Source organism: uncultured Microbacterium sp. (assembly GCF_945952435.1).
Classification (GTDB): domain Bacteria; phylum Actinomycetota; class Actinomycetes; order Actinomycetales; family Microbacteriaceae; genus Microbacterium.
Genome location: NZ_CAMFHZ010000009.1, coordinates 1 through 56,047, shown reverse-complemented (window position 1 = coordinate 56,047; position 56,047 = coordinate 1). Strand labels below are relative to the sequence as shown.

The following is a 56,047-nucleotide window of genomic DNA, read 5'->3' as shown; positions in this document are numbered from 1 at the left end:
ATCTGCTCGGCGATGCGGCTCTCCTTGGATCCGGGCACCAGATGGTCCACGAGCACGCCGTAGCGTCGCGTGCGCCCCGGCGGTTCGGCGTCGAGCAGCTCCGGCAGCAGATCCACGCCCTGCAGGTACTCCACGACGACGCCCTCGACGCGCAGATCGTCGCCCCAGACCTTCTCGACGAGCTCCGCGTCGTGGCGGCCTTCGACGAGGATGCGGCTGGGCAGTGCGGTGCGCGCGCGGGCGTCGGCGACCGCGAAGGAACCGGACGCGGTGCGTCGCGCGGCCGTCTGCGTCCTGGCCGGATGCACGAGGCGCACGGGCTCGCCGTCGATCATGAACCCGGCCCCCATCGGGAACAGCCGTCGCCGTCCGCGGAAGTCCTCGAGCTCGACCTGGCCGCCCTCGATCCGGGTGACCGCCCCGCAGAACCCGTCCACGGCGACCTCGACGACGAGATCCCGCTCCGCCGGGACGTCGACGGCCTTCTTCGCTCCCCGATCCCGCCAGCCGGCGGCGAGCACGTCGGATCCGTATCTGTCGTCCATCATCACCAGCCTAGTGAGACCTCGTTAGACTCGCAGGAGCGGGCCTGCGGGGCCCGGAAAGGAGCGAGGATGCGCGCACGCTGGGCTGTCGTCGTCGGACTGCTCCTGGGCGTGCTCGGCGTGTCCGTGGCGGTCCCTCCTGCGCTCGCCGACACCTCGTCCGCCGCGTCCTCGGCGCCCGCGACGGCGCCCGTCCCGCTCGGCCAGGACTACCTCACCGATGAGGCGGGGGTGCTGAGCGCGCGGGAGCGAACCGAGCTGGAGCAGCGTCTCACGGCTCTCAGCAAGGCCAAGGACCTCCAGCTCTTCGTCGTGTTCGTCGATCGCTTCACGGACCCGGAAAACCGGCAGCAGTGGACCGAGCAGGTCGCGAAGGACAACGACCTCGGCGACCGGCAGTACCTGCTCGCGATCGCCACCGACGGACGCAGCTACTACCTGTCCGCCTCGGAGGACGGTCCGATACCGCTCTCCCAGGTCGATCGGATCTCGGCGTCGCTCGTGAACGATCTGCACGACTCCGACTGGGCCGGCGCCGTGCGCACCGCGGCGGCCGGCTTCGAAGGCGGGTCCGGCGGTCCCGACCTCGTGGGCATCGTCCTCGTCATCGCCTGCATCCTGGCCATCGTCGTCGCGATCGTCGTGCTGATCGCGATGCGGCGCAGGGCCGCGGCGCGGATCCGACCCGTGTCCACGGAGCCGGTCGCCGATCCGCTCGACGCGATCAGCGACGACGAGCTCGAGACGCGCGCCGGCTCCGCCCTCGTGCGCACCGACGATGCGGTGACGAGCTCGACCGAGGATCTCGGCTTCGCGACCGCGCAGTTCGGGGACGCATCGACCGCGGTCTTCACGGACGTGGTCGCGAAGGCGAAGGCGAAGCTCGACGAGGCGTTCTCGCTCAAACAGAGACTCGACGACGAGATCCCGGACACCGACGCGCAACGCCGGGAGTGGTACCTCAGGATCATCCGCCTCTGCGAGGCCGCCGACACGGCGCTGAACGCCAACGTCGCGGCGTTCGACGAGCTGCGCGCCCTGGAGAAGGACGCCGAACAGGCGCTCGCGCACCTCGAGCAGCATCGCGCCGCGGCGACGTCCGTCGTCGCCGGCGCACCCGCGGCGCTCCTGACGCTGCAGGGCTCGTACGACGCGAGCGCCCTGAGCACGGTCGTGGAGAACCCCGGCCAGGCCGCGAGCCGGCTGGCGCTCGCCGATGCCGGCATCGCCGACGCGCACCGCCTGCTCGCCGAGGGCAAGCGCGGGGAGGCGGCGTTCGCGATCCGCACGGCGGAGGAGGCGGTGCTCCAGGCGGATCAGCTCGCGGCCGCGCTCACGACCCTGCGGGACGATCTGCACGCCGCGGAGGAGAAGGCCCGTGCGCTCATCGCAGACCTCGAACAGGACGTCGCCGCGGCATCCGCGCTGCCGCCGTCCCCCGAACGCGACGCGGTCGTCGCCGCGACCCGGGCGGCGCTCGCCCAGGCGCAGACCGATCTGACCGGCACAGGGCGGCGCCCGATGGCCGTGCTCGAAGTCCTGACGGCGGCGAACACGCGCATCGACGAGACGCTGTCCGCGATCCGTGACGCGCAGCAGCAGGCGGAGCGTGCGCGGCAGGTGCTGGAGCAGACGCTCGCCCAGGCACGCGCCGAGATCTCGACCGCGACCACCTACATCACGACCCGACGCGGCGCCATGGGCGCGGACCCGCGGACGCGGATCGCGCAGGCGAGCGCGGAATACGATCAGGCAGAGGCGTCGCGCACCGCCGATCCGGCGACAGCCCTGCAGCACGCGCAGCGCGCGATCTCGCTCGCGCAAGAGGCGTCCGCGCTCGCCGACCGTTCACTCGACGTGTTCGACGGCGGCGCCGCGCTCCCGTCCGGAGGATCCTGGGGAGGGCGCGGCGGCGGCGACCTGGGCGGCGCGATCCTCGGCGGGATCATCGGCGGGATCCTCTCCGGCGGCGGACGCTCCTCCGGATGGGGGCCCGGCGGAGGCGGATGGCGTTCGAGCGGCGGAGGCTTCGGAGCCTCCGGCTTCGGCGGCGGAGGCCGCTCGGGCGGCGGGGGCCGCTCCGGATCCGGCGGGCGCTTCTGATCCCGCACACACAGACCTGACCACCACGACCGGAAACATCGGAAGGACATCTCATGACCAAGCAGTCCATCTTCGGCCGCATCTCGACCCTCGTGAAGGCCAACATCAACGCGCTCCTCGACTCCGCAGAGGACCCGCAGAAGATGATCGACCAGCTCGTGCGCGACTACACGAACAACATCGCGGACGCCGAGTCGGCCATCGCCGAGACCATCGGCAACCTGCGCCTGCTCGAGCGCGACCACCAGGAGGACGTGCAGGCCGCTGCCGAGTGGGGCAACAAGGCGCTCGCGGCGAGCCGCAAGGCCGACGACCTCCGCGGCGCGGGCAACACCGCCGACGCCGACAAGTTCGACAACCTCGCCAAGGTCGCGCTGCAGCGTCAGATCAGCTCCGAGCGCGAGGCGAAGACGGCCGAGCCGCAGATCGCGGCGCAGACGGAGATCGTCGACAAGCTCAAGTCGGGCCTGAACACGATGAAGGAGAAGCTCGGCGAGCTCAAGAACAAGCGCAGCGAACTGCTGGCGCGCGCCAAGGTCGCCGAGGCGCAGAGCAAGGTCCAGGACGCGGTCTCCTCGATCAACGTCCTCGACCCGACCAGCGAGCTCGGGCGCTTCGAGGACAAGATCCGCCGCCAGGAGGCCATCGCCCAGGGCAAGGCGGAGCTGGCGGCCTCGTCGATCGACGCGCAGTTCGAGAGCCTCGAGGACGTCGGAGAGCTGACCGAGGTCGAGGCACGGCTCGCCGAGCTGAAGGCCGGTTCGACGGCGCCGCGGGAAGCGCTCGAGGGCTGATCGTGACGCGCTTCCTCGTCGTGCCGCAGTGGCAGGGCTCCCCTGCCCCGCGGGCGATGCTGCTCACCGACGGCGCCGCGGCGATCGCGGGGGATCTCCCCCGCGATCGCACGACGGTCCTGGAGGTCCCGTTGGAGGCGGGCGATGCCGAGGGCACGGGAGTGCACCGGCTGAGCAGCCTGCGACGCACGGGGGAGCTGATAGAGGAAGCCGTCACGGCCCATGCGGAGCCCACGCTGGTGGTGGGCGGGGACTGCGGCGTCAGCGTCGCGGCGGTCTCCGCCCTGCCCGGCGGGCTCGACGATGTCGCGATCGTCTGGTTCGACGCGCATCCCGACCTGCACACCCCGGAGTCCTCGACCTCCGGCGCCTACGCGGGGATGGCGTTGCGTGCGCTCCTCGGTCACTCCTCGTTCCCGCTGCAGGGCCCGGACGGTCTGGCTCCGGAGCGCATCGTGCTCGTCGGCGCGCGTGCCGAGGACGACGCAGAGAGCGCGTTCCTCGACTCCTCGGGGATCGTCCGCGTCGACGGCCTGGACCGCGCGGAGGCGCTCGTCGACGCGGTGATCGCGACCGGTGCCACGCGCGTCTACATACACGTCGACGTCGACGTGCTCGATCCCTCGGAGATCGCCGGGGTGTCCTCGGCCGTGCCGTTCGGACTGCGCACCGCCGAGGTCGTCCAGGCCGTGAAGGCGCTGCGCGAGCGCCTTCCGGTCGCCGGCGCCACCATCGCCGGATTCGCCCCGCGCTCCCCCGGCGACGCCGTCGAGGACCTGGGGGCGATCCTGCGACTGATCGGCGCGCTCGCGTGACACGCCCCGACCTCGACGAGGTCCACGCTCGGGCCGCCGCCGCGCTCGCCCGAGGACGCCGCGCCGATCGTCGACTGCCGACGGTCCTGCTGCGCTCCCCGATCAGCCGCCTCGGCTACGCGTGGGGCACCGCGATCGGATGGATCTGGGGCGGGCTGTGGAGCACGGGTCGGGTCGAGCGGCGCGAGGGCCTGTGGATCTTCCGCGGCATGCCGGCATGGACGTTCGGTCGCGGCGGAGTGTGCGTGGGCGCCTGCTACCTCACCGGCCCGGACGCTCCGGATGCGCGGGTGCTGCGGCACGAGGCGGTGCACAAGCGCCAGTGGCTGCGGTACGGCTTCCTCATGCCGGTGCTGTACCTGTGCGCGGGAAGGGACCCCCTGCGCAACCGCTTCGAGATCGAGGCGGGTCTGGAGGACGGCAACTACCTGCCGCGGTGACCTCGGGCGAGGTCAGGCGAAGAGGCCGAAGCGATCCGGGGCGGAGATCTGCGCGGGCGAGACGCCCAGGCGCTCGACGAGGTGCTCCGCGATGTCGGCCGTGCCGAGGTAGCCGCCCAGCAGCGTCACGCGGGTGTGCTCCTCTGCGCCGTCGCAGAGCATCTCGTCGGCCCAGGCGATCGCAGCGCGTGCCGCGGCCTGGCCGGCGATGCAGCGTCGACTCGTCCCTGGCGCGCCCGAGCGGGAGGATCGGGACAGCCAGGTCACGGTCATCCGCGGGGGCACGGAGAGGTGCGAGGCGTTCTCCGCCTCGGGGACTTCGACGAACACCCGGCCCGTCGCGCAGAGCGGCAGGGCGACCAGCGCGGCCTCGAGCTCGGGCAGCGAGAGCTCGTCGGCGACGATGAGGTGCTGCGCCTTCGCCGAGCGACGCGTGGCGCGGCGTTCGGCGCGTGCGGTGGTCCGGATGGCGGTGGTCATGATGCCTCCAGGATAACACCCGAAATAGGGTTGCCTAACCTACTCGCACCTCGGGCGCTCGAAGCCCGGTCTCAGCCGACGAGAGCCTCGCCCAGGGCGTCGAGCTCCGCCGAGCTCAGTCCCGCCCCGCGGAGGTAGTCGGCGGCGGATCCGTGGGCCGCGTCGATCCGCTCCAGCAGCTCGCGCATGACCGGCGCAGGGGACTGCGTCGCGACGGCGATCGCGTTCTGCGCCATCGGCAGGTGCTCCTGGAGCCAGGCGGCGATCGCGCGGTTCCTCGAGGCGGGCAGCTGCAACGCGGTCAGCGCGTAGTCGTCGACGATCGCATCGCGATCCGCCCCGACCGCGGCGAGCGCGAGGGCCACGGTCACGCCGGTGCGGTCTTTGCCGAGCGTGCAGTGCACGAGGGTCGGCTCCCCGGCCGAGAGGATCCGCACGACCTGGACGACGCGGTCGGCTCCGTCGTCGACGATGTGCCGGTACAGACCCCCGAGGCTGACGTCGCCGAGCAGGAACGAGGCGACGGAGCCGGCGAAGAGAGGCACGCGCGTGATGTGCAGCCCGTCGATCGCGCAGGGCTCGGCCATGACCTCGCTGTCGTCGCGCAGGTCGACGATGTGCGCGACGCTCGCGTCGAGGAAGGTCCGCGCCTGCTCGCCGGCGTGCGCGAGGTTTCCGGAACGGAACAGCACGCCCTCCCGGATCCGGGACGAGCCGACCGGCATCCCTCCGACGTCGCGGAGGTTCGTGATCCCCGGCACGGTCAGGACGGTCATCGGATCCCTCCCTCCGTGCGGTCGCTCGTACGTCCAGCCTAGGCGAGCGCGGCACGGGCTCCGGACCACGAGGACGGCCTCCCCTCCTCGCGGAGTGGTCGCCTCGCAACCGTGCTCGTCACTCGTGGCGGATCACATCATCACCCGCAATGCGGTCTGTTTGTGCATTCTGAGGACCATTGTCCGGCCATCACTTGTCTTCTCGCTCTGCGGATTCGCGCGACCGGTCCGAGCGGAGCACAATGAGGGCGTGACCCACTCCGCACCCGATGAGCGCACCGAGTTCTCGTACCTGGCCTCCCAGGCGGACGCCCTCGGCGTCGACGTCCCTCCGGTCGAACGCCTCTCGCTCACGCTGCCCGACGGGCGGGTCCTTCGCGCCCTGCGCTACGGCCGGGAGACGCCCGAGGTGACCTTCCTGCACGGCGCGGGGCTCAATGCGCACACCTGGGACATGACGATCCTCGCACTCGGACGCCCGGCACTCGCGATCGACCTCGCCGGTCACGGCGACTCGTCCTGGCGCGACGACGCCGACTACACGGGCCGCACCCTCGCGGGCGACGTCGTCGCCGCGCTGCCGACCTGGACCGACCGGCCCCAGGTGCTCGTGGGCCAGTCGCTCGGCGGGCTCACCGCAGCGGCGGTCGCCGCGCGCGCTCCCGAGCTCGTCCGCGCGGTGATCGTCGTCGACATCACCCCCGGCATCGATCAGAGCACGGGCCCCGCGGCGCTGCGCGAGTTCTACCGCGTCGTGGACGCCGAGGACCGCGACGTGTTCGTCGATCGCGCGATGGCGTTCGGGTTCGGAGGGAGCAGGGACGACACCGCCCGCGGCGTGTTCCTGAACACCCGGGTGCGCGAGGACGGGCGCGTCGAGTGGAAGCACCACTTCGCGCACCTCGCCGCCGCCCTCGTCGGCGACGCCGCCACCGCCGCGGCGACGGACGACGCCTCCGCCGCGGCCTCGGCATCGACCCGCCGGATCCTCGGCCAGGAGGGGTGGGCCGACCTCGCGGCGATCTCCGTCCCCCTCACACTGGTCCGCGCGACGGAGGGCTTCGTCTCCGATGACGCAGAGGAGGAGTTCTCCACGAGACTCCCCCGGGCGACGGTGCTGCGCATCGACGGCCGCCACAACCTGCAGGAGACCTCCCCCGTCGCCCTCGCCGCGATCATCCGGGACGCGGCCGACACCGCGTCCCCGGGTTTGTGACGCCGCGTTCCGGCGTCGCGACCCTCGACCCGATCCCCGCCCCTAGGCTCGTTCCGCACCGCACCCCCGTCCCCGCATCGCTCCGAGAGGATCCCCTCATGCACCGCTCGCGCGTCCCCCGCCGCCGCCTCGGCCTCGGCATCGCCGCCGGCCTCGCCGCCTCCCTGGTGCTCGCCGGCTGCTCCGGCACGCCCTCCCCGTCCGCCTCGTCGACGGGCGCGGCGGATCCGAACGCGACCCTCACCGTCGGCCTCGTGCTCGAGCCGACGAGCCTCGACATCCGCCACACCAGCGGCGCCGCGCTCGAACAGGTCCTCATCGACAACATCTACGAGGGCCTCGTCAGCCGCACCCAGGACGACAAGATCGTCGACCGGCTGGCCAAGAGCCACGACGTCTCGGCGGACGGGCTCACGTACACGTTCGTCCTGAACGACGGGATCACGTTCCACGACGGCGCGGCTCTCACCTCCGCGGACGTCGTCTCCTCGCTGCAGACCGCGAAGGACGACGCCACCGTCCAGGGGCACGCCGATCTCGCCGACGTCGCGTCCATCTCCGCGACCGACGAGAAGACGGTCGTCGTGACGCTCGTCAAGCCCAGCCAGAACTTCCTGTTCAGCCTCACCGGCACCGCGGGCCTGATCTTCCCGAAGGGCAGCACGAAGGATCTGCAGTCCGCCGAGGACGGCACGGGCCCCTTCACGCTCGCGCAGTGGAAGAAGGGCAGCTCCCTCACCGTCGACCGCAACGAGAAGTACTGGGGAGAGAAGGCGGGCGTGAAGTCCATCGTCTTCGACTACATCCCCGACTTCACGGCGGGTGTGAACGCCGCGCAGAGCGGAAGCCTCGACGTCCTCACCGCCGTCGATCCGAACCTCGCGCCGCAGCTGGACGGGAAGTTCACGATCACGACCGGCAAGACCACCGACAAGGGCACGCTGGCGTTCAACAACGCCAAGGCGCCGCTGAACGACCAGCGGGTGCGCGAGGCGATCCGGCTCGCGATCGACCACGAGGCGATCATCAAGGCGCGAGGCGCCGGCACCACGCTGTACGGTCCGATCCCCCAGCTCGACCCCGGATACCAGGACCTCTCGAGCACCGCCCCGCACGATCCGGACAAGGCCAAGCAGCTGCTCAAGGAGGCCGGCCAGGAGAACCTCTCCCTGACCCTGACGATCCCCTCCTTCTACGGCAGCACCGTCCCGCAGCTGCTCACCAGCGACCTGAAGAAGGTCGGCGTGACGCTGAAGGTCGACTCGGTCGAGTTCCCGACCTGGCTCGACCGGGTGTTCACCAAGCACGACTACGACCTCAGCTTCGTGCTGCACGTCGAGCCTCGCGACTTCGGCAACTTCGCCAACCCGCAGTACTACTTCGGCTACGACAACCCCGAGGTGCAGAAGCTCTACGCCGCCTCGCAGACCGAGCTGGACGCCAAGAAGTCGGAGGCGCTGCTCTCCCAGGCCGCCGAGATCGTCGCGAAGGACGCCGCCGCCGACTGGCTCTACGAGGACCAGACCCTGACCGCGGTGAGCCCTGGCGTGAACGGGTTCCCGAAGGACTCGATCAACTCCCGCCTCGACCTCCGCGGCGTCACCGTCTCGAAGTAGCCGCCCGAGGAACCGATCCAGGACGTGCTCCGCTATGCGCTCATCCGAGGAGCCCTGCTGATCGCAGGGCTCCTCGTCGCGAGCGCGCTCATCTTCCTCGCCCTGCGCGTCTTCCCCGGCGACGTCGCGCAGTTGCTCGCGGGCGACAAGGCGACCCCGGCGCAGGTCGACGCGATCCGCACGGCGCTCGGGCTCGACCAGCCGCTCGCGCTGCAGTATCTCGACTGGATCGGCGGAGTGCTGCGCGGAGACCTCGGCACCTCGCAGCTCAACGGCGCATCCGTGGCGGCCGAGCTGGCGCAGAAGGCGCAGGTGACCGTGCCGCTCGCGATCCTCGCCCTGACGATCGCGCTGCTCATCGCCGTGCCGCTGGGCGTCGCCTCCGCGATGCTGCGCGGGCGTGCAGGGGGGACGGTGCTCAACGTCATCGCCCAGGGGATCGCGGCGGTGCCGGTGGTGTGGGCGGGGATGATGCTCGTCGTCGTCTTCGCGGTCTGGCTGCGGGTGCTCCCCGCGCAGGGCTTCCCGCAGGACGGCTGGGCGGATCCCGCCCAGGCGCTGCAGGCGCTCGTCCTGCCCGCCGTCACGATCGGCGTCGTGGAGGGTGCGCTGCTGCTGCGCTTCGTGCGCAGCGCCACCCTGCAGGCGGCAGGCCAGGACTTCGTCCGGACGGCCGCCGCCACGGGGCTCACCCGCAATCGCGCGCTGCTGCAGCACGGTCTCCCGGCGGTCGGGCTGTCGATCGTGTCGGTGCTCGGGATCCAGATCGCCGGGATCATCGTCGGATCGGTCGTCGTCGAGCAGCTCTTCACGCTGCCCGGGATCGGCCGCATGCTCGTGGCGGACGTGGGCACGCGGGATCTCGTCAAGGTGCAGGGCGAGCTGCTCGTCCTCACCGGCATGGTGCTTCTGATCGGGTTCGTCGTCGACCTCGTCCACCGTGCGATCGATCCCCGACAACGGGAGGCCGAGGAATGACGCGACGACGCTCCGCCCTGCACCGGCTCCTCACGAACGCGCCCGGCGTGTTCGGCCTCGTCGTGATCGCGGTGATCCTGGCGACGGCGCTCGTCTCCCTGTTCTGGACGCCGTTCGATCCGAGAGCCACCGACGTCGCCGCGCGGTGGGCGCCTCCCGGCTGGCCGCATCTGCTCGGAACGGACCTGACCGGACGCGACATCCTCAGCCTGCTCATGGCCGGGGCGCGCACCACGGTCCTCGTCGCGGTCGGATCGGGTCTCGTCGCCACCGCCGTCGGCGTCGTGCTCGGAGCGCTCGGCGCCCTCACGGCGCGGGTCGTGCGCGAGACCGTCGCGGTGCTCGTCGACATCCTCATCGCCTTCCCCGTCCTCGTGATCGCGATGCTCATCTCCACCGTCCGGGGCGGATCGCTCTGGGTCGTGGTGTGGGCGGTGGGGATCGGCTTCGGCGTGAACGTCGCCCGCGTGACGCGCCCGGAGCTGCGCCGCGTGCAGCAGAGCGACTTCGTCGTCGCCGGCCGTGCCTCCGGTCTCACCCCGGCGCAGAACCTCGTGCAGCACCTCCTGCCCAACGTCGCTCCCGTCTTCATCGTGCAGCTCTCCTGGGCGATGGCAACCGCCGTGCTCGCCGAGGCGGGGCTCTCGTACCTGGGATTCGGCGCGAGCGTCGTCGATCCGTCCTGGGGCATCCTCCTCGCGGACCTGCAGCGCTACATCCAGGTGCATCCGCTCTCGGTGGTCTGGCCCGGGCTCGCGATCACGGTGACCGTGCTCGCGTTCAACCTGCTCGGCGACGCGCTCAGGGACGCGACCGACCCGACCCTGCGCGGAGCCTCCCGCCGCGCCCGGCGCGCAGGCCCCGCCCGGCTGCCGGAGGTGACCGCATGAGTCTCCAGGTGACGGATCTCCGGATCGAGATCGACGGCAGGGTCCTCGTGCACGGCGTCTCCTTCGCGGTTCCCGACGGCGCACGCGTCGGACTCATCGGCGAGTCCGGATCCGGCAAGTCCCTCACCGCACTCGCGATCATGGGACTGCTCCCGGACGGGGTTACCGCGACGGGAAGCGTCCTCTGGAACGGCGAGGAGATCCTCGGGCTGCCGGACCGTCGGATGGCCCGCCTGCGCGGCGACGAGATCGGGATGGTCTTCCAGGAGCCGCGCACCGCGCTCAACCCGATCCGCACGATCGGACGACAGATCGCGGAGGCGATCCGCATCCACGAGCGGATCGATCGGCGCACGGCCCGCGCCCGGGCGGTCGAGGAGGCCGCCCGGGTCGCCCTGCCCGACCCCGCCCGGATCGTCGACCGCTACCCCCACCAGCTCAGCGGCGGGCAGCGGCAGCGCGCGGCGATCGCCGTGGCGCTGGCCGCGCGCCCCCGTCTGCTGATCGCCGACGAGCCCACCACGGCGCTCGACGTGACCGTCCAGGCGGGCGTGCTGCGACTGCTGCTCTCGCTCGTCGAGTCCGCCGGGATGTCCCTGCTCTTCATCACCCACGACCTGGCCGTCCTCGCGCAGGTCGCGACCTACGGCGTGGTGCTCGCGGAGGGACACGTCGTGGAGCAGGGTCCCCTCGCGTCCCTCCTGTCCGCGCCGCAGTCGCCGGTCGCCCGAGGACTGCTCCGCGACGCGACGGCGACGCTCTGGCGCGGAGAGGAGGACGCATGACGGAGAGCCTCATCCGGGCGCGGGGTCTGCGCCGGGAGTATCCCGGCGGACGCGCCGAACCGTTCGCCCGGCGCGCCCGCACCGCCGCGCTGGACGGCATCGACCTCGACGTTCCTGAAGGGTCCGCGCTCGGCGTGATCGGCGAGTCGGGATCCGGCAAGTCCACGCTGATCAGGCTCCTGCTCGGGCTCGACCGGCCGACCGCGGGAACCGTGCAGATCGGCGGCCGCCTTGTGGACCCCTCCGCCTCCGCTCGCGCCCTGCACTGGCTCCGCCGCGAGACCGGACTCGTCTTCCAGGATCCCTACGCGTCCCTGGACCCACGGCAGACCGTGCGCCGGATCGTCTCCGAGCCGCTGCGCGCCCTGCGGATCGACGGCGATCACGCCCTCCGCGTCGACGAGGTGCTGCGCCGGGTGGGTCTCGACGCCGACGCCGCGGACCGCTACCCGCACGAGTTCTCCGGCGGACAGCGCCAACGCATCGCGCTCGCGCGGGCGATCGCGCATCGCCCGCGGATCCTGCTCGGCGACGAGCCACTCTCCGCGCTCGACGTCACGGTCCGCGCGCAGATCCTCGACCTGCTCCGCGAGCTGCGCGCGGACGGGATGACGCTCGTGCTCGTGTCGCACGACATCGGCGTCGTGCAGAACCTCTGCGACGACGTCGCCGTGATGAAGGACGGACGGATCGTCGAGCACGGCCCGACCCGGCGCGTGCTGCACCATCCCGAGGCCGACTACACCCGGCGGCTGCTCGCCGCGATCCCGACACTTCCCGGACTCTGACCCTCGCCGCACCGAGGGTCAGAGCGACTTCTGCAGGAACACCACGTCGAGAGTGCGTCCGAACTTGATCCCGACGCCGCGCAGCGTCCCAGCGTCGACGAAGCCGCGACGACGGTGCACGGCGATCGACGCCGCGGCCGCCGTGGGCTCGATGACCGCGATGATCTCGCGCAGGCCGGCCTTCGCCGAGGCCTCCAGCAGCGCGTCGAGCAGTCGCGTGCCGAGGCCCTGGCCCGCGGCGTCGGGGGCGAGGTAGATCGAGTTCTCCGCGCTGAACCGGTAGGCCGACTTCTCCCGCCAGTGCGCCGCGTAGGCGTAGCCGAGGACCGCGCCCGTCTCCCTCTCGGCGACGAGGAAGGGCAGGCCCCCTTCCTCGAGGACCGCGTGCTTGCGCTCCCAGACTGCGAGGTCCGACTCCTCCTCGTCGAAGGTGACCGTGGACGTGCGGACGTAGTGGTTGTAGATGTCGCGGATCGCGGGGAGGTCCCCCTCGCGGGCGGCACGGATCAGGATCACCCGACCCTCCAGTCGATCGGGTCGGCGCCCTGCTCCTGCAGCAGCGCGTTCGCCCGGGAGAACGGCCGGGAGCCGAAGAAGCCCCGGCTCGCGGAGAGCGGCGAGGGGTGGGCGGAGGCGATCACCGGGGTGTCGCCGAGCATCGGACGCAGCCCCTCCGCATCCCTGCCCCAGAGCACGGCGACGAGGGGGGAGCGGCGCGCGACGAGCGCGCGGATCGCGAGCTCGGTCAGCTTCTCCCAGCCCCATCCGCGATGCGAGGCCGGGCTTCCGGGGCGGACCGTGAGCACCCGGTTCAGCAGCAGCACGCCCTGATCGCTCCAGGCCGACAGGTCCCCGTGCGCGGCCGGCGCGATGCCGAGATCGCTCTCCAGCTCGCGGTAGATGTTGCCGAGGCTGCGCGGCAGCGGGCGCACCGCACGGTCGACGGCGAAGGACAGTCCGATGGGATGTCCCGGCGTGGGATAGGGATCCTGTCCCACGATGAGCACCTTCACCTCGGACAGAGGCCGGGAGAAGGCGCGGAGCACGTCCTGCCCGGCAGGCAGGTAGCCCCTGCCCGCTGCGTTCTCGGCCCGCAGCCGATCGCCCAGCTCCGCGAGGAGCGGCCCCGCCGGGGCGAGCGCCTCGGCCCAGCCCTGGTCGATCCGCCCGCTGGCGGCGAGCTCGGACAGCGACATCGCCATCAGGCGCCCGCCCGGTCGCTGAAGACGAGCACGCCCGCACCGTCCGGGCCGGGCTGGACGCGCCAGACGCTGCCCTCCCCCGCGATCCGCAGCCCGTCCGCATCCGCGACCAGCACCGTGCTCTCGTCGATCCCGATCCCTCCGTCGATCAGTCCGGCCTCCGTGGCCGCGACGAGACGGCCGAGCGTCCCCCACTGCGCGACGTGCACGTCGATCGCGACGTCGACGAGCCCGATCCCCTCCACGACGGTGATCTCGTCGAGGTCCTCCGCGGTCTCCTCGGGGACCACCGCGACACCGCCGATCCGCCAGCCGCCGATGATCGCGCGGTCGGCCGCGATCATCGCGCCCGCCGAGAAGCCCAGATACGGAGTGCCGTCGGCGACCGCCGCACGCAGGACGCCGAACGCGCCGGCGAGAGCACGGTGATACGCCGGGGTCAGGCCTCCGCCGACGACGATCCCGTCCGCGGAGGCGAAGACCTGCGGATCCACGACGTCGGTCTCGTCGACCGCGACGACACGCACGGCCACCTCGGTGGACGAGGCGGAGGCGAGCAGAGCGGCGAGCTCGGTCGCGTGCGCGTCCGACGCCGCCTCGCGCACGGTCACGACGGCCACCTCGGCCGGGGCGGATCCCCGCATGGCGGCCCGCGCGACGACGTCCGCGGCGAAGGGGGCGAACGCCGAGGCCCCCGTGCCGCCGCCGACCAGATGCACGCCCACGCTCAGTCCTCCCCGCGCGGGCGGAGCGGTCCGCGTGCGAGCAGATGCGCGGCCGCCTGCGCCACGGGCCGGATGACGACGAGATCCAGGTTCACGTGGGCGGGCGCGTTCAGCGCGTAGGACACGACGTCGGCGACGTCGTCCGCGGTGAGTGGCGCCTCGACGCCGGAGTAGACCGCCTCCGCCGCCGCCGCGTCGCCGCCCAGCCGGCGCAGCGTGAACTCCTCCGTGTGCACCATGCCCGGTGCGACCTCCGTCACCCGGATCGGCTCGCCGTTCAGCTCGAGGCGCAGGGCCTGGGGGATCATCGACTCCGCCGCCTTCGCCGCGTTGTAGCCGCTTCCGCCGGGATAGGCCGCTCGCGCCGCGACCGAGGTGAGGAAGAGCAGATCCGCGTGGCCCCCGCCGGACGCCGCCGCGCGGAGCTGGGGCAGGAGGGCGGCCGTGAGCTGCTGGACGGCGAGCACGTTCGCCTCGAACATCCAGCGCCACTGCTCGGCGGATCCGTCCTCGACCCGATCGGTGCCTCGCGCGCCGCCCGCGACATGCACGAGGGCGTGCACGGGGCCCGTCTCGGCGAGGTGCGCGGCGAGCGCGTCGATCTGCTCCGGATCGGTGAGGTCGGCGGCGAAGGCCGTGGCACCGGTCTCCGCGGCGAGCGCGTCGAGCCGGTCGGCGCGCCGGGCGACACCGACGACGTCCCATCCGCTCGCACGCAGCGCCCGGACCGACGCTTCGCCGATCCCGGTGCTGGCCCCCGTCACCACGGCCCGCCTGCCGTTCGCCGCGGGGAAGCCGTCGCTCGTGTCGTCCGAAGTGATCGCCATGCGACCACGCTACGGGATCCGGCGGCGCCCGCTGTTACGTCACATTTCCCGCGCCTTGTTGACACCGGCGGCCGGTCCGTACTGTCGAGGCATGCCACCGGTCCCGCGGGAGGGCGGCACCCACACCCGGCGACACGGCTCCCGTGGCGCGATCCTCAAGGAGACATCATGACCGCTGCGGAGAACTGGCGCTTCGAGACCAAGCAGATCCATGCGGGCGCTGCGCCCGATCCCGTCACGAAGGCCCGGGCCACGCCGATCTACCAGACCACGTCCTACGTGTTCGACAACGCCGACCATGCCGCGAACCTCTTCGCGCTGGCCGAGTTCGGCAACATCTACACGCGGATCCAGAACCCCACGCAGGACGTGCTCGAGCAGCGCCTCGCCGCCCTCGAAGGAGGCACCGGCGCCCTCGTCCTGTCCAGCGGCCAGGCCGCATCGACGTTCGCGATCCTCAACATCGCTCAGGCGGGCGACCACATCGTCTCGTCCTCGTCGATCTACGGCGGCACGTACAACCTGTTCAAATACACGCTCGCCAAGCTCGGCATCGAGGTCACCTTCGTCGAGAACCAGGACGACCTGGACGAGTGGCGGCGCGCGGTCCGTCCGAACACCAAGCTCTTCTTCGCGGAGACCATCGGCAACCCGCAGATCAACGTCCTCGACATCGCGGGCGTCGCCGAGGCCGCACACGAGGCGGGCGTGCCGCTCATCGTCGACAACACGATCGCGACGCCGTACCTCATCCGCCCGTTCGAGCACGGCGCCGACATCGTCATCCACTCGGTCACGAAGTTCCTCGGCGGCCACGGCACGACCATCGGCGGCGCGATCGTCGACGGCGGATCCTTCGCCTGGTCGCAGAACGTCGAGAAGTTCCCGGGCCTCACCGAGCCGGACCCGTCCTACCACGGAGCGAGCTACACCACCGCGGTCGGCGACGGCCTCGCCTACATCATCAAGGCCCGCGTGCAGCTGCTCCGCGACCTCGGATCCGCGATCGCCCCGCAGAGCGCCTGGAACCTCATCCAGGGCATCGAGACGCTGTCGCTGCGCATCGAGCGTCACGTGCAGAACGCGCAGGACATCGCCGAATGGCTCGACGGGCGCGACGACGTCGCCAGCGTCAACTACTCCGGCCTTCCGACGTCGCCGTGGTACGCGGCGGCGAACCGCTACGCGCCGAAGGGCGTCGGCGCGGTGCTGTCGTTCGAGCTCAAGGGCGGCGTCGAGGCCGGCCGCGAGTTCGTGAACAGCCTCACGCTGTTCAGCCACCTCGCCAACATCGGCGACGTGCGCTCGCTCGTCATCCACCCCGCGTCCACGACGCACGCCCAGCTCACGCCGGAGCAGCAGCTCACGGCGGGCGTCACGCCGGGACTCGTCCGCCTGTCGGTCGGTCTCGAGAACGTCGAGGACCTCAAGGCGGACCTCGATCAGGCTCTCGCCGCCGCGCGCAAGGTCACCGAGGCCGCCCGCGCCTGACTCCTCCTCAGAAACGGGTGTGCCCCGGATCCCCGCGATCCGGGGCACACCCGTTTCGCGCACGCACCCCTTTTCGCGCACGCGTGTCTGGCGAACGCCCGCGTTTCGCGCACGCGTCCGTGCTTTCTCCGCGTTTCCCTCCCCTGGTCGTCTTTCCCTCCCCTGATTCGCGTAACTGAGGGGAGGGAAAGACGCTGTGCGGAGGGAAACACCGGCTGAGGACGGGGCTGGACCGTTGGGGGGCGACGAGGAGGTCCGGGAGAGGATCACTCCGCACGCGACCGCGTTCGGGCCCGAAGTCCACCGGTCTCGTGAATCACGCTCCCGCGATCGGCACGGTGCGCGACGATCCCATCATGACGACCTCTTTCGGCATCTCCGACGCCCGTGCGCTCGTTCGGCGCCGCGCGCAGCTGCGGGCGGCCGGGATGAGCGAGCGCGCGATCGGGACGGCCCTCGTGGCGGGCGAGCTGCGGCGACTGCGCCGCGACTGCTACGTCGATGCGGACGCCTACGAGGCGCTGTGGAGCGAAGGCCGACACCTCGTCCAGACGGTCGCCGCGTCCCAGAACCTGGGCGATGACGTCACGGTGTTCTGCGGACCGTCCGCCGCCGTGCTGCACGGCCTGCCGCTCTACCGTCTCCATCCGGCGAGCGTGCACACCGTGATCCTCGGCGCGCATCACGGCCGAATGCGGACCGGCGTCCGACAGCACGAGGTACGTCTCGGGGACGACGATGTGGTCGAGGTCGACGGCCTTTTCTGCACCTCGCTGGACCGCACGATCCTGGATCTGGCCTGCACGGCCGCGCCCGAAACGGCGTTGTGCGCCGCGGACGCCGCGCAACGCCGCGAGGCCGTGGACGGGAACGAGTTCCACGCGGATCGCGCCGCGCTCTGGCACGCCCGCTTGGCCGACCGCGCCGCGACGAGCCGGGCATGGGGCATCCGCGACGCTCGCCTGCTGCTCGCGTTCGCCGACGGCCGCGCCCAGCTGCCCGGCGAAAGCATCAGCCGATTGCAGTTGCAGCGCCTCGGATTTCGCGACGTGCTCCTCCAGGTTCCCGTCACCGGGGCGGACGGCGACCGATATCGGCTCGATTTCGGCTTTCCGCGCGCGAAGGTTTTCGGAGAGTTCGACGGGCAGGCCAAGTATCTCGACGACGATCTTCGGGGCGAGCGTACGGCGGAGGAGGTCGTGCTCGCGGAGAAGCGCCGTGAAGACGACGTGCGCGGGGTGACCGGCTGGCGGTTCGCCCGCTGGGACAGCACGCACATCCGCACCGCCGAGATCCTGGGCCGACGCCTCGCCCGCTTCGGCGTGCGCCCGCCCGGCTGACTCGACCGGACTCCTCCGATTCCCTCCTTCCCCTGCGCCGCCTCCGTGCTTCGCTTCCCTCCTTCTCGTGTACCCCCGCCCTGCTCCGATTCCCTCTTCTCCCGCGCTCCCGCTCCGCTCCCCCCGCTCTGCGCGGGGCCTCCACCTGCTTCGGTGGGACCCTCCCTTCGACTCGTGTTTCCCTCCTCTGCCCGTCTTTCCCTCCCGTGATTCGCGCCGCTCAGCGGAGGGAAAGGTGACGGAGGGAGGGAATCAGAGGTAAGGGCACGACGGAGGGAGGGAAACAGGGTGAGAGGCAGCACGGAACGAGCCCGCAGAACCCACAGAAAGCGGGGACGAGACGACCGGATCCGTAACCTTCCGTCCTGCCGGGACCTCACCGGGAAGAATGGGGAGCATGGACTGGCAGACGACCTCCGAGGACACGGTGCCTTCGGCGCGCGTCACGGAGGCGGACGCCCGCCTCGTCCGCGCGCGGCCGCCGGCGACCGGCGCCTGGCGGGACGGGGATCCGGCGGGCGACCGCCGGTTCGAGGCCTTCGGGCCGTTCCGCACGGAGGGCGGATCGGAACTCCCGCTCATCCGGCTCGCATACGAGAGCTGGGGGACGCTGAACGAGGCACGCGACAACGCGGTCCTCGTCCTGCACGCGCTCACCGGAGACAGCCACGTGGTCGGCCCCGCCGGAGCGGGTCACGCGACGAGCGGCTGGTGGGACGAGATCGTCGGATCCGGACGCCCGATCGACACCGACGAATGGTTCGTGATCGCGCCGAACATCCTCGGCGGCTGCCAGGGATCCACGGGACCGGCGAGCATCGCCCCGGACGGCTACGAGTGGGCATCGCGTTTCCCGTACCTGACGATCCGCGACCAGGTGTCGGCCCAGGTCCTGCTCGCGAACGCGCTCGGGATCGACCGCTGGGCCGCCGTGATCGGCGGATCCATGGGCGGCATGCACGCGTTGGAATGGGCGGTCGGTCACTCGGAGCGGGTCGAGCGACTGGCGGTCCTGTCCTCTCCCCCGGTCACCACCGCGGATCAGCTCGCCCTCAACTTCGTGCAGTTGGAGACCGTGCGGATGGATCCGCGGTTCGTCGGAGGCGAGTACTACGACGCCGCGATCGGGGAGGGACCGCACCGCGGGCTCGCCCTCGCCCGACGCATGGCGCTGCTGAACTACCGCAGCCCCATCGAGCTGAACCAGCGGTTCCAGCGCTCCTGGCAGTCCGATGTGTCACCGCTCGGGCACGGCGGGCGCTTCGCGGTGGAGAGCTACCTGGATTTCCACGGCAACAAGTTCACCCGCCGCTTCGACGCGAACAGCTACCTCACGCTCGTCGAGGCGATGAACTCGCACGACATCGGCCGCGACCGCGGCGGTGTCGAGGATGCGCTCCGCCGCGTCACCGCGACGACGCTCGTGCTGGGCATCGACTCGGACCGCCTCTTCCCCGTCGACGGGCAGCACCGGATCGCGCGCGGCATCCCCCGCACGCTGGACGGCAACGAGGCGGTCGTCCTCGCGAGCGACTTCGGCCACGACGGCTTCCTCATCGAGACCGACGAGGTCGGTCGACACCTGCGCAGGCTCCTCGACGCCTGACCCGCGACGACCCCGTCAGCTCCGCTCGTACCGCCACGGGGTCGATGCGGCCCAGAGGCGATCGCGGGACCCGGCGGAGGCACCGGCGAGTTCGTCTCCGTCCCAGAAGAACAGCGTCCCCTCGTCGGTGCGCGCGACGCGGGTGCGGAACAGCTCCGGTTCCGAGCCGCGCACCCGGGCCAGGGCCGCCTCGGAATCGCGCACGTCCCCGAGCGCGTGCAGAGTACGCCAGGTCGGAGGTACCAGCACGATCTCCCCCGCATCGTGGGCGGCGAGCGCGTCCGCCGGGGTCGTCCATCGCGCCTCGACCACCTCGTCCGGCGCCGGAGCCAGCGGATCGCCGGGGTCGGTCGCGAGGAAGAACCAGGTGCGGACCCGCTTCGGGATGCCGACGGGAGGCATCCAGCACGACAACGGCACGAGCCGGTCCAGGTTCAGCCCGACCTCCTCCGCGGTCTCGCGGACCGCCGCGCGGCAGGCGTCCTCCTGCTCCCCCGCCTCGTCCCGGCGGTCGGACGGATCCACCATGCCGCCCGGGAACACCCACGCGCCAGGGAAGGATCCCCGGTCCGGTCGCCGCAGCAGCAGCACCTCAGGGGCGTAGGGGCGGTCCCGGAGGATCACGACGGTCCCGGCGACGGGAAGATCCGCGTCGTCGGCGACGGGCTCGGAGCTCATCCGTCCATGCTAGGGCGGCGACGGGCGTCACGCCTGTTCGAGCACCCGTACGGACCCGGTCTCGGTGTGGAATCGGCGCTGCACGGCGTAGGAGGCGAGGGCGATCCCGAGTCCCACGGCGGCGAGTCCCGCCCCCACCCACGAGGGTGCGGCGAAGCCCCAGCCGGCGGCGATCACGACCCCGCCGAGGAAGGCTCCGAGGCTGTTGCCGATGTTGAGCGCCGAGTGGTTGAGGGCGGCGGCGATCGACTGATTGTCGCCCGCGACCTCCATGAGACGGGTCTGGATCGCCGGACTCAGGATCGACGACAGCAGCGCCATCACGAACGCGAGGGGCACGAGCAGCCAGATCGAGAACGACAGGATCGCGAGCAGCACGAGCACCACGGCCATCGCGCCGAGGCTGACGAGGAGCGTCAGCCGGAGGTTGCGGTCGCCGAAATACCCTCCCAGCAGGTTGCCCACGGTCATGCCCAGACCGAAGACCACGAGGGTGATCGGCACCATCCACTGCGGGGCGCCCGCGCGCTCCGTGACGACGGGGGCGATGTAGCTGTAGACCGCGAAGAATCCCCCGAAACCGATTGCGCCGGTGGCGAGCGCGAACCACACCTGAGGGCGACGGAACACGCGCAGTTCCGCACGGAAGGTGCGCCCGGGGTCGCCGGGGTGCTCGGGGACGAAGAAGGTGATGCAGATCGTCGCCAACGCGAACACGATCGTGACGACCAGGAAGGCGCTGCGCCAGCCGACGTGCTGGCCGAGGAACGTGCCCGCGGGCACGCCCACCACGTTCGCGATCGTGAGCCCGGTGAGGATGAAGGCCACGCCCTTGGCGCGCTTGCCCGGTCCGAGCACGTCGGCGGCGACGAGCGCGCCGATCCCGAAGTACGCTCCGTGCGGGAGCCCGGCGACGAAGCGAGCGAGTCCGACCGTCTCGAACGTCGGCAGGAAGACGGCGAGTCCGTTGCCGAGCGTGAGCGCGATGGCCAGCCCGATCATTACCCGATGCCGGGGGAACCGCGCCACGAGTCCTGCGATCGTCGGTGCGCCCACGACGACGCCGAGGGCGTAGAGGGACACGAGGATCCCGGCCCGGCCGATGGCCTCGTCCGGATTCTGCGCCCAGAGCTCCGGCAACAGGTCCTGCGCGATGTTCGGGAGCAGGCCCATCGCGACGAACTCGGTCATGCCGATACCGAAGCTGCCGATGGCGAGGGAGAGGAGCGCCCGCATCGCCGCACCCCTCGAGAGGCTCGAGGGTTTCATCGCTCCAGCTTAGCGGGCGCGCGAGGCGCGGCCGCTGTCCGCGGGACCTGTACACACCGACTCCGATGCCGCCGCCCCAGTAGTCAACCGGCCGCGTCGCCCTTCGCGACCGACTCGGCGATCGCGCGTTCCAGGCGCTCGACCTTGCCGTCGATCTCCCCCGCGCGGCCCGGACGGATGTCCGCCTTGAGCACGAGGGACACCCGCGATCCGAACGGCATCACCGCCTCGGCCGCCCGCTTCACGACGTCCATGACCGTGTCCCAGTCGGGGCCCTCGATCTCGGTGAACATGCTGGTCGTCCGGTGCGCGAGCCCGGAGGCGCGGACCACGGCGACAGCCGCGGCCACCGCGTCGTGCACGGAGGCGTCGGGGTTCTCCGCGCGATCGGGGGCGGAACCGGACGGGGCGACGGAGAAGGCGACGAGCATCAGATCCTCTTCGGTGTGCGAGGGACGGGTGTCTTCACCATCGCACGGATCGCGAGCACGCACAGCACCACGACCAGGATGTTGCGGATGCTCAGCAGCGCGATGGGACCCGGCTGCGCGGCCAGCAGACCGTCGTAGACGACCGGGTAGACCAGCTGGGTGACCGCATAGTCGACGAGCAACACGACGGTGGGCACGAGGGCGCGAGGGCGGTCGAAGAGCCACCACAGCAGCACAGGGGCGAGCATCCACACCTGGAACTGCGGCGATCCGACCTTGTTGCACGCGATGAGCAGCGCGACCATCGCGAGCATGGTCGCGGGGAGCAGGCGCCGGGCCGGAGCGCCGGCGCGGAGCTTCCACAGGGCGACGCCCGCGACGACGACGACCCCGACCACCATGAGCGGGGTCAGCGCGGCGGCCACGAGGTCGACGCCGGGACCGGAGAGCTGGAAGGTGAGGATCTCGTGGCTGTACGCGATGCGCGTCACCCCGACCTGGGTCAGCCAGAGCAGCGGCGTGGCGCCCACGGCCTCAATCTGCAGTCCCCTGCCCGACATCTGGCTGAGGAAACCGGCGAGGTTGGCCGCACCGCCGAGCGCGACGAGGGTCAGCACCACCACGATCGTGACGATCGCCGCCGCGAGGATCATCCGGATCCTCCGGCGCAGCAGCACGACCGCGGTGACGAGCAGGGCGCCCGGCCAGATCTTGATCCACGCCCCGATCGTGAACAGCGCGGAGGCGACCGCGGGACGGGACAGCAGCCAGAGTCCGGCGACGACGGCCAACGGCACGGTGACGGCGTCGATGCGGAACAGCGCGATGGGTCCGAGGGCGACGAGCGCGACGATCCAGACGAGGGCGGCCTGCCGGCGGACCCGGCTGCGACGGGCGCGGACGCCGCGCAGCAGGAAGGCGAACCCGATCGCGTCGAGCACGGTCACCAGCACCGACCACGCGACGACGTAGCTCGCCGAGCCGACCGCATACGTGCCCGGGAACAGGGGATGGATGAGCTGCGAGAGCCCCTGCGCGACGAGCATCGGCAGCAGCGCGACCTGGGGGTAGACCCAGCTCTCCGTGACGCCCATGATCGGCCCGCCACTCAGGGCCTGCCGCGCCCACGGCTCGTACACGAACACGGTGTCGCCCATGGGGAGCGCCGGCATGACCCAGCCGATCGTGCACGCATACACGTGCGCCAGCAGGAACAGGGCCCAGAGGCCGAGCAGCGGGATCCCTGCGCGGACGGCCGCGGACCGGCGCGGTTCGGCGGGTCGTGGCGGCGCGGTGCGGGCGGGGCGTTCCGCCGCGGCGCTCACGCGCGGTCCTCCGCGTCGCGGGATCCCGCGGGGGCGGGATCACGATCCGCGTGTCCGTGGACGGCGAATGCGAACGCGGCGGGCAGGGCCTCCGCGACGTCGAGCGCGACGACGGGGCGGCCGGGCAGGTCGACGAGCGCGTCGGCGGCGATCCTCCCGGCCGTGCCGTGCAGCCAGGCGCCGACCGCGGCGAGGAGGCCGAGTCCGGCCGTCCCGCCCGCCGCGCGATCGGCCGCGACGAGCGCGCCGATCACGCCGGCGAGGACGTCGCCCGTCCCTGCGGTCGCGAGCCACGGCGTGCCCGCATCGACCGCGTACACCTTCTCGGCGTCCGGATCCGCGACGAGCGTGACGGCGCCCTTGAGCAGCACCGTGCCGCCGAGCGCGCTCGCGGTCTCCTGGACCGCGGCGGCGCGCGTCGCGACGTCGCCCCGCGCCAGGGACGGGAGCGGCGGCAGCTCCACCTCTGCCCTGAGCCTCTCGAACTCGCGTTCGTGGGGGGTCGCGACCACCGGCGCCGCCGCCCCCGGCAGCAGATCGAGCGCTCCCGCATCGACCACCACGGGCGCCGCGCCGGCGAGAAGTGGCCGCAGCGCCGCGGTCTCGGCGGCCGAGCGCGTCTGCGCGGACACCCCGGATCCGATCACCCAGGCGTCGATGCGCGGTGCGCGCTCCCCTGGTGCGACCGCCACGGTCTCCGGTCGACGCGCGAGGACGAGGTCAGCGGCGCGACGCCCGCCGACGTAGCAGACGTAGCCGGCCCCCGCCCGCCATGCGCCCTCGACGCCCAGCACGGCCGCACCGGGGAAGGCCTCGGACCCGGTGCGCAGCCCCACCACTCCCCTGGACCTCTTGTCGGACGCGGCCTCGGGGATCCGCAGCACGCTGCGCACGTCGTCGTCGGTGAGCATGCGGACGGAGCCGGCGATGAAGGGCATGCTCCCACGGTACTGGCCGCGTCTGTGCGCGTCCGACGGCGCCACGGCTTCCCGAGACGGATAACGGTCCGGCCGCCCCGACCTCCGTCGACCCCGGGTAGCGTCGAGGTGTGAGTCTTCTGTTCTCCCCCGTGACCATCCGCTCGCTCGATCTCCCGAACCGCCTCTGGGTGTCGCCCATGTGCATGTACAGCGCGGTCGACGGCGTTCCCCAGGACTGGCACCACGTCCACCTCGCGCAGTTCGCCTCTGGCGGGGCCGGTCTGATCGTCGCCGAGGCCACCGCGGTGGTCCCGGAGGGCAGGATCAGCCCGCGCGACACCGGGCTGTGGACCGACGCGCAGCGCGACGCGTGGGCGACGATCGTCCGCAGCGTGCACGAGCGCGGCGGCCTGATCGGCATACAGCTCGCGCACGCGGGGCGCAAGGCGTCGACCTGGTGGCCGTGGGCCGGGGAGAGCGGATCCGTCCCCGCTGCCGAGGGCGGGTGGACGACGGTGGCCCCTTCCCCGATCGCCTACGAGGGTTTCGCGGCTCCGGAGGAGCTCGACGCGGCCGGTCTCGTCCGGGTGATCGCGGGATTCGCCGCCGCCGCGCGGCGCGCCCTCGAGGCGGGCTTCGACGTGCTCGAGATCCACGGCGCGCACGGCTACCTGCTCCACGAGTTCCTCTCCCCGCTGAGCAACCAGCGCGACGACAGCTACGGCGGCTCCCTGGAGAATCGCGCGCGCCTGCTCCTGGAGGTGCTCGACGCGGTGCGTGGCGAGGCCGGACCCGAGGTCCCCGTGTTCGTGCGGATCTCCGCGACCGATCACGCACCCGGCGGCTTCACGCCGGAGGAGGCCGCGACGGTCGCGGACTGGGCGGTCGCCCGCGGTGCCGACCTCATCGACGTTTCCAGCGGCGGCCTCGTGGCGCATCAGCGGATCGACGTGCACCCCGGTTATCAGGTGCCGCTCGCGGCGGCCGTGCGCCAGGGCGGACGGATCCGCTCGTCCGCGGTCGGGCTGCTCACGAGCGGCGCGCAGGCCGAGAGCGTGCTCGCCTCCGGCGACGCCGACGCGATCTTCGCCGGGCGCGAGTGGCTGCGCGACCCGCACTTCGGTCTGCGCGCCGCGCACGAGCTCGGCGACGACGTCCCCTGGCCCGAGCAGTACGCCCGCGCCCGCTGGCGCTGAGGACGAGCGCCAGCGCCGAGCACCGAGCACCGAGTGCAGCGGATGCGCGCGCCGGCCGCGGCACGGCGCGCGCATCGACCTCGGCTACCGCTGGTAGCCGCGACGGGTGATGTCGCGCACCTCGCCGACGAGCTCCTCGATGATGTCCTCCAGGAACAGCACCCCGGTGACTGCTCCGTCCGCGTCGCGCACCTGTGCGAGGTGGCGCCCCGCGCGACGCATGATCGCGAGCGCGTCCTCGAGGTCGGTGTCCTCCTGCATCGGGACCATCTGGTGGATCCGCTTGGGCGGGATGGGCTCCGCGGCACGGACCGCCGCATCCGGACCCTCGGAGGAGCGGATCACGTCCTTCAGGTGCACGTAGCCGATCGGGGCGCCCGCCTCGTCGACCATCACGTAGCGGGAGAAGCCGTACTTGGCGACCGCGCGCTCGACGTCGTCCGGGGTCGCTCCCCATGGCAGGGTGACGAGTCCGTCGAGAGGCACGGCCACGTCCCGCGCATCCTTGTCGGTGAACTCGACGACCGCGGTGACCGTGCCCGCGGCATCGGTCAGCACGCCCTCGCGCCGCGACTGGTCGACGATCGTCGCCACCTCGTCGAGCGTGAACGTGGACGCCGCCTCGTCCTTGGGCTCGACCCCGAACAGCCGCACCACGCCGTTCGCGGTCGCGTTCAGCCCGCGGATGATCGGGTAGAAGATCTTCGACACCCAGACGAGCGGCGTGGCGAGGATGAGCACGCTGCGGTCCGGCACGGAGAACGCCAGGTTCTTCGGCACCATCTCGCCGAAGATCACGTGCAGGAACGACACCAGCACGAGCGTGATGATGAACGCGATCGCGTCCACGGCCGCGTCGGCGAGACCGATCGCGTGCAGCGGCACGGCCAGCAGATGGTGCATCGCCGGTTCCGACACGTTCAGGATCAGCAGCGAGCACACCGTGATGCCGAGCTGCGAGGTCGCCAGCATGAGCGTGGCGTGCTCCATCGCATGCAGCGCCGTCTTCGCGGCGCGCGATCCCCGCTCCACGAGCGGCTCGATCTGGGAGCGCCGTGCGGAGATCACCGCGAACTCGGCGGCGACGAAGAAGGCGTTCGCGCCGAGCAGCACCACGAGCCATGCGAGTCCCGCCCAGTCGCTCATCGGATCGCCCCCTCGCCGGTCACGGGATTCGGGGTGAAGCGGATCCGATCCGCTCTGCGACCCTGCATGCGCACGACCTGCAGTAAGCCGTCGGGCACGGGCACCTCGTCGCCGACCACGGGCAGACGCTCCAGCACACTCATGATGTAGCCGCCGACGGTGTCGTACACGTCGCCCTCCGGCACCTCGATGCCCGCGCTCGCGCGCAACTCGTCCGGGCGCAGCTCCGCGGGGAACAGGATCGTGCCGCGGCTGCGGACGATGCCCGCACGGCTACGGTCGTGCTCGTCGGAGACCTCTCCGACGATCTCCTCGACGAGATCCTCCAGCGTCACGATGCCGGCGGTCCCGCCGTACTCGTCAACGACGATCGCCAGTTGGTACCCGCCACTGCGCAGTTCCGCGACGAGCGCGTCCAGGTGCACGGTCTCCGGCACCCGCAGCGGCTCCGAGGCGAGCGCCCCCGCGGGCACCTCGGTGCGTCGCTCCCGCGGCACGGACACGGCGGCCTTGAGGTGCACGACGCCGGTGATGTCGTCGAAGTCCTCGCCGTACACCGGGAACCGGCTGTGGCCGGTCCGGCGCGCGAGGGAGATCACGTCGTCGGCGGAATCGTCGGCGGAGATCGCGTGCATGCTCGGACGCGGCGTCATGACGTCGCCGGCGGTGAGACGGGCAAAGCCCAGGCTGCGGTCGAGCAGCGTCGCCGTGTCCTCCTCCAGCAGGCCGGCGCTCGCGGAGCGGCGCACGAGGGAGCTCAGCTCCTCGGCCGAGCGGGCGCCGCTGAGCTCCTCCTTCGGCTCGATGCCCATCGCGCGCAGCACCGCATTGGCGCTGCCGTTGAGCAGGGCGACCACCGGCCGGAACACGAGCGTGAAGCCGGTCTGGAACGGGACGACGACCTTCGCCGTCGCGATCGGAAGCGCCATCGCGAAGTTCTTGGGCACGAGCTCGCCGAGGATCATCGAGAGCATCGTGGCGATGAACATCGAGACGATGACCGCGATCGTCACGACCGCCGGCTCGGGCAGACCCCAGCCGGTCAGCACGGGACGGAGCAGGTTCGACAGCGCCGGCTCCATCGTGAAGCCGGTGAGGAGCGTCGTCAGCGTGATGCCCAGCTGCGCCGACGACAGGTGCGTCGAGGTGATCTTGAGCGCGGCGATCGTCATGCCGAGCCTGGTCTCTCCGCGATCCCGTCGCGCCTCCAGATCGGCGCGATCGAGGTTCACGAGAGCGAACTCGCTGGCGACGAACAGTCCCGTCCCCACGATGAGCAGGAGCCCCACGCCCAACCAGATGTAATCCATCACGGTGTCACCCCCGCCGAGGCGAAGGAGGAGCAGTGGGGCGAGGTACTACACGAGGGAGGGTCGTCCATGGTGCGCACGAGTCTACTGTCCCGCGGCGGGCGCGAAGCTGAACGAACGCCTGATCGTCGGGGCGTTCACCAGCTGACCGGCAGAGCCTTGCCCTCCTCGTAGCCCGCGGCCGATTGCAGGCCCACGAGGGCCCGGTCGTGGAACTCCGCGACGGTCGCAGCGCCGGCGTACGTGAACGACGAGCGCACCCCCGCGGTGATCATGTCGACGAGGTCCTCGACGCCGGGGCGGAGCGGATCCAGATAGATCCTCGACGACGAGATCCCCTCGGCGAAGAGCTCCTTGCGCGCCCGCTCGTACGCGTCCAGACGACCGAACCGCGCCTGCACGGCCTTGGTCGAGGCCATCCCCCAGGACTCCTTGTAGATGCGCCCCTCGGCGTCGGCCTGCAGCTCCCCCGGTGCCTCGATCGTCCCGGCGAACCAGGATCCGATCATGACGGATGCGGCCCCCGCGGCGAGCGCGAGCGCCACGTCGCGCGGATAGCGGACCCCGCCGTCGGCCCAGACGTGGGCGCCGAGCGCCCTGGCGGCCTCCGCCGTCTCCAGGACGGCGGAGAACTGCGGACGACCGACCGCGGTCATCATCCGCGTCGTGCACATCGCGCCTGGTCCCACGCCGACCTTGAGGATCGACGCTCCCGCCTCGACGAGGTCGCGCACGCCGTCCGCGGTGACGATGTTCCCCGCCACCAGGGGGATCCCCAGGCGCAGCGCGGCGACCGTGCGCAGCGCCTCGAGCATGCCGTCCTGGTGGCCGTGCGCGGTGTCGACCACGAGCACGTCCACCCCCGCGGCGGCGAGCGCCTTCGCCTTCGCCGCGACGTCTCCGTTGATCCCGACCGCCGCAGCGACCGCCAGCCGCCCCGAGGCGTCGACCGCCGGGCGGTAGAGCGTCGAGCGCAGCGCTCCGCGCGCGGTCTGGGTGCCGACGAGATGGCCGTGGCGCAGCACGCACACCATCTCGGCCTCGGCCGCCGTGATCGCGTCGAAGGCCGCGCGCGGATCCGCGACGTCCTCGGCGTCGAGGGAGGGAGAATCGGCACGGACGAGGTCGCCGAGCTGCGCGTCGCGCAGGGCCGTCGCCAGCCGGGGGGCGGGCAGGACGCCGTGGATCAGGGACGCCTCGACCTCGCCGGGCTCGTCGGCGACCACGATGCCGTGCCCTGGCGTCGGCGGCATCAGGCGCAGCGCGTCCTCCACGGTCGCGAGAGGAGAGAGCACCTGGGGCGTGTCCCAGAACACGGGCTGGCGTTTGACCCACCGGATCGCTTCGTCCAGCTGCTGCAACGGCATGTCCTGCGGCAGCACGCCGATGCCGCCCCGGCGTGCGAGCGTCGCGGCGAGGCGGGGTCCCGTCACCGAGTTCATGTTGGAGGACACGAGCGGGATCGTCGCCGGGGTGCCGTCGCGGGGCGTCAGGTCGACCTGCAGCCGGCTCGTCACGGCGGAGTGCCGTGGCACGAGGAACACATCGGAATAGGTCAGATCCACCATCGGTCGCTCGCCGGAGAACTCCATGCCCTCAGGGTACCCGCGCGCCCGTCGCGGCCGGGCGGACGCCCCCTGTCCCCGGGTGCGGGGACACGGCCGCGGCGACCCGCCGGACGCGCCCGCGCTCGGCCCGCTGCCGGGCGGGAACACGTTAGGCTTGTCACCCGGAGCGTGGCCACAACCGGGAGACACCCGGGGCGGAAAACCACCGCACCGTTCAGCGATGAAAGAGGGCGATCGAGCGTGTCGAGCCAGGTGACCGGCGTCGGGACTTCGGGAGATGGAGAGTTCGGGGCCAATTCCTGGCTCGTCGACGAGCTGTACGAACAGTTCAAGGTCGACAAGAACTCCGTCGACAAGGAGTGGTGGCCGGTCCTCGAGAACTACCATCCCTCCGAGCCAGGCACCGCCGCGCAGGCCTCCGCACCCGCGGAGCCGCACCCCGTCACCGCCCCGATCCCCGTGATCGGACAACAGCCCGTCGCCCGCACCACCACGAAGCCCGCACGCCCCGCGCCCACGCCCGCGCAGGCCCAGGACCGCGACGTCGCCCAACCAGGGGCCGAACAGCACGAGGACGTCGTCACCCCGCTGCGCGGCATGCCGAAGACCCTCGCGGCGAACATGGACGAGTCCCTCACCGTCCCCACCGCCACGAGCGTGCGCACCGTCCCCGCCAAGCTGATGATCGACAACCGCATCGTCATCAACAACCACATGTCCCGCACCCGCGGCGGCAAGGTCTCCTTCACGCACCTGATCGGCTGGGCGCTGATCCGGGCGCTCAAGGAGTTCCCCAGCCAGAACGTGTCCTACGCGGTCGTCGACGGCAAGCCGAGTGTGGTGGCCCCCGCGCACGTCAACCTCGGCATCGCGATCGACATCCCCAAGCCCGACGGCACGCGGGCGCTGCTGGTGCCCAGCATCAAGCGCGCGGAGACCCTCACGTTCAGCGAGTACCTCTCGGCCTACGAGGATCTCGTCTCCCGTGCCCGCGGCAATAAGCTCACCGCCGCCGACTTCCAGGGCACGACGGTCTCGCTCACCAACCCGGGCGGCATCGGCACCGTGCACTCCGTGCCGCGACTCATGAAGGGCCAGGGCTGCATCATCGGCGCCGGCGCGCTCGAGTACCCGGCCGAGTTCCAGGGGTCCAGCCAGAAGACGATCGACGTCCTCGGCATCGGCAAGACCATCACCCTCACCTCGACCTATGACCACCGCGTCATCCAGGGCGCGGGCTCCGGCGAGTTCCTGAAGAAGGTCCACGAGCTGCTCATCGGCGAGCGCGGCTTCTACGAGGACATCTTCCGCGCCCTGCGGATCCCCTACGCGCCGATCCGCTGGAACAAGGACATCGCGGTCGACCTCGCGGAGCGCATCGACAAGACGGCCCGCGTGCAGGAGCTCATCAACTCCTACCGCGTGCGCGGTCACCTCATGGCCGACATCGATCCCCTCGAGTACGTGCAGCGCACGCACCCCGACCTCGAGATCGAGACCCACGGCCTGACCTTCTGGGACCTCGACCGCGAGTTCGTCACGAACGGCTTCGGCGGGCACCGCCAGCTCAAGCTGCGCGACATCCTCGGCGTCCTGCGCGACTCGTACTGCCGCACGATCGGCATCGAGTACATGCACATCCAGGACCCGGAGCAGCGGCAGTGGTTCCAGGACAAGGTCGAGGTCAAGTACGTCAAGCCCGGCCACGACGAGCAGCTGCGCGTGCTCAGTAAGCTCAACGAGGCCGAGGCCTTCGAGACCTTCCTGCAGACCAAGTACGTCGGGCAGAAGCGCTTCTCCCTCGAGGGCGCGGAGTCTCTGGTCCCCCTGCTGGACGAGATCCTCCAGGGCGCGGCCGGAGCGGGCCTGGACGGCGCCGCGATCGGCATGGCCCACCGCGGCCGCCTGAACGTGCTCGCCAACATCGCCGGCAAGACGTACGGTCAGGTCTTCCGCGAGTTCGAGGGATCCATGCAGCCGGGCAACCAGCGCGGATCCGGCGACGTGAAGTACCACCTCGGCAAGGAGGGCACGTTCGTCTCGGACGACGGCACCGAGCTGCCGATCCTGCTCGCCGCGAATCCCTCCCACCTGGAGACCGTGGACGGGGTGCTCGAGGGCATCGCGCGGGCCAAGCAGGACCGCAAGCCGATCGGCACGTTCACCTGGCTGCCGATCCTCGTGCACGGCGACGCCGCCTTCGCCGGCCAGGGCGTCGTGGTCGAGACGCTGCAGATGTCGCAGCTGCGGGGCTACCGCACCGGCGGCACCGTGCACGTCGTGGTCAACAACCAGGTCGGCTTCACGACGCTGCCCAACGACTCGCGCACCTCCGTCTACGCCACCGACGTCGCCAAGACGATCCAGGCGCCCGTGCTGCATGTGAACGGCGACGATCCCGAGGCCGTCGTCCACGTCGCCCAGCTCGCGTTCGAGTACCGCGAGCGCTTCCACCGCGACATCGTGATCGACCTCGTCTGCTACCGCCGCCGCGGCCACAACGAGGGCGACGACCCGTCGATGACGCAGCCGCTCATGACCGACCTGATCCAGGCCAAGCGCTCGGTGCGCAGTCTCTACACCGAGTCCCTCGTCGGCCGCGGCGACATCACCCAGGAGGAGTACGACCAGGCCAAGGCCGACTTCCAGAACCGCTTGGAGATCGCCTTCGCCGAGACGCACGCCGCCGAGACCGGTGCGACCCCGATCGCCCCCGATCTGGATCCCGTCGACGAGCAGACCGGTTCCCCCGAGGTCACCGGGGTGCCGCTCGAGGTCATCCAGCTCATCGGCGACGCGCACGCGAACAAGCCCTCTGGCTTCACCGTGCACCCGAAGCTGCAGCAGGCGATGGACAAGCGCGTCGACATGAGCCGCAAGGGCGGCATCGACTGGGGCTTCGGCGAGCTGCTCGCGTTCGGCTCGCTGCTCGTCGAGGGCACGCCGGTGCGCCTCGCAGGTCAGGACTCGCGCCGCGGCACGTTCGTTCAGCGTCATGCGGTGCTGCACGATCGCGAGAACGGCCAGGAGTGGCTGCCGCTGTCGAACCTCTCCGACAACCAGGCCCGCTTCTTCGTCTACGACTCGCTGCTCAGCGAGTATGCCGCGCTCGGCTTCGAGTACGGCTACTCCGTGGAGCGCCCCGAGGCCCTCGTGCTGTGGGAGGCGCAGTTCGGCGACTTCGTGAACGGCGCGCAGTCGGTCATCGACGAGTACATCTCCGCCGCCGAGCAGAAGTGGGGCCAGCAGTCGAGCGTCGTCCTGCTGCTGCCGCACGGCTACGAGGGCCAGGGGCCGGATCACTCCTCGGCGCGCATGGAGCGGTTCCTGCAGCTCTGCGCCCAGGACAACATGACCGTCGCGCGGCCGTCGACGCCCGCGTCGTACTTCCACCTGCTGCGCCGCCAGGCCTACGCCCGGCCGCGCAAGCCTCTCGTGGTGTTCACGCCGAAGGCGATGCTGCGCCTGCGCGGAGCCACGAGCCCGGTCGAGGACTTCACCCAGGGACGCTTCGAACCGGTGATCGACGACACGAGGCAGTTGGACAGGGGCGCCGTCAAGCGCGTGCTGTTCCACTCCGGCAAGGTGCACTGGGATCTCGTCTCGGAGCTCGAGAAGAACCCGAACCCGGAGGTCGCGCTCGTGCGCGTCGAGCAGCTGTACCCGACGCCTCTGCACGAGCTGGCCCGGGTCGCCGCGTCGTATCCGAACGCGGAATTGGTGTGGGTGCAGGAGGAGCCGGAGAACCAGGGCGCCTGGCCGTTCCTCGCGCTGAACTTCCCGACCGGGAACGCGTCCCGGCCGCTGCGCGCGATCACGCGCCCGGCGTCGGCCGCGCCGTCCACGGGATCCTCGAAGGTCCACGCGGCGGAGCAGGCCGACCTGCTCTCCCGCGCGCTCACCCTCTGAGCCCGCCTCGAACGAAGGAGGCGCCCCGGATCCGTCCGGGGCGCCTCTTTCGTCGTCGGGCGGCCTCAGTACCAGATCGTCAGCACGGGAGCCTCGGCGGATCCGAAGGCGTCCTCGATCCGTCGGGCGACGTCCGCGGACGCGCCGATCCGCCCTGCCGCGCGCAGGGTCGGCGCGCTCACCCCGCCGAGATACAGCGAGCTCAGTGCCGACACGTCGAGCTCGACGTCGGCCGGGCCGTCCGCGGCGGTGACGACCGCGTTCCCGTCGTCGGCGATCCGCACCCGCCACGTCCCCTCCGCGATCCCGAGCGGATCCGTCACGGCGAGGACGAGGTCGAGCGCGGCCCGGTACCGGCGGGCGCCGAGAGCGGCGGGCACGTCCAGGATGCGCAGCCAGCCGTGGTCGTGCACCACCATCTGCACGGCCCGCTGGTTCGCCACGAGCCAGGGCAGCGGATCGTCCACGGACCGGAGGTCGGCCGTCACCGTCCGCACGAGATCGTGGTTGACCGCGAACGCCCAGAGCGCGCGCAGCGCGGCCGGGGTCTCGGCGTCGAGGTGGCGGATCGAGAGGTCGGCGCCGAACTCCTCGGTCAGCTGGGCGAGGGTGTAGACGAGCACTCCCCTGGTCTCGCCCGAGGGATCCACGGCCCGTACCCCGCGCACGTCCCTGGCCTTCTCGTCGCCCGGCACGAGGCCCGCCATGCGCGTCCAGCGCAGCGGCCAGCCCGGCACGTCGCCGGGGCGGGTGAGGCGGGTGCGCTCGTGGACCTCCGCGAGCGCGTGCGCGAGCGCATCCGGTTCGATGTACTCGAGGCGGATGTCATCGGCGGCCGAGAGCACGATGTCTCCGGAACGGCGGGCATCGACACGCACCTGCGCGACGGGGACGGCGGGACCGAATCCGTAGCGCCCGTAGATGGTCGCCTCGGTGGCCGTGAGGCCCGCGATCGGCACGCCGGCCGCGGCGGCGGAGCGCAGCTCTCCTTCGAGGAGCTGGCGAGCGATCCCGCGACGGCGATGCGTTCCGGCGACCGTGACCGCGCTGATCGCCCAGAGCGGCACGGAGGCGCCGGGCTCGCCGGGGACGGTCATCGGGGTCACCCACGAGTCGACGGTGGCGACCGGCAGGGCGTCGGCGTCCGCGGCGGTCTCGAAGACGCCGATGTTGCGCCGCTCGCGCATCATCGCGGTCATCGCCGCGACGGTCTCGTCGCGCGGATCCGGATCCAGGAAGCCCCGCGCGTCGGCGCGCGCGAACGCTCGCCCTGCGGCGTCATCCGCCATGTCCACGACGCGATAGTCGAGACCGCTGCGGCTCAGCCGCTCCCGGGATCGGGGGTCGGCGGGAACGGTACGGGCGTCGACGTTGTCCATGCGCCCAGCGTATCGAGCGGCGCGCGAGCGGAGCGGCGGATCAGTGCGCGGTCGCCTGCACGGCGCGCAGACGCGCGAGCACCTGGTCCCGCAGCTCTTCGGGCGCGGTCTCCTTGCAGGCGCGGGACACGACCTCGGTGAGCGTCGTCGCGATCAGCGCCTCCTCGGCGCAGGCCGGGCAGTTCTCGAGGTGCGCGCGGATGTCGGCGTGCTCCGTCTTGCACATCTCGTTGCGGAGGTACTCTTCCAGATCCTGCCGCGCCTTGGCGCATCCGCAGTCGCTCATGCCTTGCTCCTCGTGACGGCCGTGGCGATTCCTCGCTCCGCGGCGTAGTCCGCCAGCAGCTCCCGGAGCATGCGGCGCCCGCGGTGCAGGCGGCTCATGACGGTGCCGATGGGGGTCTTCATGATGTCGGCGATCTCCTGGTACGCGAATCCCTCGACGTCGGCGAGGTAGACCGCCAGACGGAAGTCCTCGGGCACCGCCTGCAGCGCCTCCTTGACGACGGACGCCGGCATACGGTCGATCGCCTCGGCCTCGGCCGAACGGCTGTGCGACGCGGTCGTGGACTCCGCTCCGCCGAGCTGCCAGTCCTCGAGCTCGTCGATCGTGCCCTGATACGGCTCGCGCTGCCGCTTGCGATAGATGTTGATGTAGGTGTTCGTCAGGATGCGGTAGAGCCACGCCTTGAGGTTGGTGCCTTGCGTGAAGCTCGCCCAGGAGGCGAACGCCTTGACGAAGGTCTCCTGCACCAGGTCCGACGCGTCCGCGGGGTTGCGGGTCATCCGCATCGCCGCGGCGTAGAGCTGATCCATGAAGGGGATCGCCTGCTCCTCGAATTCCCGGCGCGCCTGCGGGGTCTCCGCGTCCTGCGGGACCGACGTCGAATCCTGATCGTTCATCGCCAGCCAGTCTAGGCCGTCAAGATCGACGATCTCGGGTTCCAGCGTCGCGAGCATCGCGCCTTCCTTCGTCTTCGGCGGGCCCGGATCGAGGGCCTTCAGTAGGGTAGGAACCGATGAGCGACTCGACCTATTCCCCCGCCCCGCGCGGTCGCTGGTCCGCGCCCACCGCGACCGGTCCGATCCAGGCGACGCTGCGCATCCCGGGATCCAAGTCGCTGACGAACCGGGAGCTGCTGCTCGCCGCGATCGCCGACGGGAGCTCCGTCGTGCGGGCTCCGCTGCACTCCGAGGACTCGGCCCGGATGATCGACGCGCTGCGCACGCTCGGCATCGGGATCGAGGAGGAGCCGGGATCGAACGGCTTCGGACCCGACCTGCGGATCTCCCCCGCGCCGCTGCAGGGCGGCGGCACGGTCGACTGCGGACAGGCGGGAACGGTGATGCGCTTCGTCGCGCCCCTCGCCGGCCTCGCGCACGGCGATGTGCTGCTGACCGCGCACGAGACGGCGCTGCACCGTCCGATGGGGGCGATGATCCACGCCCTGCGCGACCTCGGCGTCGACATCGAGGACGGCGGAAGCTGGGCGCTGCCGTTCACCATCCGTGGCCTCGGGCACATCCGCGGCGGCAGGATCGAGATCGACGCCTCCGCGTCGAGCCAGTTCGTCTCCGGCCTGCTGCTCGCCGCCGCACGCTTCGACGTCGGCCTGCACCTGGTGCACACGGGCGACCGGCTGCCGAGCATGCCGCACATCGACATGACGATCGAGGCGCTCGTCCGCCGCGGCATCAAGGTCGAGCGGCCCGGTGCGGGCGAATGGCTCGTGCAGGCCGGCATCCCCCGCGCGATCGACGTCACGATCGAACCCGACCTCTCGAACGCGGCTCCCTTCCTCGGTGCGGCGCTCGTGCAGGGCGGCGCCGTGTCGATCGCCGGCTGGCCGTCGCGCTCCACGCAGCCCGGAGCACTCCTGCCGTCCCTGCTGACGCGTCTGGGCGGCCACGTCGTCCAGGCCGGGGACGTGCTCACCGTGCACGGGGACGGATCGGTCCGCGGCGCCGAACTGGACCTCGCGGCCGCCGGCGAGCTCGCCCCCACCTTCGTGGGGCTCGCCGCCCTCGCCGACGGGCCCACGACGATCACCGGGATCGGGCACATCCGCCTGCACGAGACGGATCGGATCGCGGCCCTCGCCGGGAACCTGCGGGCGCTCGGCGGCGACGTCGAGGAGCTCGCGGACGGCCTCCGGATCATCCCGTCGCCCCTTCGCGGCGGCACCTGGCCGGCGCATCACGATCACCGCATGGCGACCACGGGGGCGCTCATCGGCCTACGAGCGCCGGGCGTCGAGATCGACGAGATCGGGACCACCGCCAAGACGCTCCCCGAGTTCACCCAGCTCTGGGACGAGATGCTCGACCCCCTCCCCTCCTCCTCGCGAAGCGCGACCGCGTGACCTGGACGGACAGCGTCTGGGGCGAGCCGGACGACGACGAGGATCTCGACGACTTCGACGAGTCGCAGATCCGGGTGCGCCCGAACCCCAAGGCCAACCGACCGCGGACGAAGCGCCGCCCCGCCCACGCGGATGCGGAGATCGGCCGGGTGCTCGGCGTCGACCGCGGCCGCTACGCCGTGCTTCTCGGCGAGGACACCGACGCCGAGCGCACGATCACTGCCTCTCGCGCCCGTGAGCTGCGGCGCACCCCGATCGTCACCGGCGACGAGGCTCGCGTGGTCGGCGATCTGTCGGGCGACGGGGGGACGCTCGGCCGCATCGTGGGCATCGAGCCGCGGACGTCCCTGCTGCGTCGCAGCGCCGACGACACGGATCAGGTCGAGCGGGTCATCGTCGCGAATGCGGATCAGATGCTCATCGTCGTGGCCGCGGCCGATCCCGAGCCGCGGGAGCGCCTGGTCGACCGGTATCTGGTGGCGGCCCTGGACGCCGGGATCACGCCGCTCCTCGTCGTCACCAAGACGGATCTCGCCGATCCGAGCGAGTTCCTCGCGCACTTCGCCGGGCTCGACCTGCGGGTGTTCACGAGCGCCCGGAACCCGGACGAGCCGGACGATGCCGCGGCGGGCATGCCGATCGCGGAGATCGGCGCGGCGCTCATCGGCCACTCCACGGTGTTCGTGGGGCACTCCGGGGTCGGCAAGTCGACGCTCGTCAACGCGCTCGTGCCGGGCGCGGGACGCGCGACCGGCCACGTCAACGAGGTCACCGGCCGCGGCCGGCACACGTCCTCCTCGACCGTGTCGCTGCGCTACACGTCGGCCGAAGGCGCCGGCTGGGTGATCGACACGCCAGGGGTGCGGTCGTTCGGGCTGGGGCACGTGGATCCCGCCAACATCCTCGCGGCGTTCACCGAGCTCGCCGAGATCGCCGAGAACTGCCCCCGGGGCTGCACCCACCTGGCCGACGCGGAGGACTGCGCGCTCAACGAGGCGGCGGCCGCGGGCGAGCTCGGCGAGGCGGGCCTGGCCCGGCTGGAGTCGCTGCAACGCCTGCTCGCGACCTTCGCCGACAAGCGCTGAGGCGGCCGGTAGCCTGGACGGGTGACCGAACAGCACCCCGCGACGCCCCGCCTCGAGCCCGGCGAGACCGCGCCCGACTTCTCCCTGCACGACCAGAACGGCGCGACCGTCTCGCTGCACGACCTGCGCGGGCAGCGCGTCGTCCTGTACTTCTACCCCGCCGCCATGACGCCCGGCTGCACGACGGAGGCCTGCGACTTCCGCGACAGCCTGTCCTCGCTGCAGGCCGCAGGAGTGGCCGTCGTGGGGGTCTCCCGGGACGAGCCCGCGAAGCTGAAGCAGTTCGCCGAGCGCGACGGGCTGACCTTCCCCCTCCTCAGCGATCCGGATCTCGCCGTGCACCGCCTCTACGGCGTCTGGGGCGAGAAGAAGAACTACGGCAAGGTCGTCCAGGGCGTCATCCGCTCGACCTTCCTGATCGACCCCGACGGGATCGTCGAGCAGTCCCTCTACAACGTCAAGGCGACGGGTCACGTGGCCCGGATCCGCAAGCTTCTCGGCCTGGCCGCCTGACGCCTCCTCGCCCCGCCCGCTAGCTCTGGCCGCCGCCGTCGTCCGCCTGGTCGGCGCGGCGGCGGTTCGCTGCGCCCTCACGGCGGCTCAGCAGGAACAGCAGCACCGCACCCACCGCACCCGGCACCGCGAGCGCCAGCACGAACCCGAGCGGGAACGGCCGCACCCCGAGCGAGCTGAGCGCCGTGAGCACCGCGAGGATCTGCACGACCATCCCTCCGCTGCGCCCGAAGGACCTCCCCTTCCACACCGCGAACGACAGCGCGCCGATCCCGATCGCGCCGACCACGGTCAGCCCGATCAGACCGAGACCCGAGGGCAGGGACGCGGCGTCGCCGCTGCCCAGCCCGGACAGTTCGACGAGCGCGATGACGAGCAGGGCGAGCGCCTCCGCGGCGAGGATCGCGGTCGCCGCGAGGGTCAGTCTCGACACGCGCATGGCGGGGCTCCTTGTCTCCGACGCCGGTGCATCGGACGGTGTCCGGTTCATCCGCCGTCCACGCGCGATTCACCCGTGGTGCAGAAAACCCTTGAAAGCAGACGTTTCATGTAAGAGAATAGAACACGGCCATGTGCTCCCACAGCGGCGTGGGGCGAGCAGACGCTCGCATCACCGAGGACGACGACTCCCCCGAACGCCGCCCTGAATTCCGAGCCCGCAGTCGCGCGCTCATGACATTTCCACCGAGGAGCCCCCATGGATTGGCGCGATAAGGCCGCCTGCCTCACCGTCGACCCCGAACTGTTCTTCCCTGTCGGGAACACCGGACCCGCCGTCGACCAGATCGAGAAGGCCAAGGCCGTCTGCGCCCGCTGCACCGTGACCGAGGTGTGCCTGCAGTACGCCCTCGAGTCCAGCCAGGACTCCGGCGTCTGGGGCGGCCTCAGCGAAGACGAGCGCCGCGCGCTGAAGCGCCGCGCCGCCCGCGCCCGCCGCGCCGGCTGAGCCCTCGGGCCTCAGCTCTTCACCCACCGCATCGGCAGGTCGATCGTCACCCTGGTGCCCTCTCCGTCTGCCCCCTCCCACGAGATCGTCCCTCCCAGCTCGCCCTGGATGAGCGTCCGGATGATCTGCGTGCCCAGGCCCTGACCGATCCGCCCCTCCGGCAGACCGTGTCCGGTGTCGCTCACGATCACGCGCAGGTTCTCGTCGGTGCGCTGCGCCTCGATCGTGACGACGCCCTCCTGACCCGCGAGACCGTGTTCGACCGCGTTCGTGACGACTTCGGTGAGGGCGAGCGCGAGCGGCGTCGCGTAGTCGCTCGGGAGCACCCCGAAGCGGCCCGTCGACTTCGTGCGGGCGCGGGTGTTGGGTGCCGAGGCGACCTCGGCGACGAGCTTGAGCACGCGCGCGAAGACCTCGTCGAAGTCGACCTTCTGCGCGAGCCCCCCGGCGAGCGTGTCGTGCACGACCGCGATCGACTCGACGCGCCGCATGGCCTGCGTGAGCGCGTCCCTGGCCTCCTCGGAATGGGTCCGCCGCGCCTGGATCCTCAGCAGCGAGGCGACCGTCTGCAGATTGTTCTTCACCCGGTGGTGGATCTCGCGGATCGTGGCGTCCTTGGTGATGAGCTCCTGCTCCTGGTGCCGCAGCTCCGACACGTCCCGGCAGAGCACGATCGCACCGATCCGGGTGCCGTGGTCCTTGAGCGGGATCGCCCGCAGAGACACGGTCACCCCCTTGGCCTCGACATCCGTGCGCCAGGGTGCGCGCCCCGTCACGACGACGGGGAGGGATTCGTCGACCTGCCGCGCAGGCGGGACGATACGCGTCGTCACCTCGACGAGCGACTCGCCCTCGAGCTCTTCGTCGAAGCCCATGCGGTTGAACGCGGAGAGCGCGTTCGGGCTCGCGAACGTGACGATCCCGTCGACGTCGATGCGGATGAGACCGTCCGACGCCCGCGGAGCGCCACGACGCGGCGACGTCGGCGCGGAGAGGTCGGGGAACTCCCCGGCCGCGATCATCCCGAACAGGTCGTCGGCCGCCTCGTTGAACGTGATCTGCTGCCGCGACGGCGTCCGCGCCTCACCGAGGTTGGTGTGACGGGTGATCACGCCAATCGGAGACGCCTGCTCGCCGTCGCGCGGCCGGACCCGGACGATCGGCACCGCGCGCACGCGGGTCGGCGTCTCCTCGAACCAGTCGGGGTTCGCGGAGTCGACGATGTGCCCCGTGTCGAACGCCTCCTGCACCTGGGTGCGCCATTGCGGGCGCACCCGCTCCCCCACGATGTCCCGGTAGAAGAGCGTCGCCGCGCCGCTGGGGCGCGTGTGTGCGACCGCGACGAAGGATCCGTCGGCGGTCGCGATCCAGATCACGATGTCCGCCGAGGCGAGGTCCGCGAGCAGCTGGCCGTCTCCGGCGAGTCGGTGCAGCCACTCGACGTCCTCGTCGGAGAGGCGGCCCTGAGCCTGGGCGAGGTCACTGAGAGTCGACACCCTCTCAGCCTAGATGGCCGTCACGGTGGCGGCCGTGCACTCAGAGGACCGCGAGCGTGGTCGCCCGCCAGCGCCGATCGAACCCTTCCAGGCGGATCGCGACCGCGCGCGTGCGCCCGGGGCTCTCCACGATCACGGTCGCCTCGACGACGCCGTCGGCGGGAGAGGCGACGTGCGTGGAGAGGATCCGGTACACGGGCCGGGTCGGTGCGACCCCGCGCGCGCTGCGGGCCCTCGCGGACAGGTTCGCCCGGGCGATGAGCTTGCGGAACGCGTCCTCGGTGAACCAGCGCATGAGCTGGTCCGCCTCCCGCACCCCCGCGAGGACCTCGAGCACGCCCCGGGTCAGGCTCTCCAGCAGCGGGCTCGGATCCGGCAGCTCCGCCGTCGGCGTGGGCTGCGGAGCGAAGTCTTCCAGCATCATCATCAGCGCTCTCCCGGTCTCGGGGAGGGGCGCTCCCCGCGTGTCTGGGCAGCAGTCGAGCACATCCTCCCGAGGCGTGGGGAACGTCGGGCGAGGAATGTGGATAACCCGTACATGTGCGCGGATCGGTCCCGTACCCTCGTCGGCATGGAATGGGACCGGCTGTTCGAGGATCTCGAGGACCAGATCGCCTCGGGTTGGGAAGCGGAACGCGCCGCACTCGACGCCGAGGCGGAACGGCTGCGCATGGCGCGCCTCGATCTGAGGACCCGCCTCGGCGCCCTGTCCCTCGACCGCGCCTCCGCCGGTGTCGTCCTGACCGACGGCACCCTCCTCCGCGGACGGCTGTCCGCCGTCGGAGCGGACTGGGCGGCGCTGCGCCCCGAGAACGCGCGCGGGCTCGTGCTCCTGCCCGCGCATGCCGTGGAGGCCTGGCAGCTCGATCACGGCGCCCTGCTGTCGAGCGGCGCCGACGCCCCTCCGCTCTCCCCGCTGCGCGAACGGATGACCTTCGGTTTCGTGCTGCGGGATCTCGCTCGCCGGCGCACGGGCGTCGCGGTGCGCACCCGTTCGGGGGCGCTCCTCATCGGCACGGTCGACCGCGCCGGTGCGGACCATCTCGATCTCGCCCTGCACGATGCGGGGGCTCCGCGACGGGCCAGGGCGGTGACCGGTTTCCGCCTCGTCCCCTTCGCCGCGGTGCTCTCGGTCACCACCGACGGCACCGCGGTCGGTCTCTCCGGCTGATCCGCGCGCCCCGGGGCCGGTTCAATCCGAGAGGCGGACCAGTGGCCCCCAGAGCTCGGGGAAGCTCGCCGCATCGGCCTGGCGCCAGAGCGCGATGCGTCGAGCTTCCTCGGCCTGCGCCGCGAGGTACTCGCCGATGCTCGCCTCCTCGATCCGCCAGGCGGCAGGGGATCCGAGCCGGGCGCCGCGCAGACTCCCTTGCAGGACCAGGTCGATCACCTCGTCGACGCCGATGCCGAGGACCTCGGCCACGGGTGCGGGTGCCAGATAGCGCAGGGGGTGCGCAGATGCTTCGGGCATGGACCCATTGTCCCCCTCGCACGGCGAGGGAGCGCGGGAGGATCGCGCCTGTGGATAACTTCCGCCGCCCCTCCCCGGCGAGTGTGACGATGAACGCATGAGCACTGCACGCGCCGCACGGCGGCCCTGGACCGACCTGCGGTTCCTGATCGGCCTCGCCCTCATCGCCCTCGCCGTGGCGGGGGTCTGGTTCGTCGTCGGTGCCGCACGGCAGACGGCTCCCGCGCTGCAGGCCGTCCATACGATCGTGCCGGGCCGCCCGCTCACCTCGGCCGACGTGAGAGTCGTCGACGTCGCTCTCGGCACGGTCGGGGCGGGGTATCTGACCCCCGCCACGCTCGAGCCGGGGCTCATCGCCGCCCGCACGATCACGGAGGGCGAGCTCGTCCCCACCTCCGCGGTCGCCGGCGCCGACGCGGGACGCACCACCGTGGTCGTCGTGCAGAGCACGGCACGCATCCCCTCGGCCGTGACGACGGGATCCGTGGTCGAGCTCTGGTCCGCCGCACCCAGGACGGATGCGAAGGGCTTCGCCGAGCCGAGGGTCCTCGTGCCCGAGGCCACGGTGTCCACGATCGAGCAGGACGACGGTCCCCTCGCCGCGAAGGGGTCCTCGATCGAGCTCGTCGTGCCCCGCGCACAGGTCGGGGACGTGCTGGCGGCCATCGCCGCCGGAGCGGCGCTCTCCGTCGTCCCGACCGGAGCGCACTCGTGAGCGGCGTGATCCTCGCGACGGACGCCGATCACGCCGAACGGCTCGCCGAGGAGCTGCCGCTGGCCGGCGTCACCGTGGTCGCGCGGATGCCGCCCGATCGGGCCGCACGACTCGGCGCCCACGCCTCGGAGCTGCGGGAGGCGGACGCGCTGCTGATCCCGGCGGAGCGAGCGTGGCTGAGCCCGGAGCTCCGCGCCGCGTGCGACCGCGCGGGGGTGAGGATCCTGACCGTCGGGGACGGGCCGGGCGCAGCCCGTCTCGCGCGCCGGTACGGGCTGTCCGCTCCTCTGCCGTCCACCTGCGACGGCTGGGCGGTGGCCGAGGCGGTGCTCCTCTCGGACCGTCCGAGCACGTCGACGGACGCGGACGCCCCGAGCGCCTCTGCGGCGGCGGCCGCCGCGCGCGTGATTGCCGTCTGGGGACCCGCCGGCGCACCGGGGCGGTCGACGCTCGCCGTGCAGCTCGCTGCGGCCCTCGCGACCCCGGAGCGCAGTGTCGCCCTCGTCGACGCCGACACGCACGCGCCGTCGCTGGCGCTCCTGCTCGGGCTCACGGACGACGGGCCCGGCGTCGCCGCCGCCTGTCGCCGCGCCGACCTCGGGCAGCTCGACCCGGCGGAACTCAGCCGGCTCGCCAGCCCGGTCGAGACGTCCGGGGGCACGGTCGAGGTGCTCGTCGGCATCAACCGTCCCGCACGCTGGCCGGAGCTCTCCGCGGTGCGCCTGGGTGCGGCCCTCGACATCTGCCGACGCTGGTGCACGGTCACGCTCGTCGACGTGGCCGCCTCGCTCGAGGCGGACGAGGAGATCGTCAGTGATCTCGACGGACCGCGTCGGAACGCGGCGACGCTCACCGCCGTGCGGAACGCGGATCGCATCGTCGCCGTCGCGTCGGCCGACCCGTTGGGCATCGCCCGTTTCGTGCGGGGCTATGCGGAGCTGCGTGCGGAGATCGGCGAGACACCGGTCACGGTCGTGGTCAACCGGGTGCGCTCCGGCCCGCTGGGGATCGACGCCCGCGGGCAGATCCGGCGCGCCCTGGATCGCTTCTCCGGCATCCGCGACGTGCATTTCCTGCCCGACGATCAGCGCGCTCTCGACGCCGCGGCGTTGCACGCACGACCCGTCGCCGACGTCGCAGGACGCTCGGCGTTCACGGCGGCGGTGCGCACCCTCGCCGCGGCCCTCGTCCGGACGGACGCCCCTCCCGCGACGCGACGGTCTCGGCGGGACCATGCGCCCGCGGAGACCTGACCCCCGCGCCGCGGGCCGGAGCGACGGTTCCAGTGCGGTGACCCGCCGACGGACCTTCCGCTACTGCCGATAGCTCGCGAGGAAGTTGCCGAGTCGCTCGATCGCCTCGGTGATGACGCGGGGCTCGGGCAGCGTCACGACCCGCAGGTGGTCGGGGGTGGGCCAGTTGAAGCCGGTGCCCTGCACGAGCAGGATGCGCTCGGCGACCAGCAGGTCGTAGATGAGCCTGCCGTCGTCGTGGATCTCGTGCACCTCCGGATCGAGGCGAGGGAACGCGTACAGCGCACCGGTGGGCTTGACGCAGCTCACCCCCGGGATCGCCTCGAGCCCCTGCCACGCGGCGTCCCGCTGGAGGTGCAGGCGACCGCTCGGCGCGATCAGCGCGTCGATGGACTGGACGCCGCTCAGCGCGGCCTGCACCGCATGCTGCGCGGGGACGTTGGGGCAGAGCCGCGTCGAGGCCAGCAGGGTGATGCCCTCGATGAAGCCCTTGGCATGGGCCTTCGGCCCGGTGATCACGAGCCAGCCCGAGCGGTACCCGGCGACCCGGTAGGTCTTGGAGAGTCCGTTGAAGGTGAGGCAGAGCAGATCGGGGGCGAGCGTCGCGGTGGGGATGTGCTGGGCGTCGTCGAAGAGGATGCGATCGTAGATCTCGTCGCTGAGCAGGAGCAGGTCGTTCTCCCGCGCGACCTGCACGATCTGCTGGAGCACGGCGCGCGAGTACACCGCGCCGGTGGGATTGTTCGGGTTGATGACGACGATGGCCTTGGTGCGGGGGGTGACCTTGGAGCGCAGATCCTCGATGTCGGGGTTCCAGCCGTTCTCCTCGTCGCACAGGTAGTGCACGGGGGTGCCGCCGGCGAGGCTCGTCATGGCCGTCCAGAGCGGATAGTCCGGGGCCGGGATGAGCACCTCGTCGCCTTCGTCGAGAAGCGCCTGCATCGTCATGGTGATGAGCTCGGACACGCCGTTGCCGAGATAGACGTCCTCCGGATCGACCGGGGGGAAGCCGGGCACCTCCTCGTAGCGGCTGACCACCGCGCGGCGCGCCGACACGATGCCCTTGCTCTCGCTGTAGCCGTGCGCCGTCGGCAGGGTGGCCAGCATGTCGCGGACGATCTGCTGCGGGGCCTCGAACCCGAAGATCGCGGGATTGCCCGTGTTCAGCTTCAGCACCGAGTGACCCGCCGCCTCCAGCCGCGCCGCCTCGACGAGCGCGTTGCCGCGGATCTCGTACAGGACGTTCTTCAGCTTGGACGACTGATCGAAGGTTCTCGGTGTCATCGAGCAAGGCTATCGTCTGTGCGAACCCCCACCGGACGCATCGTCCGCGCGAGACGCCGAAGGGCCGGCGCACCCATGGCGTGCCGGCCCTTCGTGACGCGGGACGCGTCTACTTCTTCTTGCCCTGGGCGCGCCGTTCGGCCCGGTTCGACGCGGCCGGCTGGCCGCCCTCGACACGCTGCCCGAACGCACCGCGTGCCGCAGGCTCCGGCGCCTCTGCCGTGTCCCCCTCGGCGCGCGCCGCCGCCTGCCGGAGCCGATCTGTCGCCGCCTGCTGCACCTGACCGCGGTCGTTGCGCACCTCGACGTCGCCGGCGTCGTTGGGCGCCGAGTACTCCAGCCGCTGATCGCCCGCGGATTCGGCGAGACCCTTCGCCTCGACCTCGGTGACGCCCTCCTCACCGGCCTTGCGCACCTCGACCTCGAGGTTGTAGAGGTAGCCGACAGACTCCTCCTTGATCTGACCCATCATCGCCTGGAACATCGAGTAGCCCTCGCGCTGGTACTCGACCAGCGGGTCGCGCTGCGCCATCGCGCGCAGACCGATGCCGTCCTTGAGGTAGTCCATCTCGTAGAGGTGGTCCCGCCAGCGGCGGTCGAGCACCTGGAGCACGACGCGGCGCTCGAGCTCGCGGGTCGCCGCGTCGCCCAGAGCCTCCTCGCGCTTCTCGTACGCGACCATGGCGTCGGAGACGAGCTCCCGCTTGAGGCCCGCGGCCGTGATCCCGCCCTTGCGTCCCCCCGCTTCGGCGACGACCTCGTCGATCGTCACGTCCACCGGGTAGAGGGTCTTGAGCTCCGTCCAGAGGGCGTCGAAGTCCCAGCTCTCCGTATGCCCCTCGGCGGTGTGGTCGTCGACGATCGCACCGATCGCGTCCTCGATGAAATGCGTGACGCGGTCGGCGATGTCGTCGCCTTCGAGGATGTGGCGGCGGTCCGTGTAGATCGCCTCGCGTTGACGGTTCAGCACGTCGTCGTACTTGAGGACGTTCTTGCGCATCTCCGCGTTGCGCGCCTCGACCTGGCTCTGCGCGCTGCGGATCGCCCGGGTCACCAGCCCCGACTCGATCGGCATGTCCTCGGGGAAGTTCGTCCGGGCGAGGATCGCCTCCGCGGCCCCCTGCTGGAACAGCCGCATGAGATCGTCCGTGAGGCTCAGGTAGAACCGGCTCTCCCCCGGATCGCCCTGACGGCCCGAGCGCCCGCGCAGCTGGTTGTCGATACGACGGGACTCGTGGCGCTCGGTGCCGAGGACGTACAGTCCGCCGGCCTCGACGACCTTCTCGCCCTCGGTCGCGACCTTCTCCTTCATCGCCTCGTAGGTCTCGTCCCACGCGGCCTCGTACTCGTCCGGGGTCTCCACCGGGTCGAGGCCGCGGCCCTTCAGATCCTGCACCGCGAGGAACTCTGCGTTCCCGCCGAGCATGATGTCGGTGCCTCGACCCGCCATGTTGGTGGCGACGGTGACGGCCCCGAGCCGACCGGCCCGGGCGACGATCTCCGCCTCGCGCGCGTGGTTCTTGGCGTTGAGGACCTCGTGCTTGATGCCCTTCTTGCTCAGCAGCCGGGAGAGGTACTCGCTCTTCTCGACGCTCACCGTGCCGACCAGCACGGGCTGGCCCTTCTCATGCCGCGCCGCGATGTCCTCGACGACCTGGGCGAACTTCGCCGTCTCGTTCTTGTAGACCAGATCCGACTTGTCCTGACGGATCATGGGCTTGTTGGTCGGGATCGGCACGACGCCGAGCTTGTACGTGGACATGAACTCGGCGGCCTCGGTGTCGGCCGTACCCGTCATACCCGCGAGCTTGTCGTAGAGGCGGAAGTAGTTCTGCAGCGTGACGGTCGCGAGGGTCTGGTTCTCCGCCTTGACCGGGACGCCCTCCTTGGCCTCGATGGCCTGGTGGATGCCCTCGTTGTAGCGACGGCCGACGAGGATGCGTCCGGTGTGCTCGTCGACGATCATGACCTCGTCGTTCATCACGACGTAGTCGGTGTCGCGCTTGAACAGCGCGAGCGCCTTGATCGAGTTGTTCAGGAACGAGATGAGCGGGGTGTTCGCGGACTCGTAGAGGTTGTCGATGCCGAGGTAGTCCTCGACCTTCTCGATGCCGGGCTCGAGCACGCCGACGGTCCGCTTCTTCTCGTCGACCTCGTAGTCCTCGCCCGCCTCGAGCGTGCGCGCGATCTTCGCAAACTCCGCGAACCAGCGGTTCGCCTCGCCCGAGGACGGCCCCGAGATGATGAGCGGCGTGCGCGCCTCGTCGATGAGGATCGAGTCGACCTCATCGACGATCGCGAAGAAGTGACCGCGCTGGACGAGATCCTCCTTGCGCCAGGCCATGTTGTCGCGCAGGTAGTCGAAGCCGAACTCGTTGTTCGTGCCGTAGGTGATGTCGGCGGCGTACTGCTCCCGCCGCACCTCGGGGGTCTGCCCGGAGACGATGACGCCGGTGGTCATGCCCAGGGCCCGGTAGACGCGCCCCATGAGCTCGGACTGATAGGTCGCGAGGAAGTCGTTGACCGTGATGACGTGCACGCCCTTGCCCGCGATCGCGTTGAGGTAGGACGGGAAGGTCGCGACGAGCGTCTTGCCCTCACCGGTCTTCATCTCGGCGATGTTGCCGTCGTGCAGCGCGGCGCCACCCATGATCTGCACGTCGTAGGCGCGCATGCCGAGCGTGCGCTTGGCCGCCTCGCGGACGGCGGCGAACGCCTCGGGCATGAGCTGCTCGAGCGTCTCGCCCTTCTCGAACCGCGCGCGCAGCTCGGCCGTCTCGTTGCGTAGATCCTCGTCGCTCAGCTGGGAGAAGTCGTCCTCGAGCGCGTTCACGGCCTTGACGACGCCACCCAGACGGCGCAGGATCCGCCCCTCGCCTGCGCGGAGAAGCTTCTCAAGAGGGTTCGCCACGGATTCCATCTCCCTAGTGGTTCTGTGCCCGCGCGCGACGCGCACACGGCATACGGGTTCATGTTACCGGGCCGTGACCTGTCCTTCCTCTGGACGGATCCGCGCCGTCCCCACGGGCAGCGAGACACGCCCCGATGCGCGACGGAATGCTTTCCCGGTATGCATATACTCCGAGCACAGGAGTGAAGGAGAGACGATGTCGGTACGCCAGAGCCTGCTCGCGATCCTCGACCAGGGACCATGCTACGGCTACCAGCTGCGTGCCGAGTTCGATCGGCGCACCGGCTCGGCCTGGCCCCTCAACGTCGGCCAGATCTACAACACGCTGGAGCGGCTCGAACGCGACGGCCTCGTCGCCCGCGGCGAGACCGACGCGCAGGGGCATGTCTACTGGGCCATCACGGAGAGCGGTTCCGCGGAGGTCTCCGACTGGCTCGCCTCCCCCGTGCAGCGCGGTGCCGCCGTGCGGGACGAGCTCGCGATCAAGCTCGCGCTGGCGGCGACCCTGCCCCGCGCGGAGATCGCCGACGTGATCCGCGCCCAGCGCGAATCGTGCCTGGCCCGGCTGCACGACCTGCAGGATCCCCTCGACGACCCGGCGAGCCCCGACACGGCGGACGGACTCGCCGGCGCCCTCGTCCGGGATGCGCTCGTCAGCGCCGTCGAGGCGGACCTGCGCCTGCTCGCACGGGCCGAGGAGCGGCTCGCCCGACACCCGCGGCACGCCCTCCGGCTCGAGCTCGATCGCGAGCGTCCCAAGCGTGGACGCCCCGCGCGATCCGCGGTGGTCTGATCGCCCAGGGCGCAATCGACGCTCAGCTCTGGCACGGCCCGAGATCATAGGATCGGGGCATGGCCGGTTTCTGGGGCAGACGCAAGCGCGAACAGGAAGAACTGCAGGCGCAGGACGACGATCTCGCGCGCCGCGCAGAGCAGGCGATCGTCGCCGCCGACGAACGGATCCGCACGGCCGGCGACGAGCTCGCCTTCGCGGCGGCCGAGCTCGGCGACGAGATGACCGCCGACTTCCACACGGCCCTCGACGCCGTGCGGTCGCACATGGGCGAGGCGTTCCAACTGCACCAGCTCAACCACGACGAGATCCCGGACACCGCGGAGGAGCTGCGCACCCGCAACGCGCGCATCGTCCAACTGTGCGAATGGGCCGAGGATCTGATCGACGAGAAGTCGGCGAACATCGCCGACGCCGTCGCGCGCGTGCGCAACGCCCCGGAGATCCTCGCCCGCGTGCGCCAGGACGCGGCGGAGCTGCAGGCGAGGGTCCCCCAGGCGCAGTCCGCGGTGGAGCGCCTGTCCACCCGCTACTCGGACGCGGCCATGCAGCGCGTGGTCAAGAGCGCCGAGGAGGCCGCGCAGCTCGTCACGTTCGCCACGCACGGCGCCGACGTCTCCGAACGGCGACGGGAGTCCGGCCGAACCCGCGAGGCGGTGCTCGCGCTCGAGACCGCGACGGAGGCGACCCGACGCGCCGCCGCCCTGCTCGATGCCGTGGACGACTTCGAGATCGAGGCCCTGCGCGCGGAGGCGACCCTCGCCGAGGTCGTCGCCGACTCCCGCAGCGACCTCGTCGCGCTTCCCCCCGCGCAGGCGGCGCCCGCCGTCGCCGCGGCGGCCGCCGAGCTGCAGCGGGCTCTCGACGCCCTCCCCGCGACCGGTACCCGGACGGACCCGTTCGGAGACCTCACGCGCCTGCGTGCGGCGAACACCGCGCTCGATGCCGCCGTCTCGGCCGCGCGCTACCGTGCGGAACACCCGCTCCCCTCGATCGACGCGGTGCAGCACGCCCTCGACGACGCGGACCGCCAGCTCGGGGTCGCCCGGGGCCTCATCGAGGGTCACCGCGGGTGGATCGGCGCCGACGCCCGCACCCGCCTGGCGGAGGCGGAGCGCCTGCGCATCGACGTCCCCTCCCTGCTCCCCGCCGAGGACACGCGCGAAGAGGCCCTGAGCTCGGCCCGTCGCGTCGCACAGCTCGCTTCCGAGGCGCTGCAGCTCGCGCAGCGCGACATCGACTCCTCGCGCCCCGATCAGGGCTGGGGCGGCGGCAACGGCTGGGGCGGTGGTGGCGGACGCCGGGGATCCGGGGGCGGCGACATCGTCTCGGGCGTCCTGGGCGGACTCGTCATCGGCGGACTCCTGGGCGACATCTTCGACTGACGCCGGCCCCTTCTCCGCCGCCGACGAGCCCCTCCGCTCCCACGGAGAAGACCCCGCGCTCCGCCGGGGCGGAGGCGGGGTCTCGTGACGCCGCCGGGCTGTCTCAGCCGACGAGCTCTTCGGCGGCGGGCGCCGCCTGCGTCGTCAGCGAGATGACGCCGTAGTCCCAGCCCTTGCGTCGATAGACCACGCTCGGGTGATCGCTGCGCGCGTCGACGAAGAGGAAGAAGTCGTGGCCGACGAGCTCCATCCGGTCGACGGCCTCTTCCACGGTCATCCACTCCGCATCGAAGTTCTTGGTCCGGATCACGACCGGGGAGTACTCCTCCTCGATCTGGAGGGTGGGGATCGCGCCCGTGGATACCGCGTGGAGGGTGTCGGCGGAGACGGGGCGGACGTCGATGCCGGCGAGCTCCCCCGTGCCCTTCTCGAAGTGGGCTCCCCGCGGATGGTTGCGGCCGTCCACACGGCGCTCCTTCGCCCGCCGGACCTGCTCGATGAGCTTGTCTACGGCGAGATCCAGCGCGACGAACTTGTCGCCGTCGCGCGCCTCGGCACGCACCAGTGGCCCCTTGCCGATGAGGGTGAGTTCGACGGTCTCGTCCTCCACATGACCGCCGCGATAGGAACGATGGGTGACTTTCACGTCGAGGCTCTGCGCCTTCGTCGCGATCGTCGCGATGCGCGCGGTCTTCTCCTCGACAACCGCCCGGAATCGATCGCTGATGCCGACTCCGACACCGACGATGTTCGTTTCCATCCTGACCTCCTTGTTCCGGTCCGCCCGGCCAAGGGCGGACCGTGGTCGCCTTTGTGTGTCCCTACCGTAGTCGGGGCGTCCCGACATGTCACCCACAATTCATGTGCGTGTCATGGGCGTTCGCTCGGAGCGTCCCCCCGGCTCGACGCCGCCGGCGGAACGACGCGGGGTGGCGGCGACGGCGACCGCGCCGGCGACCTCGAATCCCGCTGCGCGGAGCGCCCTGGCCGCCTCCCGGCAGGTCGCCCCGGTCGTGATGACGTCGTCGACGATCAGCACACGCCGCCCCTCTCCCACCCGCGTCGCGACGAGTCCGCCCGCGACGTTCGTCCCCCGGTCGCGCGCTCCCAAACCGCGCTGATCCTCCACCCGTCGAGCGTGGCGCAGCAGGCGGCGCACCGGCGGACCGAGGCCCCTCGCGAACAGATCCGGCACGCGGAACCCGCGGCGCCGGAAGGCCGCAGGGCTCGTCGGCACGGGCACCACCACGTCGCACGTCGCGGAGAGCGTCTGGGGGCACAGGTCGTGGACGGCCGCGTGCAGGGCCGGACGCAGGCTGCCCACGAGCGAGGTCTGCCCGTCCTCCTTGATCGCGCGGAGGACCGACGCGGCGACGTGCTCGAACACGAGGCCCGCCCGCAAGGGCATGTCCTCCGCCTCGATCCTGACGACGCGGGGCACGAGCGTCGAGCGGCAGGCGTCGCAGAGCGCCGCCCCCGGCGCTGCGCAGCCGGCGCACGTCGCGGCGAACACGACGTCGGCGATCTCACGGAGCAGACGGGGAAGGGTCTCGAGCGGCATCCCCCGAGTCTGCGCGCCCCGCCCGCGCCGCAGAACGTCGGACGCCGATCCGGTGCGGAACTCCTGCGGCTCCGCCAGCGTGCAGGACGAACGCACGGCCGCACGAACACCGTGCAGGACGAACGCACTGCAGGATGCATACCGTGCAGGACGAACGCCGTGCGGGGTCGGTGCGAGGACGCGGTCAGCGGGCGACCGCTCACCCTCCCAGCGGGACCGCCAGCACGGAGATGCCCGTCGCCTCGCGCTGCCAGCTCGCGACGCTGCGCCGGAACAGGCCCCCGTCGCTGGTGAGCAGACGGATGCTCGTCGACGGGGCGGAGGGAGCGAGGGACGCCGCGCCGTCCGGCACGTCGATCGCCGTCGCCGGTCCGCCCACGACGAGTTGCAGCAGCTCGGTGCGCGCCCCGTCGACGGCGAGCGCCCCGACGGTCGAGTCGTCGAGCCAGGTCAGGTCCGCCACGCCGCCGCTCGGCCACGCGAGCACCGTGGGCGAGCCGTTCAGTGCGGCGGGGGCTCCTCGATCGTCGCGGGAGACCGACGCGACCTCGATCCGGTTCTGCCCGTTCACGGTCACGGCCATCGCCAGGCGGGATCCGTCCCTGCTCATCGCCATCGCCGAGATCTGCGAGACCCCGTCCGGCCCCGGCACGGACCGCGACTCGACCGAGGGCGACCACCGCAGGATCGAGGCGGCGCTCTGGGCCTGCGCCGTCCAGATGAAGCCGAACGGATCCAACGTCGGCGCGATCTGACCGGGACGCCCGTCGATCTCGTCGATCTTGCCGTCGGTCACGGCATAGACCGCTCCGTCCCCGGTCTGCACGGCGACGCGCTGGGCGCCGCTGGACGCACGGATCGCCGAGACGGGCTTGGGGAAGCCGGCGAGCTCGGTGGAGACCCCGGGGATCGGGACGAGCTCCCCGTTGGACAGGAAGCCGAACCCCTTGTCGCTGCGCACGAGGGGCCGCGGGTCGACCGTCGTGGACGCAGCGGCCGCCGCATTCGCGGTGAGGTCGCGCCCTCCCGCAGTGAGCTTGACCTGCGAGACGCCCACCCCCGCGAGGCTCCGCTCGAGCTGGGTCCGCATGCGCGACACGGTCGTCACGTCGGCGTTCGTCGCCGCGTCGGTCAGCGCGACCTCCGCGACCTGGGACTCCGGGGTGACCGTGTTGCGTGCGAGGGCGATGTCGCCCGTGAAGGCCGTCCGCACCCCGCCGGTGAGCCAGGCGCTCGGCTTGCCGCTGACGAGCGACTGCACGATCCTGCTCGCCGTGTTCTCGCGCTTCGGGAACCAGCGCACGTCCGGGACGAGGTAGGTCCAGGTCGGGTCGTAGTACTGGAGCGCGTAGGAGGCGAACACGTCGCCGTCCGCGAAGGACTGCGCGTCGAGCACGATGCCGTCCGGCGCCGTGGAGATGCGCCACTGCCCGTCGGGGCTCTTCGTCAGCGCGTAGTCCAGATCCGCGGATCCGCTCGCGGCCTGGGTGGCGTAGGCGCCGTTCTCGTCGACGCTCGCCGTCTGCCGGAGGCTGAGCCGGACGGTGGTCGTCGTGGCCTGCTTGGCGATCTCCGGCGCCTGGTAGCGCCGTTCGGACAGCGAGGTGTCGATCGTCACGCCGGTGTCGGGGCGCCACTTCTGCGCGGCGGTCGAGGTGAGGAACTCCCGGGCGATCCCCCAGCTGTCCTTCGGGCTGGACGCCGCGTCGATGAACCCGCGCACCACCTGCTCTGGCGTCATGCCGTCCGACGGTCCTTGCGGAAGGTAGGCGACGTCGGAGCCGCTGTCGCTCGGGCCCGCGGCGAGCCCGGGCCGCACGTCCCCCGTCGTGGGAAGGGAGGCACAGGCGGCGAGGCCCATCACCACGGCGAGGATCAGCGATCCCCGCAGGATCCGTCCGATCCTCATGACTCCTCCTCGATCGCCCCGGCCGGCGAGCGCTCGGCGAGCGTCTCGATCGGAGCCGTCGCGACGCCGATCGCGTCCAGCGCGTCCGCCGTCTCCAAGGGGACCGGCGACGCCCCCTCGAGGGGGCGCGCGCCGCGGGGCAGCGTCAGCACGAAGTGGGAGCCGCCGCCGAGCGTCGAGTGCACCGCGAGGCTGCCACGATGCAGCCTCGCGTCTCCGAGGGCGATCGAGAGCCCGAGCCCCGTGCCGCCGATCGTGCGGCGCCGCGAGGGATCAGCGCGCCAGAAGCGGTCGAAGACGCGCTCGGCGTCCTCCGCGGTCATGCCGAGGCCGCTGTCGCGCACGCCGACCGCGACCGCGTTCTGGTTGCTGTCGACCGTCACGACGATCGGCCGCCCCTCGCCGTGCTCGATCGCGTTGCCGATGAGGTTGCGCAGGATCCGCCGCACTCGGCGCGGATCGAGATCGACGGGCGTGTGTCCGCCAGGGGCGACGTAGCGCAGCTCCGTGTCGTGCGACGCGGCGAGCGGACGCATGTCCTCGACGAGCTCCTCCGCGAGATGCGCGAGGCTCGTCGCCTCGGTCTCGAGCTGCACGGATCCCGCGTCGTAGCGGCTGATCTCGAGCAGATCGGCGAGCAGCGTGTCGAAGCGGTGCACCTGCGTCTGCAGCAGCTCGGCCGTCCTGGCCGTCGTCGGGTCGAACTCCTCGCGATGGTCGTTGAGCATCTCCGCAGCGAGACGGATCGTCGTCAACGGCGTCCTCAGCTCGTGGGAGACGTCGGAGACGAAGCGCTGCTGGACGAGGCTCAGCTCGCCGAGCTCCTTGATCTGGGCCTCGATGCTGTCGGCCATCGCATTGAACGAACGGCCGAGCGTCGCGAGCTCGTCCTGTCCGCGCACCGGCAGACGCACGGCGAAGTCCCCTCCGGCGAACCGGGCGCTCGTCTCGGCGGCCTCGGTGATCGGCAGCACCACGGACCGCAGCGAGAACCACGCGATCGCGCCGATGAGCGCGACCAGCACGACGCCCGCGACCCAGAGGCTCGACTGCACGAGCACGAGGGTGCGCTCGGTGTCGGCGAGGTCGTAGGCGATGTAGAGCTCGTAGGAGCCGGCCTCCGGCACCGCGAGCTGCTGGCCGACGATGATCCCCGCGTGCTCGGATCCGTCGCTGTCCCGCAGCGCGACGGGCTGCCACCACTGCTTGCTCGCGTCCTTCACGACGCGCTGACGCATCTGGTCGCTGACGAGATCCTCGGGGAAGCCGTTGGAGAGGAAGCCCTGCGGCGCAGTCTGACCGGATCCGTTGTCGATCGGGAACGCCGCCGTCATGGTTCCCGCGGAGACCGAGTCCAGACGCTCCCTGACGTCGCGGACGACCCCCACGAGGGCCGTCCTGTTGCCCTGGGTGTCCGCCGCGTCCACGGCGGCCTGCGCGGAGTTCGCCGCTCGTCGCGCATCGTCCAGCGCCTGGTCCTTGCGCGCCTCCCAAAGATTGTTCTGCACCGCCAGCGCCATCGCGACGCACGTGACGAGAACCGCGACCGCGGTCAGGCCGAGGGTGATGACGAGCGTGCGGAACCGCAGCGAGCGCCGCCACAGGCGGGCGATGCGCCGGGCGCCGCGCCGTGCGCTGCGCACCGGCGCGCTCTGTGCGAGGGAGAGGCCGAGTGCGGGCACGGGCCTCAGGCCACGCTCCCGGCCCGATATCCGACGCCGCGCACCGTCGTCACGATCCGCGGGCTGTCCGGATCGAGCTCGACCTTCGCGCGCAGCCGCTGCACGTGCACGTTCACGAGGCGGGTGTCGGCC

General features: G+C 71.6%; 53 protein-coding genes (1 of these 53 cut by a window edge). 24 read left to right on the top strand and 29 right to left on the bottom strand.

Annotated elements, in window-relative coordinates; all coding sequences use genetic code 11:
• Positions 1–545, bottom strand: the 5' portion of a protein-coding gene (locus Q0P88_RS06575; protein ID WP_295012460.1) for a DUF3097 domain-containing protein. It extends 319 nt beyond the left edge of the window; the window shows 545 of its 864 coding nt (coding positions 1–545); its start codon is at positions 543–545; its stop codon lies off the left edge, out of view.
• A 69-nt stretch (positions 546–614) separates the two neighbouring features.
• Here Q0P88_RS06575 and Q0P88_RS06570 point away from each other — a divergent pair, with 69 nt between their 5' ends.
• The 4 genes from Q0P88_RS06570 (at position 615) to Q0P88_RS06555 (ending at position 4,697) form a co-directional block, all read left to right on the top strand.
• Positions 615–2,648, top strand: coding sequence for a TPM domain-containing protein (locus Q0P88_RS06570; RefSeq protein WP_295012334.1), 2,034 nt, complete (start codon positions 615–617; stop codon positions 2,646–2,648).
• A gap of 53 nt (positions 2,649–2,701) precedes the next feature.
• Positions 2,702–3,442, top strand: coding sequence for a PspA/IM30 family protein (locus Q0P88_RS06565; protein WP_295012332.1), 741 nt, complete (start codon positions 2,702–2,704; stop codon positions 3,440–3,442).
• A gap of 2 nt (positions 3,443–3,444) precedes the next feature.
• Positions 3,445–4,257 (top strand): arginase family protein, encoded by an 813-nt coding sequence (locus tag Q0P88_RS06560; protein ID WP_295012330.1) that lies wholly within the window; start codon positions 3,445–3,447, stop codon positions 4,255–4,257.
• A gap of 74 nt (positions 4,258–4,331) precedes the next feature.
• The gene (locus Q0P88_RS06555; RefSeq protein WP_295012458.1) at positions 4,332–4,697 is read left to right on the top strand and encodes a Fe-S oxidoreductase; all 366 of its coding nucleotides are present in this window, start codon (positions 4,332–4,334) and stop codon (positions 4,695–4,697) included.
• Between the two features lie 12 nt (positions 4,698–4,709).
• Here the strand turns inward: Q0P88_RS06555 and Q0P88_RS06550 are convergent, their stop codons facing one another.
• Complete coding sequence (locus Q0P88_RS06550) at positions 4,710–5,177, bottom strand: SIP domain-containing protein (protein ID WP_295012328.1); 468 nt, start codon at positions 5,175–5,177, stop codon at positions 4,710–4,712.
• Positions 5,178–5,248: 71 nt separating this feature from the next.
• On the bottom strand, positions 5,249–5,953 hold the full coding sequence (locus tag Q0P88_RS06545) for a tyrosine-protein phosphatase (protein WP_295012326.1): 705 nt from the start codon (positions 5,951–5,953) through the stop codon (positions 5,249–5,251).
• 250 nt (positions 5,954–6,203) lie between these two features.
• On the opposite strand from Q0P88_RS06545, the gene Q0P88_RS06540 reads away from it, so the two are divergent.
• The 6 genes from Q0P88_RS06540 (at position 6,204) to Q0P88_RS06515 (ending at position 12,226) form a co-directional block, all read left to right on the top strand.
• Complete coding sequence (locus Q0P88_RS06540) at positions 6,204–7,169, top strand: alpha/beta fold hydrolase (protein WP_295012324.1); 966 nt, start codon at positions 6,204–6,206, stop codon at positions 7,167–7,169.
• A gap of 98 nt (positions 7,170–7,267) precedes the next feature.
• Positions 7,268–8,785 (top strand): ABC transporter substrate-binding protein, encoded by a 1,518-nt coding sequence (locus tag Q0P88_RS06535; RefSeq protein ID WP_295012322.1) that lies wholly within the window; start codon positions 7,268–7,270, stop codon positions 8,783–8,785.
• Between the two features lie 24 nt (positions 8,786–8,809).
• A complete protein-coding gene (locus Q0P88_RS06530) occupies positions 8,810–9,763 on the top strand; it encodes an ABC transporter permease (RefSeq protein ID WP_295012320.1) in 954 nt (317 codons plus the stop codon).
• Entirely contained in the window at positions 9,760–10,653 is an 894-nt protein-coding gene (locus tag Q0P88_RS06525; protein ID WP_295012318.1) for an ABC transporter permease, read from the top strand. The genes Q0P88_RS06530 and Q0P88_RS06525 overlap by 4 nt, the downstream gene beginning before the upstream one ends.
• Positions 10,650–11,438 carry an ABC transporter ATP-binding protein gene (locus Q0P88_RS06520; protein ID WP_295012316.1) on the top strand — a complete coding sequence of 263 codons (789 nt, stop codon included), beginning with the start codon at positions 10,650–10,652 and terminating at the stop codon, positions 11,436–11,438. The genes Q0P88_RS06525 and Q0P88_RS06520 overlap by 4 nt, the downstream gene beginning before the upstream one ends.
• Entirely contained in the window at positions 11,435–12,226 is a 792-nt protein-coding gene (locus tag Q0P88_RS06515; RefSeq protein WP_295012314.1) for an ABC transporter ATP-binding protein, read from the top strand. The genes Q0P88_RS06520 and Q0P88_RS06515 overlap by 4 nt, the downstream gene beginning before the upstream one ends.
• Positions 12,227–12,244: 18 nt before the next feature.
• Here Q0P88_RS06515 and Q0P88_RS06510 read toward each other — a convergent pair whose 3' ends face one another.
• From Q0P88_RS06510 to Q0P88_RS06495, 4 genes are read right to left on the bottom strand one after another with little or no spacing between them, the layout of a single operon-like run.
• On the bottom strand, positions 12,245–12,742 hold the full coding sequence (locus Q0P88_RS06510) for a GNAT family N-acetyltransferase (protein WP_295012312.1): 498 nt from the start codon (positions 12,740–12,742) through the stop codon (positions 12,245–12,247).
• The gene (locus Q0P88_RS06505) at positions 12,739–13,428 is read right to left on the bottom strand and encodes a uracil-DNA glycosylase (protein ID WP_295012310.1); all 690 of its coding nucleotides are present in this window, start codon (positions 13,426–13,428) and stop codon (positions 12,739–12,741) included. The genes Q0P88_RS06510 and Q0P88_RS06505 overlap by 4 nt, the downstream gene beginning before the upstream one ends.
• On the bottom strand, positions 13,428–14,153 hold the full coding sequence (locus tag Q0P88_RS06500; protein WP_295012308.1) for a Type 1 glutamine amidotransferase-like domain-containing protein: 726 nt from the start codon (positions 14,151–14,153) through the stop codon (positions 13,428–13,430). Before Q0P88_RS06500 ends, Q0P88_RS06505 begins: the two co-directional genes overlap by 1 nt.
• 2 nt (positions 14,154–14,155) lie before the next feature.
• Positions 14,156–14,980 (bottom strand): SDR family oxidoreductase, encoded by an 825-nt coding sequence (locus Q0P88_RS06495; RefSeq protein ID WP_295012306.1) that lies wholly within the window; start codon positions 14,978–14,980, stop codon positions 14,156–14,158.
• Positions 14,981–15,148: 168 nt separating this feature from the next.
• Between Q0P88_RS06495 and Q0P88_RS06490 the strand changes: the two genes are divergently transcribed.
• The 3 genes from Q0P88_RS06490 to Q0P88_RS06480 all read left to right on the top strand — a co-directional run bounded on the left by Q0P88_RS06490 (position 15,149) and on the right by Q0P88_RS06480 (position 19,417).
• Positions 15,149–16,471: a bifunctional o-acetylhomoserine/o-acetylserine sulfhydrylase gene (locus Q0P88_RS06490; protein WP_295012304.1), complete on the top strand. Its 1,323-nt coding sequence runs from the start codon at positions 15,149–15,151 to the stop codon at positions 16,469–16,471.
• A 356-nt stretch (positions 16,472–16,827) separates the two neighbouring features.
• Positions 16,828–17,811 carry a hypothetical protein gene (locus tag Q0P88_RS06485; protein WP_295012302.1) on the top strand — a complete coding sequence of 328 codons (984 nt, stop codon included), beginning with the start codon at positions 16,828–16,830 and terminating at the stop codon, positions 17,809–17,811.
• Positions 17,812–18,208: 397 nt separating this feature from the next.
• On the top strand, positions 18,209–19,417 hold the full coding sequence (locus Q0P88_RS06480) for a homoserine O-acetyltransferase (RefSeq protein ID WP_295012301.1): 1,209 nt from the start codon (positions 18,209–18,211) through the stop codon (positions 19,415–19,417).
• A gap of 15 nt (positions 19,418–19,432) precedes the next feature.
• Here Q0P88_RS06480 and Q0P88_RS06475 read toward each other — a convergent pair whose 3' ends face one another.
• From Q0P88_RS06475 to Q0P88_RS06455, 5 genes are all read right to left on the bottom strand, one after another.
• Positions 19,433–20,095 carry an NUDIX domain-containing protein gene (locus tag Q0P88_RS06475; RefSeq protein ID WP_295012299.1) on the bottom strand — a complete coding sequence of 221 codons (663 nt, stop codon included), beginning with the start codon at positions 20,093–20,095 and terminating at the stop codon, positions 19,433–19,435.
• A 27-nt stretch (positions 20,096–20,122) separates the two neighbouring features.
• Positions 20,123–21,364 (bottom strand): MFS transporter, encoded by a 1,242-nt coding sequence (locus tag Q0P88_RS06470; RefSeq protein ID WP_295012297.1) that lies wholly within the window; start codon positions 21,362–21,364, stop codon positions 20,123–20,125.
• Between the two features lie 83 nt (positions 21,365–21,447).
• Positions 21,448–21,795, bottom strand: coding sequence for a thiamine-binding protein (locus tag Q0P88_RS06465; protein ID WP_295012295.1), 348 nt, complete (start codon positions 21,793–21,795; stop codon positions 21,448–21,450).
• On the bottom strand, positions 21,795–23,120 hold the full coding sequence (locus tag Q0P88_RS06460) for a glycosyltransferase 87 family protein (protein ID WP_295012293.1): 1,326 nt from the start codon (positions 23,118–23,120) through the stop codon (positions 21,795–21,797). Before Q0P88_RS06460 ends, Q0P88_RS06465 begins: the two co-directional genes overlap by 1 nt.
• Positions 23,117–24,058, bottom strand: a complete 942-nt coding sequence (locus Q0P88_RS06455) for an ADP/ATP-dependent (S)-NAD(P)H-hydrate dehydratase (protein ID WP_295012291.1) — start codon at positions 24,056–24,058, stop codon at positions 23,117–23,119. Before Q0P88_RS06455 ends, Q0P88_RS06460 begins: the two co-directional genes overlap by 4 nt.
• 110 nt (positions 24,059–24,168) lie before the next feature.
• Here Q0P88_RS06455 and Q0P88_RS06450 point away from each other — a divergent pair, with 110 nt between their 5' ends.
• On the top strand, positions 24,169–25,236 hold the full coding sequence (locus tag Q0P88_RS06450) for an NADH:flavin oxidoreductase/NADH oxidase (RefSeq protein WP_295012289.1): 1,068 nt from the start codon (positions 24,169–24,171) through the stop codon (positions 25,234–25,236).
• Between the two features lie 84 nt (positions 25,237–25,320).
• On the opposite strand, the gene Q0P88_RS06445 is transcribed toward Q0P88_RS06450, so the two are convergent.
• The 3 genes from Q0P88_RS06445 to Q0P88_RS06435 all read right to left on the bottom strand — a co-directional run bounded on the left by Q0P88_RS06445 (position 25,321) and on the right by Q0P88_RS06435 (position 29,284).
• Entirely contained in the window at positions 25,321–26,382 is a 1,062-nt protein-coding gene (locus tag Q0P88_RS06445) for a hemolysin family protein (RefSeq protein WP_295012287.1), read from the bottom strand.
• Positions 26,379–27,692, bottom strand: a complete 1,314-nt coding sequence (locus Q0P88_RS06440) for a hemolysin family protein (protein ID WP_295012456.1) — start codon at positions 27,690–27,692, stop codon at positions 26,379–26,381. Before Q0P88_RS06440 ends, Q0P88_RS06445 begins: the two co-directional genes overlap by 4 nt.
• Positions 27,693–27,829: 137 nt before the next feature.
• A complete protein-coding gene (locus tag Q0P88_RS06435; protein WP_295012285.1) occupies positions 27,830–29,284 on the bottom strand; it encodes a GuaB1 family IMP dehydrogenase-related protein in 1,455 nt (484 codons plus the stop codon).
• A gap of 216 nt (positions 29,285–29,500) precedes the next feature.
• On the opposite strand from Q0P88_RS06435, the gene Q0P88_RS06430 reads away from it, so the two are divergent.
• A complete protein-coding gene (locus tag Q0P88_RS06430; protein ID WP_295012283.1) occupies positions 29,501–33,169 on the top strand; it encodes a multifunctional oxoglutarate decarboxylase/oxoglutarate dehydrogenase thiamine pyrophosphate-binding subunit/dihydrolipoyllysine-residue succinyltransferase subunit in 3,669 nt (1,222 codons plus the stop codon).
• Positions 33,170–33,234: 65 nt separating this feature from the next.
• Here Q0P88_RS06430 and Q0P88_RS06425 read toward each other — a convergent pair whose 3' ends face one another.
• Genes Q0P88_RS06425 through Q0P88_RS06415 form a run of 3 tightly spaced genes read right to left on the bottom strand, consistent with a single transcriptional unit; the run spans position 33,235 to position 35,508 of the window.
• Positions 33,235–34,548 carry a GNAT family N-acetyltransferase gene (locus tag Q0P88_RS06425; protein ID WP_295012281.1) on the bottom strand — a complete coding sequence of 438 codons (1,314 nt, stop codon included), beginning with the start codon at positions 34,546–34,548 and terminating at the stop codon, positions 33,235–33,237.
• Between the two features lie 40 nt (positions 34,549–34,588).
• Positions 34,589–34,834 (bottom strand): mycothiol system anti-sigma-R factor, encoded by a 246-nt coding sequence (gene rsrA, locus Q0P88_RS06420; protein ID WP_295012279.1) that lies wholly within the window; start codon positions 34,832–34,834, stop codon positions 34,589–34,591.
• A complete protein-coding gene (locus Q0P88_RS06415; RefSeq protein WP_295012277.1) occupies positions 34,831–35,508 on the bottom strand; it encodes a sigma-70 family RNA polymerase sigma factor in 678 nt (225 codons plus the stop codon). Before Q0P88_RS06415 ends, rsrA begins: the two co-directional genes overlap by 4 nt.
• A 59-nt stretch (positions 35,509–35,567) precedes the next feature.
• Here Q0P88_RS06415 and aroA point away from each other — a divergent pair, with 59 nt between their 5' ends.
• Genes aroA through bcp form a run of 3 tightly spaced genes read left to right on the top strand, consistent with a single transcriptional unit; the run spans position 35,568 to position 38,509 of the window.
• A complete protein-coding gene (gene aroA / locus Q0P88_RS06410) occupies positions 35,568–36,911 on the top strand; it encodes a 3-phosphoshikimate 1-carboxyvinyltransferase (RefSeq protein WP_295012276.1) in 1,344 nt (447 codons plus the stop codon).
• A complete protein-coding gene (gene rsgA, locus Q0P88_RS06405; protein WP_295012274.1) occupies positions 36,908–37,996 on the top strand; it encodes a ribosome small subunit-dependent GTPase A in 1,089 nt (362 codons plus the stop codon). The genes aroA and rsgA overlap by 4 nt, the downstream gene beginning before the upstream one ends.
• Before the next feature lie 21 nt (positions 37,997–38,017).
• Entirely contained in the window at positions 38,018–38,509 is a 492-nt protein-coding gene (gene bcp, locus Q0P88_RS06400) for a thioredoxin-dependent thiol peroxidase (RefSeq protein ID WP_295012272.1), read from the top strand.
• A gap of 19 nt (positions 38,510–38,528) precedes the next feature.
• On the opposite strand, the gene Q0P88_RS06395 is transcribed toward bcp, so the two are convergent.
• Positions 38,529–38,948: a hypothetical protein gene (locus tag Q0P88_RS06395; RefSeq protein WP_295012270.1), complete on the bottom strand. Its 420-nt coding sequence runs from the start codon at positions 38,946–38,948 to the stop codon at positions 38,529–38,531.
• A 258-nt stretch (positions 38,949–39,206) separates the two neighbouring features.
• Here Q0P88_RS06395 and Q0P88_RS06390 point away from each other — a divergent pair, with 258 nt between their 5' ends.
• Positions 39,207–39,455, top strand: coding sequence for a WhiB family transcriptional regulator (locus tag Q0P88_RS06390; RefSeq protein ID WP_045249333.1), 249 nt, complete (start codon positions 39,207–39,209; stop codon positions 39,453–39,455).
• An 11-nt stretch (positions 39,456–39,466) separates the two neighbouring features.
• Here Q0P88_RS06390 and Q0P88_RS06385 read toward each other — a convergent pair whose 3' ends face one another.
• A complete protein-coding gene (locus Q0P88_RS06385; RefSeq protein WP_295012267.1) occupies positions 39,467–40,951 on the bottom strand; it encodes a sensor histidine kinase in 1,485 nt (494 codons plus the stop codon).
• A gap of 40 nt (positions 40,952–40,991) precedes the next feature.
• Positions 40,992–41,378 carry an Rv3235 family protein gene (locus tag Q0P88_RS06380; protein ID WP_295012265.1) on the bottom strand — a complete coding sequence of 129 codons (387 nt, stop codon included), beginning with the start codon at positions 41,376–41,378 and terminating at the stop codon, positions 40,992–40,994.
• A 144-nt stretch (positions 41,379–41,522) separates the two neighbouring features.
• On the opposite strand from Q0P88_RS06380, the gene Q0P88_RS06375 reads away from it, so the two are divergent.
• Positions 41,523–42,122 carry a hypothetical protein gene (locus Q0P88_RS06375; RefSeq protein ID WP_295012263.1) on the top strand — a complete coding sequence of 200 codons (600 nt, stop codon included), beginning with the start codon at positions 41,523–41,525 and terminating at the stop codon, positions 42,120–42,122.
• 21 nt (positions 42,123–42,143) lie between these two features.
• Here the strand turns inward: Q0P88_RS06375 and Q0P88_RS06370 are convergent, their stop codons facing one another.
• Positions 42,144–42,422, bottom strand: a complete 279-nt coding sequence (locus Q0P88_RS06370; RefSeq protein WP_295012261.1) for a DNA-binding protein — start codon at positions 42,420–42,422, stop codon at positions 42,144–42,146.
• Positions 42,423–42,519: 97 nt separating this feature from the next.
• On the opposite strand from Q0P88_RS06370, the gene Q0P88_RS06365 reads away from it, so the two are divergent.
• Together Q0P88_RS06365 and Q0P88_RS06360 are read left to right on the top strand one after the other, a co-directional pair.
• Positions 42,520–43,137: a hypothetical protein gene (locus Q0P88_RS06365; RefSeq protein ID WP_295012259.1), complete on the top strand. Its 618-nt coding sequence runs from the start codon at positions 42,520–42,522 to the stop codon at positions 43,135–43,137.
• A complete protein-coding gene (locus Q0P88_RS06360; protein WP_295012257.1) occupies positions 43,134–44,390 on the top strand; it encodes a P-loop NTPase in 1,257 nt (418 codons plus the stop codon). Before Q0P88_RS06365 ends, Q0P88_RS06360 begins: the two co-directional genes overlap by 4 nt.
• Positions 44,391–44,450: 60 nt before the next feature.
• Here the strand turns inward: Q0P88_RS06360 and Q0P88_RS06355 are convergent, their stop codons facing one another.
• Positions 44,451–45,674, bottom strand: a complete 1,224-nt coding sequence (locus Q0P88_RS06355) for a pyridoxal phosphate-dependent aminotransferase (protein WP_295012255.1) — start codon at positions 45,672–45,674, stop codon at positions 44,451–44,453.
• 109 nt (positions 45,675–45,783) lie between these two features.
• Positions 45,784–48,585: a preprotein translocase subunit SecA gene (gene secA / locus Q0P88_RS06350; protein WP_295012253.1), complete on the bottom strand. Its 2,802-nt coding sequence runs from the start codon at positions 48,583–48,585 to the stop codon at positions 45,784–45,786.
• 196 nt (positions 48,586–48,781) lie between these two features.
• Between secA and Q0P88_RS06345 the strand changes: the two genes are divergently transcribed.
• Positions 48,782–49,378, top strand: coding sequence for a PadR family transcriptional regulator (locus Q0P88_RS06345; protein ID WP_295012251.1), 597 nt, complete (start codon positions 48,782–48,784; stop codon positions 49,376–49,378).
• Between the two features lie 59 nt (positions 49,379–49,437).
• Complete coding sequence (locus Q0P88_RS06340; RefSeq protein ID WP_295012249.1) at positions 49,438–50,763, top strand: hypothetical protein; 1,326 nt, start codon at positions 49,438–49,440, stop codon at positions 50,761–50,763.
• 103 nt (positions 50,764–50,866) lie between these two features.
• Here Q0P88_RS06340 and raiA read toward each other — a convergent pair whose 3' ends face one another.
• The 5 genes from raiA to Q0P88_RS06315 all read right to left on the bottom strand — a co-directional run.
• A complete protein-coding gene (raiA, locus tag Q0P88_RS06335) occupies positions 50,867–51,523 on the bottom strand; it encodes a ribosome hibernation-promoting factor, HPF/YfiA family (protein ID WP_295012247.1) in 657 nt (218 codons plus the stop codon).
• A gap of 99 nt (positions 51,524–51,622) precedes the next feature.
• Positions 51,623–52,324, bottom strand: coding sequence for a ComF family protein (locus tag Q0P88_RS06330; RefSeq protein WP_295012245.1), 702 nt, complete (start codon positions 52,322–52,324; stop codon positions 51,623–51,625).
• 199 nt (positions 52,325–52,523) lie between these two features.
• Entirely contained in the window at positions 52,524–54,233 is a 1,710-nt protein-coding gene (locus Q0P88_RS06325) for a GerMN domain-containing protein (protein ID WP_295012243.1), read from the bottom strand.
• Positions 54,230–55,876 (bottom strand): MtrAB system histidine kinase MtrB, encoded by a 1,647-nt coding sequence (gene mtrB, locus Q0P88_RS06320; protein ID WP_295012454.1) that lies wholly within the window; start codon positions 55,874–55,876, stop codon positions 54,230–54,232. Before mtrB ends, Q0P88_RS06325 begins: the two co-directional genes overlap by 4 nt.
• Positions 55,877–55,920: 44 nt before the next feature.
• Positions 55,921–56,047, bottom strand: a 127-nt coding sequence (locus Q0P88_RS06315; RefSeq protein WP_295012452.1) for a winged helix-turn-helix domain-containing protein, incomplete at its 5' end; no start/stop codon positions are given.

Excerpts from the sequence above, each read along its gene's own strand:
- Q0P88_RS06570 (WP_295012334.1), top strand. The coding sequence starts at position 615 with ATGCGCGCACGCTGGGCTGTCGTCGTCGGACTGCTCCTGGGCGTGCTC.
- Q0P88_RS06565 (WP_295012332.1), top strand. The coding sequence starts at position 2,702 with ATGACCAAGCAGTCCATCTTCGGCCGCATCTCGACCCTCGTGAAGGCC.
- Q0P88_RS06550 (WP_295012328.1), bottom strand. The coding sequence starts at position 5,177 with ATGACCACCGCCATCCGGACCACCGCACGCGCCGAACGCCGCGCCACG.
- Q0P88_RS06545 (WP_295012326.1), bottom strand. The coding sequence starts at position 5,953 with ATGACCGTCCTGACCGTGCCGGGGATCACGAACCTCCGCGACGTCGGA.
- Q0P88_RS06535 (WP_295012322.1), top strand. The coding sequence starts at position 7,268 with ATGCACCGCTCGCGCGTCCCCCGCCGCCGCCTCGGCCTCGGCATCGCC.
- Q0P88_RS06525 (WP_295012318.1), top strand. The coding sequence starts at position 9,760 with ATGACGCGACGACGCTCCGCCCTGCACCGGCTCCTCACGAACGCGCCC.
- Q0P88_RS06520 (WP_295012316.1), top strand. The coding sequence starts at position 10,650 with ATGAGTCTCCAGGTGACGGATCTCCGGATCGAGATCGACGGCAGGGTC.
- Q0P88_RS06515 (WP_295012314.1), top strand. The coding sequence starts at position 11,435 with ATGACGGAGAGCCTCATCCGGGCGCGGGGTCTGCGCCGGGAGTATCCC.
- Q0P88_RS06505 (WP_295012310.1), bottom strand. The coding sequence starts at position 13,428 with ATGGCGATGTCGCTGTCCGAGCTCGCCGCCAGCGGGCGGATCGACCAG.
- Q0P88_RS06495 (WP_295012306.1), bottom strand. The coding sequence starts at position 14,980 with ATGGCGATCACTTCGGACGACACGAGCGACGGCTTCCCCGCGGCGAAC.
- Q0P88_RS06490 (WP_295012304.1), top strand. The coding sequence starts at position 15,149 with ATGACCGCTGCGGAGAACTGGCGCTTCGAGACCAAGCAGATCCATGCG.
- Q0P88_RS06485 (WP_295012302.1), top strand. The coding sequence starts at position 16,828 with ATGACGACCTCTTTCGGCATCTCCGACGCCCGTGCGCTCGTTCGGCGC.
- Q0P88_RS06480 (WP_295012301.1), top strand. The coding sequence starts at position 18,209 with ATGGACTGGCAGACGACCTCCGAGGACACGGTGCCTTCGGCGCGCGTC.
- Q0P88_RS06475 (WP_295012299.1), bottom strand. The coding sequence starts at position 20,095 with ATGAGCTCCGAGCCCGTCGCCGACGACGCGGATCTTCCCGTCGCCGGG.
- Q0P88_RS06470 (WP_295012297.1), bottom strand. The coding sequence starts at position 21,364 with ATGAAACCCTCGAGCCTCTCGAGGGGTGCGGCGATGCGGGCGCTCCTC.
- Q0P88_RS06465 (WP_295012295.1), bottom strand. The coding sequence starts at position 21,795 with ATGCTCGTCGCCTTCTCCGTCGCCCCGTCCGGTTCCGCCCCCGATCGC.
- Q0P88_RS06455 (WP_295012291.1), bottom strand. The coding sequence starts at position 24,058 with ATGCCCTTCATCGCCGGCTCCGTCCGCATGCTCACCGACGACGACGTG.
- Q0P88_RS06445 (WP_295012287.1), bottom strand. The coding sequence starts at position 26,382 with ATGAGCGACTGGGCGGGACTCGCATGGCTCGTGGTGCTGCTCGGCGCG.
- Q0P88_RS06440 (WP_295012456.1), bottom strand. The coding sequence starts at position 27,692 with ATGGATTACATCTGGTTGGGCGTGGGGCTCCTGCTCATCGTGGGGACG.
- Q0P88_RS06435 (WP_295012285.1), bottom strand. The coding sequence starts at position 29,284 with ATGGAGTTCTCCGGCGAGCGACCGATGGTGGATCTGACCTATTCCGAT.
- Q0P88_RS06425 (WP_295012281.1), bottom strand. The coding sequence starts at position 34,548 with ATGGACAACGTCGACGCCCGTACCGTTCCCGCCGACCCCCGATCCCGG.
- rsrA (WP_295012279.1), bottom strand. The coding sequence starts at position 34,834 with ATGAGCGACTGCGGATGCGCCAAGGCGCGGCAGGATCTGGAAGAGTAC.
- Q0P88_RS06415 (WP_295012277.1), bottom strand. The coding sequence starts at position 35,508 with ATGCTCGCGACGCTGGAACCCGAGATCGTCGATCTTGACGGCCTAGAC.
- aroA (WP_295012276.1), top strand. The coding sequence starts at position 35,568 with ATGAGCGACTCGACCTATTCCCCCGCCCCGCGCGGTCGCTGGTCCGCG.
- Q0P88_RS06395 (WP_295012270.1), bottom strand. The coding sequence starts at position 38,948 with ATGCGCGTGTCGAGACTGACCCTCGCGGCGACCGCGATCCTCGCCGCG.
- Q0P88_RS06390 (WP_045249333.1), top strand. The coding sequence starts at position 39,207 with ATGGATTGGCGCGATAAGGCCGCCTGCCTCACCGTCGACCCCGAACTG.
- Q0P88_RS06380 (WP_295012265.1), bottom strand. The coding sequence starts at position 41,378 with ATGATGATGCTGGAAGACTTCGCTCCGCAGCCCACGCCGACGGCGGAG.
- Q0P88_RS06375 (WP_295012263.1), top strand. The coding sequence starts at position 41,523 with ATGGAATGGGACCGGCTGTTCGAGGATCTCGAGGACCAGATCGCCTCG.
- Q0P88_RS06370 (WP_295012261.1), bottom strand. The coding sequence starts at position 42,422 with ATGCCCGAAGCATCTGCGCACCCCCTGCGCTATCTGGCACCCGCACCC.
- Q0P88_RS06365 (WP_295012259.1), top strand. The coding sequence starts at position 42,520 with ATGAGCACTGCACGCGCCGCACGGCGGCCCTGGACCGACCTGCGGTTC.
- Q0P88_RS06355 (WP_295012255.1), bottom strand. The coding sequence starts at position 45,674 with ATGACACCGAGAACCTTCGATCAGTCGTCCAAGCTGAAGAACGTCCTG.
- Q0P88_RS06345 (WP_295012251.1), top strand. The coding sequence starts at position 48,782 with ATGTCGGTACGCCAGAGCCTGCTCGCGATCCTCGACCAGGGACCATGC.
- Q0P88_RS06340 (WP_295012249.1), top strand. The coding sequence starts at position 49,438 with ATGGCCGGTTTCTGGGGCAGACGCAAGCGCGAACAGGAAGAACTGCAG.
- raiA (WP_295012247.1), bottom strand. The coding sequence starts at position 51,523 with ATGGAAACGAACATCGTCGGTGTCGGAGTCGGCATCAGCGATCGATTC.
- Q0P88_RS06330 (WP_295012245.1), bottom strand. The coding sequence starts at position 52,324 with ATGCCGCTCGAGACCCTTCCCCGTCTGCTCCGTGAGATCGCCGACGTC.
- Q0P88_RS06325 (WP_295012243.1), bottom strand. The coding sequence starts at position 54,233 with ATGAGGATCGGACGGATCCTGCGGGGATCGCTGATCCTCGCCGTGGTG.